Source organism: Streptomyces sp. NPDC088387, assembly GCF_044753385.1.
Lineage (GTDB): Bacteria > Actinomycetota > Actinomycetes > Streptomycetales > Streptomycetaceae > Streptomyces.
The window spans coordinates 187,702-243,831 of sequence record NZ_JBIVNC010000002.1; the positions used below are offsets into that span (position 1 = coordinate 187,702).

At 71.8% G+C, this 56,130-nt stretch carries 50 protein-coding genes (1 of these 50 only partly in view); 17 read left to right on the plus strand and 33 right to left on the minus strand.

The annotated features are described in order from the left end of the window. Positions 1-429, plus strand: the 3' portion of a protein-coding gene (locus tag ACIQAC_RS05505; RefSeq protein WP_402187232.1) for a LysR family transcriptional regulator. The gene continues 456 nt to the left of window position 1, outside the view; the window shows 429 of its 885 coding nt (coding positions 457-885); its start codon lies beyond the left edge, outside the window; its stop codon occupies positions 427-429. 286 nt (positions 430-715) lie between these two features. Here the strand turns inward: ACIQAC_RS05505 and ACIQAC_RS05510 are convergent, their stop codons facing one another. The 3 genes from ACIQAC_RS05510 to ACIQAC_RS05520 all read right to left on the minus strand — a co-directional run bounded on the left by ACIQAC_RS05510 (position 716) and on the right by ACIQAC_RS05520 (position 4,913). Next, positions 716-2,857: a putative bifunctional diguanylate cyclase/phosphodiesterase gene (locus tag ACIQAC_RS05510; RefSeq protein ID WP_402187234.1), complete on the minus strand. Its 2,142-nt coding sequence runs from the start codon at positions 2,855-2,857 to the stop codon at positions 716-718. Beyond that, complete coding sequence (locus ACIQAC_RS05515; RefSeq protein ID WP_402187236.1) at positions 2,854-3,666, minus strand: SAM-dependent methyltransferase; 813 nt, start codon at positions 3,664-3,666, stop codon at positions 2,854-2,856. The genes ACIQAC_RS05510 and ACIQAC_RS05515 overlap by 4 nt, the downstream gene beginning before the upstream one ends. 299 nt (positions 3,667-3,965) lie before the next feature. Continuing rightward, positions 3,966-4,913 carry an SCO0930 family lipoprotein gene (locus ACIQAC_RS05520; protein ID WP_402187238.1) on the minus strand — a complete coding sequence of 316 codons (948 nt, stop codon included), beginning with the start codon at positions 4,911-4,913 and terminating at the stop codon, positions 3,966-3,968. A gap of 777 nt (positions 4,914-5,690) precedes the next feature. Between ACIQAC_RS05520 and ACIQAC_RS05525 the strand changes: the two genes are divergently transcribed. The 3 genes from ACIQAC_RS05525 to ACIQAC_RS05535 all read left to right on the plus strand — a co-directional run bounded on the left by ACIQAC_RS05525 (position 5,691) and on the right by ACIQAC_RS05535 (position 7,281). Further along, positions 5,691-5,819: a hypothetical protein gene (locus ACIQAC_RS05525; protein ID WP_402187240.1), complete on the plus strand. Its 129-nt coding sequence runs from the start codon at positions 5,691-5,693 to the stop codon at positions 5,817-5,819. Positions 5,820-5,834: 15 nt separating this feature from the next. Next, a complete protein-coding gene (locus ACIQAC_RS05530) occupies positions 5,835-6,599 on the plus strand; it encodes a hypothetical protein (RefSeq protein ID WP_402187241.1) in 765 nt (254 codons plus the stop codon). Positions 6,600-6,765: 166 nt separating this feature from the next. Beyond that, positions 6,766-7,281 (plus strand): hypothetical protein, encoded by a 516-nt coding sequence (locus tag ACIQAC_RS05535; protein WP_402187243.1) that lies wholly within the window; start codon positions 6,766-6,768, stop codon positions 7,279-7,281. Between the two features lie 106 nt (positions 7,282-7,387). On the opposite strand, the gene ACIQAC_RS05540 is transcribed toward ACIQAC_RS05535, so the two are convergent. Continuing rightward, entirely contained in the window at positions 7,388-7,873 is a 486-nt protein-coding gene (locus ACIQAC_RS05540; protein WP_402187245.1) for a hypothetical protein, read from the minus strand. Positions 7,874-8,205: 332 nt separating this feature from the next. On the opposite strand from ACIQAC_RS05540, the gene ACIQAC_RS05545 reads away from it, so the two are divergent. Continuing rightward, on the plus strand, positions 8,206-8,880 hold the full coding sequence (locus ACIQAC_RS05545; protein WP_402187247.1) for a class F sortase: 675 nt from the start codon (positions 8,206-8,208) through the stop codon (positions 8,878-8,880). 63 nt (positions 8,881-8,943) lie between these two features. Here the strand turns inward: ACIQAC_RS05545 and ACIQAC_RS05550 are convergent, their stop codons facing one another. Next, complete coding sequence (locus ACIQAC_RS05550) at positions 8,944-9,786, minus strand: polysaccharide deacetylase family protein (RefSeq protein WP_402187249.1); 843 nt, start codon at positions 9,784-9,786, stop codon at positions 8,944-8,946. A 91-nt stretch (positions 9,787-9,877) separates the two neighbouring features. Then, positions 9,878-10,078, minus strand: a complete 201-nt coding sequence (locus ACIQAC_RS05555) for a hypothetical protein (protein WP_402187251.1) — start codon at positions 10,076-10,078, stop codon at positions 9,878-9,880. 107 nt (positions 10,079-10,185) lie between these two features. Between ACIQAC_RS05555 and ACIQAC_RS05560 the strand changes: the two genes are divergently transcribed. Together ACIQAC_RS05560 and ACIQAC_RS05565 are read left to right on the plus strand one after the other, a co-directional pair. Next, a complete protein-coding gene (locus ACIQAC_RS05560) occupies positions 10,186-10,644 on the plus strand; it encodes a universal stress protein (protein WP_402187253.1) in 459 nt (152 codons plus the stop codon). Positions 10,645-10,767: 123 nt separating this feature from the next. Continuing rightward, a complete protein-coding gene (locus tag ACIQAC_RS05565) occupies positions 10,768-11,238 on the plus strand; it encodes a MarR family winged helix-turn-helix transcriptional regulator (RefSeq protein ID WP_402188195.1) in 471 nt (156 codons plus the stop codon). Between the two features lie 16 nt (positions 11,239-11,254). Here ACIQAC_RS05565 and ACIQAC_RS05570 read toward each other — a convergent pair whose 3' ends face one another. After that, positions 11,255-12,403, minus strand: a complete 1,149-nt coding sequence (locus tag ACIQAC_RS05570) for a CapA family protein (protein ID WP_402187255.1) — start codon at positions 12,401-12,403, stop codon at positions 11,255-11,257. 212 nt (positions 12,404-12,615) lie between these two features. On the opposite strand from ACIQAC_RS05570, the gene ACIQAC_RS05575 reads away from it, so the two are divergent. The 3 genes from ACIQAC_RS05575 (at position 12,616) to ACIQAC_RS05585 (ending at position 14,695) form a co-directional block, all read left to right on the plus strand. After that, positions 12,616-13,161 (plus strand): sigma-70 family RNA polymerase sigma factor, encoded by a 546-nt coding sequence (locus tag ACIQAC_RS05575; protein WP_402187257.1) that lies wholly within the window; start codon positions 12,616-12,618, stop codon positions 13,159-13,161. A gap of 159 nt (positions 13,162-13,320) precedes the next feature. Further along, positions 13,321-13,836 carry a hypothetical protein gene (locus ACIQAC_RS05580; RefSeq protein WP_402187259.1) on the plus strand — a complete coding sequence of 172 codons (516 nt, stop codon included), beginning with the start codon at positions 13,321-13,323 and terminating at the stop codon, positions 13,834-13,836. Positions 13,837-14,041: 205 nt separating this feature from the next. Next, the gene (locus tag ACIQAC_RS05585; RefSeq protein ID WP_402187261.1) at positions 14,042-14,695 is read left to right on the plus strand and encodes an anti-sigma factor family protein; all 654 of its coding nucleotides are present in this window, start codon (positions 14,042-14,044) and stop codon (positions 14,693-14,695) included. Between the two features lie 15 nt (positions 14,696-14,710). On the opposite strand, the gene ACIQAC_RS05590 is transcribed toward ACIQAC_RS05585, so the two are convergent. The 3 genes from ACIQAC_RS05590 to ACIQAC_RS05600 are packed head-to-tail and all read right to left on the minus strand — an operon-like array spanning position 14,711 to position 18,385. Continuing rightward, entirely contained in the window at positions 14,711-15,574 is an 864-nt protein-coding gene (locus ACIQAC_RS05590; protein ID WP_402187263.1) for an Fpg/Nei family DNA glycosylase, read from the minus strand. 45 nt (positions 15,575-15,619) lie between these two features. Further along, positions 15,620-17,707, minus strand: coding sequence for a SpoIIE family protein phosphatase (locus tag ACIQAC_RS05595; protein WP_402187265.1), 2,088 nt, complete (start codon positions 17,705-17,707; stop codon positions 15,620-15,622). A 27-nt stretch (positions 17,708-17,734) separates the two neighbouring features. Beyond that, positions 17,735-18,385 (minus strand): hypothetical protein, encoded by a 651-nt coding sequence (locus tag ACIQAC_RS05600; RefSeq protein ID WP_402187266.1) that lies wholly within the window; start codon positions 18,383-18,385, stop codon positions 17,735-17,737. 112 nt (positions 18,386-18,497) lie between these two features. Between ACIQAC_RS05600 and ACIQAC_RS05605 the strand changes: the two genes are divergently transcribed. Continuing rightward, positions 18,498-19,919 (plus strand): lipase maturation factor family protein, encoded by a 1,422-nt coding sequence (locus tag ACIQAC_RS05605; protein ID WP_402187267.1) that lies wholly within the window; start codon positions 18,498-18,500, stop codon positions 19,917-19,919. A gap of 6 nt (positions 19,920-19,925) precedes the next feature. Here ACIQAC_RS05605 and ACIQAC_RS05610 read toward each other — a convergent pair whose 3' ends face one another. From ACIQAC_RS05610 to ACIQAC_RS05640, 7 genes are read right to left on the minus strand one after another with little or no spacing between them, the layout of a single operon-like run. Next, complete coding sequence (locus ACIQAC_RS05610; protein WP_402187268.1) at positions 19,926-20,765, minus strand: amidohydrolase family protein; 840 nt, start codon at positions 20,763-20,765, stop codon at positions 19,926-19,928. 37 nt (positions 20,766-20,802) lie between these two features. After that, positions 20,803-21,759, minus strand: coding sequence for an aldo/keto reductase (locus ACIQAC_RS05615; RefSeq protein WP_402187270.1), 957 nt, complete (start codon positions 21,757-21,759; stop codon positions 20,803-20,805). After that, positions 21,756-22,511, minus strand: a complete 756-nt coding sequence (locus ACIQAC_RS05620; RefSeq protein WP_402187271.1) for an SDR family NAD(P)-dependent oxidoreductase — start codon at positions 22,509-22,511, stop codon at positions 21,756-21,758. Before ACIQAC_RS05620 ends, ACIQAC_RS05615 begins: the two co-directional genes overlap by 4 nt. Further along, positions 22,508-23,851: an L-fuconate dehydratase gene (locus tag ACIQAC_RS05625; RefSeq protein ID WP_402187273.1), complete on the minus strand. Its 1,344-nt coding sequence runs from the start codon at positions 23,849-23,851 to the stop codon at positions 22,508-22,510. The genes ACIQAC_RS05620 and ACIQAC_RS05625 overlap by 4 nt, the downstream gene beginning before the upstream one ends. 32 nt (positions 23,852-23,883) lie before the next feature. Beyond that, positions 23,884-24,912, minus strand: coding sequence for an ABC transporter permease (locus ACIQAC_RS05630; RefSeq protein WP_402187275.1), 1,029 nt, complete (start codon positions 24,910-24,912; stop codon positions 23,884-23,886). Then, the gene (locus tag ACIQAC_RS05635) at positions 24,905-26,404 is read right to left on the minus strand and encodes a sugar ABC transporter ATP-binding protein (RefSeq protein WP_402187277.1); all 1,500 of its coding nucleotides are present in this window, start codon (positions 26,402-26,404) and stop codon (positions 24,905-24,907) included. The genes ACIQAC_RS05630 and ACIQAC_RS05635 overlap by 8 nt, the downstream gene beginning before the upstream one ends. Then, the gene (locus ACIQAC_RS05640; protein ID WP_402187278.1) at positions 26,401-27,498 is read right to left on the minus strand and encodes a sugar ABC transporter substrate-binding protein; all 1,098 of its coding nucleotides are present in this window, start codon (positions 27,496-27,498) and stop codon (positions 26,401-26,403) included. The genes ACIQAC_RS05635 and ACIQAC_RS05640 overlap by 4 nt, the downstream gene beginning before the upstream one ends. A gap of 184 nt (positions 27,499-27,682) precedes the next feature. On the opposite strand from ACIQAC_RS05640, the gene ACIQAC_RS05645 reads away from it, so the two are divergent. Beyond that, positions 27,683-28,423, plus strand: coding sequence for a FadR/GntR family transcriptional regulator (locus ACIQAC_RS05645; protein WP_402187279.1), 741 nt, complete (start codon positions 27,683-27,685; stop codon positions 28,421-28,423). Here ACIQAC_RS05645 and ACIQAC_RS05650 read toward each other — a convergent pair. The 7 genes from ACIQAC_RS05650 to ACIQAC_RS05680 all read right to left on the minus strand — a co-directional run bounded on the left by ACIQAC_RS05650 (position 28,412) and on the right by ACIQAC_RS05680 (position 39,121). Beyond that, complete coding sequence (locus ACIQAC_RS05650) at positions 28,412-29,404, minus strand: GlxA family transcriptional regulator (RefSeq protein WP_402187281.1); 993 nt, start codon at positions 29,402-29,404, stop codon at positions 28,412-28,414. The genes ACIQAC_RS05645 and ACIQAC_RS05650 overlap by 12 nt on opposite strands. Positions 29,405-29,625: 221 nt before the next feature. Then, on the minus strand, positions 29,626-32,646 hold the full coding sequence (locus ACIQAC_RS05655; protein ID WP_402187282.1) for an alpha-mannosidase: 3,021 nt from the start codon (positions 32,644-32,646) through the stop codon (positions 29,626-29,628). A 39-nt stretch (positions 32,647-32,685) separates the two neighbouring features. Beyond that, entirely contained in the window at positions 32,686-34,713 is a 2,028-nt protein-coding gene (locus ACIQAC_RS05660) for an endo-beta-N-acetylglucosaminidase (RefSeq protein WP_402187284.1), read from the minus strand. After that, complete coding sequence (locus ACIQAC_RS05665; protein ID WP_402187286.1) at positions 34,710-35,975, minus strand: glycosyl hydrolase; 1,266 nt, start codon at positions 35,973-35,975, stop codon at positions 34,710-34,712. The genes ACIQAC_RS05660 and ACIQAC_RS05665 overlap by 4 nt, the downstream gene beginning before the upstream one ends. Positions 35,976-36,014: 39 nt before the next feature. Then, positions 36,015-36,932 carry a carbohydrate ABC transporter permease gene (locus tag ACIQAC_RS05670; protein ID WP_402187287.1) on the minus strand — a complete coding sequence of 306 codons (918 nt, stop codon included), beginning with the start codon at positions 36,930-36,932 and terminating at the stop codon, positions 36,015-36,017. After that, on the minus strand, positions 36,929-37,822 hold the full coding sequence (locus ACIQAC_RS05675) for a carbohydrate ABC transporter permease (RefSeq protein ID WP_402187289.1): 894 nt from the start codon (positions 37,820-37,822) through the stop codon (positions 36,929-36,931). Before ACIQAC_RS05675 ends, ACIQAC_RS05670 begins: the two co-directional genes overlap by 4 nt. 6 nt (positions 37,823-37,828) lie before the next feature. Next, positions 37,829-39,121, minus strand: coding sequence for an ABC transporter substrate-binding protein (locus ACIQAC_RS05680; protein WP_402187290.1), 1,293 nt, complete (start codon positions 39,119-39,121; stop codon positions 37,829-37,831). A 290-nt stretch (positions 39,122-39,411) separates the two neighbouring features. Here ACIQAC_RS05680 and ACIQAC_RS05685 point away from each other — a divergent pair, with 290 nt between their 5' ends. After that, entirely contained in the window at positions 39,412-40,422 is a 1,011-nt protein-coding gene (locus ACIQAC_RS05685; RefSeq protein ID WP_402187292.1) for a LacI family DNA-binding transcriptional regulator, read from the plus strand. 128 nt (positions 40,423-40,550) lie between these two features. Here the strand turns inward: ACIQAC_RS05685 and ACIQAC_RS05690 are convergent, their stop codons facing one another. The 3 genes from ACIQAC_RS05690 to ACIQAC_RS05700 all read right to left on the minus strand — a co-directional run bounded on the left by ACIQAC_RS05690 (position 40,551) and on the right by ACIQAC_RS05700 (position 43,778). Beyond that, a complete protein-coding gene (locus ACIQAC_RS05690) occupies positions 40,551-42,902 on the minus strand; it encodes an alpha-L-fucosidase (protein WP_402187295.1) in 2,352 nt (783 codons plus the stop codon). 144 nt (positions 42,903-43,046) lie between these two features. After that, positions 43,047-43,529, minus strand: a complete 483-nt coding sequence (locus ACIQAC_RS05695) for a GNAT family N-acetyltransferase (protein WP_402187297.1) — start codon at positions 43,527-43,529, stop codon at positions 43,047-43,049. Positions 43,530-43,604: 75 nt separating this feature from the next. Continuing rightward, on the minus strand, positions 43,605-43,778 hold the full coding sequence (locus ACIQAC_RS05700; protein ID WP_402187299.1) for a hypothetical protein: 174 nt from the start codon (positions 43,776-43,778) through the stop codon (positions 43,605-43,607). Positions 43,779-44,234: 456 nt separating this feature from the next. On the opposite strand from ACIQAC_RS05700, the gene ACIQAC_RS05705 reads away from it, so the two are divergent. Together ACIQAC_RS05705 and ACIQAC_RS05710 are read left to right on the plus strand one after the other, a co-directional pair. Beyond that, the gene (locus tag ACIQAC_RS05705) at positions 44,235-44,795 is read left to right on the plus strand and encodes an HD domain-containing protein (RefSeq protein WP_402187301.1); all 561 of its coding nucleotides are present in this window, start codon (positions 44,235-44,237) and stop codon (positions 44,793-44,795) included. Between the two features lie 282 nt (positions 44,796-45,077). Further along, positions 45,078-45,311, plus strand: coding sequence for a hypothetical protein (locus ACIQAC_RS05710; RefSeq protein ID WP_402187303.1), 234 nt, complete (start codon positions 45,078-45,080; stop codon positions 45,309-45,311). Between the two features lie 7 nt (positions 45,312-45,318). Here ACIQAC_RS05710 and ACIQAC_RS05715 read toward each other — a convergent pair whose 3' ends face one another. From ACIQAC_RS05715 to ACIQAC_RS05735, 5 genes are all read right to left on the minus strand, one after another. Further along, positions 45,319-46,815, minus strand: a complete 1,497-nt coding sequence (locus ACIQAC_RS05715; protein WP_402187306.1) for an SDR family NAD(P)-dependent oxidoreductase — start codon at positions 46,813-46,815, stop codon at positions 45,319-45,321. 192 nt (positions 46,816-47,007) lie between these two features. Next, positions 47,008-48,345, minus strand: a complete 1,338-nt coding sequence (locus ACIQAC_RS05720) for a wax ester/triacylglycerol synthase family O-acyltransferase (protein ID WP_402187307.1) — start codon at positions 48,343-48,345, stop codon at positions 47,008-47,010. A gap of 159 nt (positions 48,346-48,504) precedes the next feature. Then, positions 48,505-49,725: a glucose-1-phosphate adenylyltransferase gene (gene glgC / locus ACIQAC_RS05725; protein ID WP_402187309.1), complete on the minus strand. Its 1,221-nt coding sequence runs from the start codon at positions 49,723-49,725 to the stop codon at positions 48,505-48,507. Positions 49,726-49,777: 52 nt separating this feature from the next. Beyond that, positions 49,778-50,929 (minus strand): glycogen synthase, encoded by a 1,152-nt coding sequence (glgA, locus tag ACIQAC_RS05730; RefSeq protein WP_402187312.1) that lies wholly within the window; start codon positions 50,927-50,929, stop codon positions 49,778-49,780. Between the two features lie 41 nt (positions 50,930-50,970). Further along, positions 50,971-51,738 (minus strand): (2Fe-2S)-binding protein, encoded by a 768-nt coding sequence (locus tag ACIQAC_RS05735; protein WP_402187315.1) that lies wholly within the window; start codon positions 51,736-51,738, stop codon positions 50,971-50,973. Positions 51,739-51,948: 210 nt separating this feature from the next. On the opposite strand from ACIQAC_RS05735, the gene ACIQAC_RS05740 reads away from it, so the two are divergent. Continuing rightward, the gene (locus tag ACIQAC_RS05740; protein WP_402187318.1) at positions 51,949-53,067 is read left to right on the plus strand and encodes a DMT family transporter; all 1,119 of its coding nucleotides are present in this window, start codon (positions 51,949-51,951) and stop codon (positions 53,065-53,067) included. Here ACIQAC_RS05740 and ACIQAC_RS05745 read toward each other — a convergent pair. Further along, complete coding sequence (locus ACIQAC_RS05745) at positions 53,057-54,241, minus strand: transglycosylase family protein (RefSeq protein WP_402187321.1); 1,185 nt, start codon at positions 54,239-54,241, stop codon at positions 53,057-53,059. The genes ACIQAC_RS05740 and ACIQAC_RS05745 overlap by 11 nt on opposite strands. 351 nt (positions 54,242-54,592) lie before the next feature. Between ACIQAC_RS05745 and gndA the strand changes: the two genes are divergently transcribed. Next, on the plus strand, positions 54,593-56,032 hold the full coding sequence (gene gndA / locus ACIQAC_RS05750) for an NADP-dependent phosphogluconate dehydrogenase (protein ID WP_402187324.1): 1,440 nt from the start codon (positions 54,593-54,595) through the stop codon (positions 56,030-56,032). Positions 56,033-56,130: the final 98 nt, after the last annotated feature.

Here is a 56,130-nt window from a genome sequence, read left to right on the forward strand (position 1 = left end):
CCGGCGCCCGCGCTGACCACGGTGGAGCTGTTGCGGGAGGACCTGGTGGTGGTGTCCGCTCCCGACGCGCCGCGGCCGGGCGGGGACCGGCGTGGTGTGCGGATCGCCGACCTCGAGGGGGAGCGGCTGGTGATGTTCCGGCACGGGTACGACCTGCGGGAGCTGACCGTGGCCGCGTGCCGGGCCGAGGGGTTCGAGCCGGACTTCGCGGTGGAGGGTGGGGAGATGGACGCGGTGCTGGGATTTGTGCGGGCGGGGTTGGGGGTCGCGGTGGTGCCCCGGATGGTGGCGGCGCGGTCGGGTCGGGGGCTGAGGGTGACGCCCCTTGCCCGTCCGGGGCTGCATCGGGTCATCGCGCTGGCCCACCGCAGCGACGTGGCTCCGCCCCGGGCCGCACGAGAACTCCAACGGATGCTGCTGGAACGCTGACCGGGGACACCGAACGCGGTTCCGTACCAACTGATCGCGCAGTTCCCCGCGCCCCTGACCCCGATGCCGAGTACCGGTCGTGGGTGGTACTCGCGCAGTTCCCCGCGCCCCCTGAACAACCCGGGGTACCGGCAGCGCCCCTTCAGGGGCGCGGGGAACTGCGCGAGCAACCACGGACGGCCCGCGGGCTCAAGACCACCTCACCCACCCCAGGGGCGCGGGGAACTGCGCGACCAGCCACGACGGACCCGCACCCGGCACCGGGACCCGGCACCGGGACCCGCGGTCAGCCGCTTGCGTCGACCAGGGCCAGATCGTGGAGACGGTCCGGCGGGCCCGGACGGGCGTAGTACCAGCCCTGGGCCGTGTCACAGCCCAGTATCCTCAGCTGCTCCGCCTGCGCCCCCGTCTCCACCCCCTCCACCGTCACCGTGAGATCAAGACTGTGCGCAAGGGATACGATCCCCTCCACGATCTTGAGATCGACCGAGTCTGCCGGAAACTGCTGCATGCTCTGCGTGAACGACCGGTCCAGCTTGAGGATGCTCACGGGCAGCCGCCGCAGATTCGCCAGGTTCGAGTACCCCGTACCGAAGTCGTCGAGCGCGATGTCGACACCCATCTCCGCCAGCCGCCGAAGCGGCTTGAGCAGATCGTCGTCGGCACCGATCAGCGCGGACTCGGTGACCTCAAGGCACAGCGCGTCCGGCGCGACACCCGCCGACTCCAGGATCTCCACCGTGTCCTGGACGAGCCCGGGATGGGTCAGCTGGCACGGCGACAGATTCACGTTGATCCGCAACGGCACCGTCGCCGAGGCGGCGTACCGTTCCCTCCACTCACGGGCCTGCCGTACCGACTGTTCGAGCACCCAGCGCCCGAGCGGCACGATCAGCCCGGTGTGCTCGGCGAGCGGGATGAACCGGTCGGGACCGAGCACACCGTGCTGCGGATGCAGCCAGCGGACGAGCGCCTCGGCGCCGCGCACACTGCCGTCGCCGAGATGCACCAGCGGCTGGTACTCGATGAAGAACTCGCCCCGGTCCAGCGCGGTCGGCAGCGCGGTGGTCAGCCCGTGCCGGGTGATGGCGCGGGCGTCGGCCTCCGGGTCGGCCAGCTCGTAGCGGTTGCCGCCCGCCGACTTCGCCCGGTACATCGTGATGTCGGCGCTGCGCAGCACCTCGGCCGCGCTGCGCTCCCCGGCGGGTCCCTCGACGATGCCGATGGAGCCCCGCACGGTCAGCTCGCGGCCCTCGATACGGATCGGGGCGAGCAGCGCGTTCATGATCCGGCCGGCGAGTTCGTCGACCTCGCGCTGGGTGTCGCGGCCGGTGGTCAGCGCCACGAACTCGTCGCCGCCGAGCCGGGCCACCATCTCGCCGGGCGCGGTCGCGCAGGCCTGGAGCCGGTCGGCGACCTCGACGAGCAGCCGGTCGCCGGCCGCGTGGCCGAGGCTGTCGTTGATCGTCTTGAAGCCGTCCAGGTCCAGGTAGCAGAGCCCGAACCGCTGGCCGTCGCCCGCGCCGAGCGCCTTCTCCAGGCGTTCGAAGAACAGCGTCCGGTTGGGCAGGCCGGTGAGCGCGTCGTGGGTGGCCTCGTAGCGCAGCCGGAGGTTGAGCAGCCGGCGCTCGGTGGTGTCCTCCATCAGCGCCAGCTGGTACTGCGGGTTGCCGTCGGGGTCGCGCAGCAGGGAGACGGTGAGGTTGGTCCACAGGACCGTTCCGTCGGGCCGGTAGAAGGCCTTCTCGACGTGGTAGTGCTCGCGCTCGCCGCTGACCAGCTCGTCGTAGAGCCGCCACACCTGGGGGGCGTCCTCGGCGTGTGTCCAGTCCCTGACGTTGCGGCTGCGTACGTTGTGCTCGCCGCCGCCGAACATACGCGTCAGGGCGGCGTTGGTCTCCAGCACGTTGCCGTCGAGGTCCGCGATGCCGATGCCTATGGCGGCGCCCTCGAAGACGGCACGGAAGCGGGCCTCGCTGGCGTGCAGCGCCTGCGCGACCACACCCTGGGCGCGCAACGCGGCCTGGGCGATGGACTCCTGCTCCGCGAGCGTGCGGCCGCGCAGCGCGTGCGCGAACCCGGCGGCCATGGCGTGCTGAAGCCGCGCCGAGCGGGCCCGCTGGTCCTCCTGGGAACCGTCGTCGCCGCAGTAGAGCACCAGGTAGGCGTCGACGCAGTCGAGGGTGCGGCTGAGTGCCTCGGGGTCGGTGCAGTGCGCGTCGACCAGGGCGGCGCCGATGGCCCGCGCCTCGGCCCCGTCGAAGGCCCGCGCCCGCAGCGCCTCGCTCAACCGCCGTGCCAGCGGCAGCAGTTGTTCCTCGAACTCGGGCCTGGTCAGCGAGGTCGGGGAGACCGGGAAGACCGCCCGGCTCCAGATCGTCGCGAACCGCCGCAGTCTGTCCTCCGGCCCGTCCGGCTCCGCGCTCACGCCGTGCGTCCCACGCCTGCGAAACCGGAGAAGGCGTAGGGATCCTCGTCCTCCGGTGCGGTGTCCGAACGCCAGGAGGGCATCGGCACCAGTCCGGGTTCCACCATGTCGTACCCCTCGAAGAACCGCGCGATCTCCTCGCGCGAGCGCATGATCAGCGGGTTGCGAATGTCCTTGTATACGTCCACCGCGCCACCGGCCCGCTCCGGTGACAGCGGGATTCCCTCGTACGAGGCATGTGTCAGAACGAGCAGACTGCCGGGCGCCAGTGCGTCGCGCAGCTGTGCCACCGCCGCGTACGGGTCGTCGGCGTCCTCGACGAAGTGCAGGATCGCCACCAGCAGCAGCGCCACCGGGCGGTCCGGGTCGATCAGCCGCTCCACCTGGGGGCTGCGCAGAATCTCCAGGGGCTTTCGGAGGTCGGCGGCGACCACGTCCGCGTCGGCGTTGCCGGCCAGGACCTCCTGGCTGTGCGCGACGGCGACCGGATCGTGGTCGACGTAGACGACATGGGCGCCCGGGCTGGCCTCCTGGGCCACCTCGTGGACGTTGCCGAACGTCGGGATGCCCGACCCGATGTCCAGGAACTGTGTGACGCCCTGGTCGACGGCGAAGCGGACCGCGCGGCGCATGAACGCCCGGTTCGCCTGCATGATCTTGGGAAGTCCCGGCATGAACTCCATGGCCTTGCGGGCCGCTTCCCTGTCGACCTCGAAGTTGTGCGAACCGCCCAGGTAGTAGTCATAGATACGCGAAACGCTCGGCACCGAGATGTCGATGCTGCGTGGGGCCCAGGCGGGACGCTCCATCTAGCTCTCCAAGGCATTGGCGATCCGGTGTTCGAGCTGAGGCTACTGATCGCCCGCCAATGGAGCGAGTCAAAACGGAAATTGACCATCCGTTCCCGGTCACTGCCTGCGGCACGTGCCCAATTGGAGCCGCGCGGTGGCCTCACGAAAAGTATCCGACGCGTTCCTCTGCGTACGGAAACGTGGCGCGTTTCACGGGGACTTCCGGGTGAAGCGCGGCAAACACGCCAAAGCAGTCCACCTCTCCCTGGAACGTGGAGAGATGGACTGCACTTCGGGGCGTGGGGGGCCCTGGAGGACTACTCCTTGTCGGGCGCTCCCACGGGCTTGCCGTCGGGGGCCACCGCGTACCAGGTGCCGCCGACGCCCTGGCCGTTGGTGTCGCCCGGCGCCTTGTCGTTGGCGAAGGTGTAGATGGGCCAGCAGTTGATCGTCTGCTGCTTCTTGCCGTCGGGCCGGGTGAAGCTCATCAGGCCCTTCTTCTGCACGTCCTTGGTGTCGTTGGTCTCGACCGGCGCGACGACCGGCCACTTCTCGACGCAGGTTCCGGCACAGTTCGAGACGGGCTCCGGCCAGGCTTCGTCCTTCATGAAGCGGTAGACCGTCATGCCGTTCTTGTCGACGACGATCTCGCCGAGCTTGGCGTCCTTGCGGGTGGACAGACCGGGCAGGTCGGCCAGCTTGGCCTTCTTGCCGTCGGGGGCGAGCGCGTACCAGGTGCCGTTCACCGCCTGGCCGTTGACGTCTCCGGCGTTGACGTCCTTCGCGTAGCGGTAGGCGGGCCAGCCGCCGATCGTCAGCTGCTTGGTGCCGTCGGGACGGGTGATCTCGCCGATCAGTTCGGCGTCGACACCCTCGCCCGCGCTGGCGTCGTTCGCCGGGACGGGCGGCCATGCGGTGGCGCAGTCGCCCTCGCAGTTGGTCTTCGGGGGTTCGGCCGTGTCCTGGTCGAACCGGTAGAGCGTGCGGCCGTCGGCGTCGGTGAGCACGTTGCCCAGCTCGGCGTTGACGGACACGGCCAGCTTGCCCGCCGGGGTGTTCGGGGCCGCCGCGTTCTGGGCTCCCTGGGCGCCGACGCCGGTGTCCGTACCGGTACCGGTGCTGGCGCCGCCGTAGCCACCCGCGGGCGCCGTGGCGCCCACGTTCTGGGCCGGCGACTGGGCCCCGCCGTCCTGACCGCACGCCGTCGTCAGCGCCAGTACGGCCACAGCGCTCGCCGCGAGAGAGGCGCTCCGCCAGGTGTTCATCGTCAACTCCCCACAATCACACTGGTGTTGCAGCGCCCTGCTGAGCCGCCGCACGACCAGCAGTACGCACGGACCGGGTACCCGTGTTCAACGTGGGGCGAGATTTCTTTCGAAACCCTGTGGAATCGCCCCCCGGACACCCGCCCAACCCCTCGCGGACACCCGGCCGTCGACCACGGCGCCCGGTCAAACCCCGGGGCACGCAACATCCCTCTTTCGGACCAATCACCCGTTACCCGCGCGTGCCGCGGCGGACGGGCCCTCATGATCTGCGTCGTGCATGGACCCGAACGGACCCGATCCGCCGTCGCCCCACGGGTGGCGGCCGTGCTGACGCTGACCTGGGCGCTGGCCGGCGCGCCCGCGGGGCCGGCCGCGGCCGACGCCTGCGCGTGGGCCTCGACCGGACCCGGCGGCACCAGCGCGGTGGCGGTCGCCGGGAGCCGGACGTGGCCGTCGTGCCCGCCGAAGCCCACGCCGACGCCGACTCCCACCCCGACTCCGACCCCGAAGCCGCCCAAACCGCCGCCGCCCCAGCCGACCCCACCGCCGCCACCGCCACCGCCCGCTCCGCCGAAGCCCCAGCCGACCCCCACCCCGGAGCCGCCGCCTCCCCCACCGCCACCACGGCCCGCCCCGGCACCACCGGCCCGACCGGCACCGCCCCCACCGCCACCACCGGCACCCACGCCCAGGCCCACCCCGAGGCCGGCTCCGCCGCCCGCGCCGACGCCGAGTCCGAGTCCGAAGCCCACTCCGCGGCCCTCCGCGACGCCGGTGGAGTACCCGCCCTACCGGGCCGCGGCCCAGCGGCGGCCCACCCACCACCGGCAGTCCCCGCTCACCTTCGTCCTGCTGATCACCGTGCCCGCGGTGGTCGCCGTGGCCGCGCTGCGGCCGCGCTGATCCTGGAGGCATCCCTTGCCGGAATGGCTTGTTCTCTCCCTCGCGATGCTGGCCGCCTGTGCCGTGGTGGTCGTCATCACCCTGATCCGTCACCGTGCCGCGTCCGAGGACGAGGACCCGTCCGAGACCCCGGACGTCATCGAGTACATGACGATGTGGATCGGTGTGGTGTACGCCATCGTCCTGGGCCTGGCCATCGCGGGTGTCTGGGAGGCCCGCAGCGTCGCGCAGGAGCACGTCCGCGCGGAGGCCCAGGCGCTGCACGAGATCTCGGAGCGGGTGCGGGTCTACCCGGCGGACGTACGCGACCGGATCCGGGCGGATGTCAACTCATATGTCGGACACGTCACGACCACCGAGTGGAAGTCGATGGCCGACGACGGCCGGATGACCGGGCGCGGCGACGAGCTGATGGACCGCATCCGGGTGGACGTGACGGACTACCGGCCGCGCGACGACTTCGAGGCGCAGGCGTACCAGCCGCTGATCGACCAGGTGACCGCCGCCGACCAGGCGCGCAGCTCCCGCGCGGACTCGCTGGGCGCGACCATGCCGGGCGTGGTGTGGTTCGGGCTGCTGGGCGGAGGGATCGTCACCATCGGCATGGTCCTCGCGCTCCAGATCCGGCGTACCCCGCGCGAACTCGTCCTCGCGGGACTGTTCTCGGCGCTGATCGCGTTCCTGCTCTTCCTCATCTGGGACTTCGACGCGCCCTACAGCCGTGGGGTCACGGCGTCCGCGGAGCCGTTCCACAACCTGTTCCCAGGGGTCGGGGACTGACCAACACGCCGCCGTGTCCCCCGACCGGCCCACAACCGTGCCCCATTCGCGCGACAGCGTTCGCGCGCCTGTGCGGACCTTCCTAGCGTTTCGCACATCGAGGTGCATTTCTGGCGTATGCGGAACAGGTCCGCGTGCTGCTCCTCGGGGACCCGGAGGATTCACCATGCGCGCGATACGCGTCGTCGCCTCGGCCGCCGTGCTGGCCGCCGGCGCCCTGACCTTCACCGCCCAGACCGCGCAGGCGGTCGGCGACGAGTCCCGCTTCCGGGTGTCGGTCTCCCCCGAGACCGTCGCCGCGGGCGGTCGCGTCACGCTGCTGGCCACGGGGTGCGACCGCAGCGTCCACGTCTCCTCGGGTGTCTTCGACGACATCACCATCCACCGCACCCAGACCACGGTGTCCACCACGGTCGACTGGGACGCACGGCCGGGCGCGGTGTACGAGGTGACGTTCCAGTGCGGCACCTTCTGGGACAACGCCGATCTGACCATCGCCGCGGGCCACCGGCCCGAGCCGGTCCGGCCGGTCCATCCCGAGCACGGGGTGCACGCCGGTGAGGGCGGCACTCTGGCCGGCTTCGACATCAAGGAGATCGGCCTCGGACTCGCGCTGATCACCGCGTCGGTCGGTGCCGCGTACCACTTCTCACGGCGCCGGCCCGAGGAGGACGCGGGCTGACGGCATGACACCGCACAGGGCTTCGCCCCGGTTCCCGCGAGGGACCGGGGCGAAGCCCTGTGCACGTGCGTCTCACGAAGGGGCCCGCGGCCGGAGCCGCCTGCCGTCAGATGCGCCGCTCGGCGCGGCGCCGCATCCAGAACACCCCGCCGCCGACGACGGCCGCGGCGACCAGACCGCCGCCGATCGCCATGTCGGTCGGCGTTGCCCCGCTCGACGTGGAGCCGCCGATACCGCCGCGGACCCCGCCGATGACGGTGAAGGCGGCCGGGCGGGTGAGGGTACGGCCGTCGCAGTTGACCGTGATGTCGAACGAGCCGGCCCGCGCGTTGGTGTCCACGGTCGCGGTGCCCTTGGACGTCTCGTTGGCGCCGTTGATCGGCGAGAGCGTCGTCGGGCGGAACGCGTCCGAGGTCGCGGTGCCACCGCGGCGGCAGCCGTCGACCGTGATGGTCAGCTGGCCGCCCCGCGCGATGACGCTGGGCATGGCGACGATGTTGCTGGGGCTGTCCCAGGCCACGGCCGCGGGGGCGGCGAGCCCCAGGGCGGCGACCGTGGCGGCACAGACCGCCAGGGTTCGAGAGTTGCGCATGTGATCCTCCGCGGAAGGCGCCCCGGGACCCGTCCCCGGTCTTTGAGCGAGAAATCGCCTCCCAGAAAGACCCTCAGATGCCGTGCGCGTACCCGCATTTCGGCAATGGTCCGTCCTGGTGAGGCAACACGCCGAGCGAAAACCGCACAATCGGATATTGCCGCAGGTCACGGACCGTCAGAAAATTCCTGTTCGTGGCAACTCGGATGGCGCACCGGTAAAGGCGGGGGCCACCCATTCGCATCTGCCCTGTCGCCGGTTTCCGCGCCGGAACTTAGCGTTTTGCCATGCGCGACTGACGTGGCGACGGCCGTGTCGAGAGGGGATGGCCCATGTCTGCTTCCGAGCTGGCCGAGGTGGAGGAAGAGGAGGAGCGGCGCAAGAAGCGCGCTCCTTGGGGCGTAATAGCGCTGGTTCTGCTGACCGGTCTCGCGCTCATTCGCAATGGTTCCGGGGAGTTCGACGTGGGGCCGCCTCAGCCGGCGTCCGCCGCGGCCGACAGCAGCACCACGGCGCCGGGCACCACCTTCGGCAAGGGGGTGGCCCCGCTGCCGTACGCGCTGCCCGACCGGGTGCGGATTCCGGCGATCCAGGTGGACGCGCCGATGATGCCGGTGGGTCTGGACGCGGCCGGCTGGGTCGACGCGCCGCCGCCGGAGGACCCGAATCTCGCCGGATGGTTCACGGGTGCCGTCTCCCCCGGGGAGAAAGGCACCGCGGTGGTCGTCGGCCATGTCGACAACAGCCGCGGCCCCGCCGTTTTCTACGGCCTCGGCGCCCTGAAGCAGGGAAATCATGTCGAGGTGGCGCGCAAGGACGGAAAGACCGCCGTCTTCGAGATCTACGGCATCGAGGTCTTCGAGAAGAACAACTTCCCCGGCGACCGCGTCTACGCGTCGAAGGGCTCGCCCGAGCTGCGGGTCATCACCTGCGGCGGCGGTTTCTCGAAGCAGAACGGCTACGACGGGAATGTCGTCGCCTTCGCCCGCCTGGTCGAGGTCCGCTGAGCGGTCCCCGGCCGGGCGGGCGGCCCGCCGCACAGGCCTTCCGACGCACTGTCGGACGAGCTGTCAGGCGTGCCGGCGGCGGGGCACGGTGACGTGGTAGCCGGCGTCCAGGAGCCGCGGCAGATAGTCGCGCAGGGCCCACACGCTCTGCGAGCGGTCGCCGCCCGCGTCGTGCGACAGCACCACTACGCCGGGGGCGGCACCCTCGGCGACCCGGTCGACGATGGTGCCGATGCCGGGGGTGGTCCAGTCCAGGGTGTCGACGGTCCAGGCCAGCGGTTCCATGCCGAGTTCGGCGCCGAGCTGGAACGCGGCCCGGTTCCAGGCGCCGTAGGGCGCGCGGAACCAGCGCGGCCAGTCGCCGCTCGCCTCCTCGACGACCTCGCAGGTGCGTTCCATCTCGCGGTGGATCCGGGACCGGCTGAGGGTGGTGAGCAGCGGGTGGGACCAGGTGTGGTTGCCGACGACGTGTCCTTCGTCGGCCATCCGTTCCAGCAGGTCCCGGTTGTCGGCGGCCATCTCCCCGCAGACGAAGAACATCGCGCGGACGTCGTACTCGGCAAGGGTGTCGAGGATGTCCGGGGTATAGCGGGGGTCGGGTCCGTCGTCGAAGGTCAGCACCATGGTGCGGCCGGTACCGGACACACTCAGCAGCGGTTTGCGGCGCACCGGGGTGCGGCCGGGCACCGCGCGCGGCGGGGCGTTGCCGGTGAGCGGCTGGAGGCGGTAGGCGGACGGCTTCATGGGGCGGCGGGCCGGGGGGCCCGCGGCGCCCACGACGGGCGGTGCGGGCTCACCCCCGGAGCCGAGGGTGGTGAACAGGCCCGCCGTGCCGGCCGCCGTACCAACGGCGGCGGCGCCGGCGAGCAGGGCCCGGCGCCGCGTGAGGAACTGATCCTTCGTCATGACTCATGGGTCGCCCAGAGCGGCCCCGACGCACCAGCGCGACACCGGTGCGGCGGCGGGAAAACACCCGCCCGGCCCAGTGCCGGGCGCCTCAGCGGCGGCGTACGAGGGGGAAGGGGAGGGTCTCGCGGATGCCCAGCCCGGTGAAGACCGCGTGGGCGAGGTTGGCGCTGACCGGGACGACGACCGTGTCCAGGGTGCGCACGACCGGGCGCAGCAGGACCCGCAGCGGCGGGAGGAGGGCCGGCAGTACACAGAACAGGCCGGGCGTGCCGAAGAACGCCGCGAACACCTCCGGGGTCCGGCCCGGACGGCCGCTCCCGGGCGGCCGTCCGCGGCCCGCGCGCCCGTCGGGACGCGGCCGGCGACCGGACCCGGGGCTTCCGATAGCCTCTGCACGTGACGGAACACAGCTCCCGGTTCGAGCGGGGCACGGACGGTCCGAAGGTCATCGTCGTCGGCGTGGACGGCTCCGACTCCTCGTGGCGGGCCGCGTCCTACGCGGGCGGTCTGGCCCGCCGGCAGCGCGCGCTGCTGGCGATCGTGTACGTGCAGCCGGTGATGGCGGCGGGTGCGGCGCTCGGCGCTCCGGTCGCCGACACGACCGACCAGATCGCCGAGGGTCTGGTGGCGGAGATCCGGGAGGCCACGGAGCGCCTCAAGGGGATATGGGACGTGCGGTGGGAGTTCCACACCTTCCCCGGTGACGCGTACAGCGGTCTGGTGAAGGCGGCGGACGACCTCAAGGCGGACGCGGTGGTGGTGGGCGCGTCGGAGCAGGCGGGCCACCGGATCGTGGGGTCCGTGGCGGTACGCCTGGTCAAGGCGGGGCGCTGGCCGGTGACCGTGGTGCCGTAGGCGCCGAGGAGCCGGGCCGGGCGCAGTGGCCGAGGGTCTTGGCAACCGGGGTGTCATGATGGCGGCGTGAACGCGATCGACGGCCCCCCGCCCGTGGACGGTCCCCTGCCTCCCGCCGGTTCGCTGCCCCCCGGCACTCCCCTGCCTCCGGACGACCTCGGTCTGCGGCTGAGGGAGGTGTTCGATCTGGTGGGTCCGCTCTACCGGCGGGTGCACCGCAAGGTCGAGCAGTCCGAGGCGGTCGAGGGGCTCTCCGTCGGGGTGCGCGCGGTCCTCGATCTGCTGTACCGCAACGGGCCGTCGACCGTGCCGCAGATGGGCCGGGCACAGGCGATCAGCCGGCAGTTCGTGCAGCGGATGGTCAACGAGGCGGCGGAGCGGGGGCTCGCGGAGGCCGTCCCGAACCCCGCGCACCGGCGGTCCTCGCTGATCCGGCTGACCGACGACGGCCGGTCCGCGATCACCGCCGTCCTCGCCCGCGAGCACACCCTGCTGCGGGAGGTCGGTGGTGAACTGACCGGGGCCGATGTGACGGCCTGCGTCCGGGTCCTCGGCGAGGTCCTCAGGATCCTCGACGACGTGGACGTGAACTGACCGCCTCCGCCGCGGCCTACTCCCCCATCACCAGACCGTCCTCACCCGCGCCCCGGCTCAGCACGACGTCCCGGATCCGGTCGCGTACGGCGGTCAGTTCGGCGCCCTGGCCGATGGCCCGGTTGAGGTCGACCACGCGGCCCGCGTCGATGTCGAAGAGCTGCGGCACGAACTCCGCCCTGTCCACCTCCCAGCGGGCGCCCGGCCGGACCGGCGGCGCGAAGGTGAAGCGGGCGACGGTGGACTGGTTGCCGCGCGGGTCGGCCGCGCCGTCGTGGTTGGTCATCTCACCGGCGACCTGGTCGCCCATCCCGTAGACCACCCAGGTCCCGTTGACCTTCTCGTACGCCTGCGGGACATGGGCGTGGGTGCCGAGGATCAGGTCGATGTCGGGGCGGGAGCCGGTGCGCGACGAGGTGAGCCGGGCGGCGAGGTCGAGCTGGGACCGGTCCGGGTCGTCCTGCCACTCGGTGCCCCAGTGCAGCGAGACCACCACCACGTCGGCGCCGGCCTTGCGGGCGGCACGCGCGTCGGCGACGATCCGCTGCTCGTCGATCAGGTTGACCGCCCAGGGCTGCCCGGCGGGGAGCGGGAAGCCGTTGGTGCCGTAGGTGTAGGCGAGATGGGCGACCTTGGCGGGACCCGCGTCGAAGACGGTGGCGGTGCGCGCCTCGGCCTCGGTGCGCGCGGTGCCGGTGTGCCGGACGCCCTCGCGGTCCAGGGCGTCCAGGGTGCGGCCGATCCCGGCGGCGCCGTCGTCGAGGCTGTGGTTGGAGGCCGTGGAGCAGCCGTCGTAGCCGGTGGCGGCGAGGCCCTTCGCCACCTCCGGCGGGGACTTGAAGGTGGGGTAGCCGGTGTAGACGCCGTTCTCGCCGTAGACGGTCTCCATGTGACACAGCGCCAGATCGGCGCGCGAGACGACCGGTTCGATGCCGGCGAACATCGGCCGGAAGTCGTAGCCGGAGCCGCCCGCGTCGAACCTGGCCCGCTGGATGATCGAGTCGTGCGGGAGGACGTCGCCCGAGGCGACGAGGGTGAACCCGCCGGGGCCGGCGCCCAAGGGCGCCGGATGTCCGGCCGGCTCGTGGTGCTTGGCCTGGCAGGCGGCGCCCGCGGCGAGTACGGCCGTGAGGGCCAGGGCAACCTGCCGACTGCGTGCGATCATCCGGTCACCTCAAGATTGTCGTATTTACCTATGAATAGGTATGAAGGTGATCCGTCCCGCAAACGGTCCCGGCGTCCGGGTTAACCCGTCCGGTGTGCGCGAGCGGGCGCCGGGGACCGTTCGTCGTACCGTTCGCCGACGGGTTCGACCGTCCGCCGCAGGAGCGTGTCCCTCCTCTGTGCCGACCGGGAACCCTGGGGTGCCATACGGCCATGACGGCCGGAACCACTCTCACGAACGGGACGACCGCCGAGCACGAGCTCGCCGCGGTGCAGCGCGAGCACGGGCGGCCGCTGTTCGCCCTGCTCCTCAGGCTGTGCGACGGGGACCGCCAGCGGGCCGAGGACCTGGTCCAGGAGACGCTGGTGCGCGCCTGGCAGCACCCCGAGGCGCTGCGCGCCGAGACCTTCGACTCCGTACGGCCCTGGCTGCTCACCGTGGGCCGGCGGCTCGCCATCGACGCGCGGCGGGCCCGGCAGGCCCGGCCGCCGGAGGTCGGTGACGCCGTCCTGGAGAGCGCCCGGGTCATCGCGGACCACGCCGAACGGTCGGCCGCCACGGTCGATGTGCGCGAGGCTGTGAAGACACTCACTCCGGAACACCGTGAAGTCCTGGTGCTCGTGTACTTCCAGGGGGCGAGTGTGGCGGAAGCGGCGGCGGCCCTCGGAATCCCTCCCGGTACGGTGAAGTCCCGCGCGTACTACGCGTTGCGCGCCCTGCGCCGGGTGCTTCCGGGTTATGCGGCCGACCTGCGGTGAAACCGAATGTCGGGTCAAGCCTCCGTAAAGCGCCTTGCTGAGGACCCCTGTTGGGTAATGGGCTGTCCTCATGCGTGTTCCGGAGCGGGGGAGCCGGGTGCACGACTGGGCCTGGCTGGACTTGGGCGACGCGCACGCACCGGAGGAAGGCAGGAAGGGATGCAGCACAGAGGTCATCAGAGTACGGAAGGCACCGACGGCGGTGAACTGACCGTTCCCATGGCGTGGTTGTACGCCGAGTACATCGCCGACGAGCTGCTGCGGACCGGCGATCTCATGCCGCCGACCTCGTTCGAGTTCCGGGCCGGGCGGGACGCGCTCGCGCTGACCGTCTTCCTGTCGGACACCGAGGGCGAGCTCTCGGGCATCCGGGTCGTCACCCAGCTGGAGACCTGGCTCTCCCTGACGGCGTACGACCAGCCGTGGCAGGACTGGGTGCGCGAGCGGATGGACCAACTCGCCGCCGAGGCCGCCGAGTCCGAGCGCCCGGCGCCCGATCTGGAACTGGCCGAGGCGGCCTGGCGCTGGCTCCAGGAGACAGAACTGCTCGCCCCCGACCTCAACGCCGTGCCCGGCGGCGGGGCGCTGGTGGGCGAGGACGACGGGCCCAAGGTGTGGACGCCGGCCTGGCAGCTGGGGCTGCCGCTCGGCCATCTCGCGATCCACCTCTTCTAGCCCGGGGGCCGTCTCGGCGGACCCCGGGCCCGGCCCTGTCACGGTTTCCGGGATCCGGGCCGGAACTCGACCAATCCGCGGGCCGGGCCGCTCCGAATCCTGTGGTTCACGATTCTGTGAGCGGCTTGAGTGATTCGGCTGTCCGGTGCGTACCGGTGGGAGCAAGGAGTGACACCACCCGCACCCAACGGCACGAGGATTCTGCATGAGGTCCCTGGAGAGGCATCGCGACGTCGCCGCGTACGCGCTCGGCGTGCTGAACGAGGCGGACGCGTTCCGCTTCGAGGACCACCTCATGGAGTGCCCCAGTTGCGCGGCACACGTGACCGAGTTCGGTCCTGTCTCGCGACAGCTGATGCTCTACCGCCGGGCCACCCCGCGGTTCGTGAACCCGATGGCCACACCCGGACCGCGGATGCTGGACCGGCTGCTCGCCGAGGTGGCCACCCGGCACCGGGCGGGTCGCCGCCGGATGCTGTTCGCGGTGGCCGCCTCGGTCGTGCTCGCCGTGGGCGGACCCGCCCTCGCCGTGATGGCGGGCGGCGGCGAGAGCGCGGTGGTGGTCGAGGCGACCGACGCACGCTCGGGCGTCTGGGCCCAGGTCACCGCCGAGGACGAGGTCTGGGGCGCCAACATCGAGCTGAAGGTCAAGGACGCCGCGGGCCCGCGCCCGTGCCGGCTCGTCGCGGTCGGGCACAACGGCGCGGAGGAGACGGTGACCAACTGGACCACTCCCCCGCGCGACGCCCGGCCCAACACGATGCAGGGCGGCGCCGCGATGCACCCCGACGACATCGACCACTACGAGGTCCGCTCGACGGACGGCGAGACACTGGTGACGCTGCCGAACCCGACGTAGGACGTGTCCCGTCCGCTACTTCAGCAGGCGGGACATCCTGCGGTCCGCGAGCGGCTTGCCGCCCGTCTGGCAGGTGGGGCAGTACTGGAGCGAGGAATCGCTGAAGGAGACCTCGCGGATGGTGTCGCCGCACACCGGACAGGCCTCGCCGGTACGGCCGTGCACCCGCAGCCCGCTCTTCTTCTCGGCCTTCAGCCGCCCCGCGGCCACCCCCCGGGACCGCTCGACGGCCTCGGTGAGGGTGTCGCGCAGCGCGCTGTACAGCCGGGTGGTCTCCTCCGAGGTCAGCGACCCGGCGAGCTTGTACGGCGACATCTTCGCGGCGTGCAGGATCTCGTCGCTGTACGCGTTGCCCACCCCGGCGATCAGGCTCTGGTCGCGCAGGGCGCCCTTGAGCCGGCGCCGCTCGTCCTTCAGCAGGGCGGCGAAGGCCGCCTCGTCGAAGTCGTCGGCGAGCGGGTCGGGGCCGAGCCGGGCGATACCCGCGACCTCCCCCGGGTCCCGTACGACGTAGACCGCGAGGCGCTTCTGGGTGCCGGCCTCCGTCAGGTCGAAGCCCTCGCCGGTCTCCAGGGCGACCCGCAGTGCGAGGGGGCCCTTGCCGGGCTTGGGCGGACCGTCCGGCAGCCGGTCCCTCCAGTGCAGCCAGCCGGCGCGCGCCAGATGGGTCACGAAGCGCGGGCCGCCGCCGGTCTCCAGGTCCAGGAACTTGCCGTGCCGGTGCACGGCGACGACCTCGTGGCCCTCCAGGGCGGAGAGCGGCGGGTCGTACGTCTTCAGGACGCTGATCGCGGCGGGCAGCACGCGGACGATCTCATGGCCGACCAGGTGCTCGGTCAGGAAGTCCCTGAGCGCCTCGACCTCGGGAAGTTCCGGCATACGTCAAGAGTGCCACCACCGGTTCGGTCGCGTCCGGGCGCGACGTCACCGGCGTTCCGGCACCACGAACTCGCACCACACGCACTTGCCGCCGCCCCGCGCCTCCACACCCCACACGTCGGCCAGCAGCTCCACCAGCATCAGCCCCCGCCCCGACACCCCGGACTCACCGGCCTCACGGCGCCGCGGCAGGGCGCTGGAGGAGTCCTCGACCTCGACGCGCAGCCGCCGGTCGGCGCCGCCCAGGACCCGCAGGGTGACGATCGCGGCGCCCTCGGTGTGCATCAGGGCGTTGGTGATCAGCTCGTCGGCGACCAGCTCGATCTCGTCGGCGCGCTCCCCCGAGCCCCATGCCCGCACGGCCGCGCGGATCAGATGCCGCGCCTCGGTGAGCGCCTCGGGGTCGCCGGGGGCCACGTGCTGCTGGAGCCGGCCGCCGGACTGCGGGGCGTCCTGGCCGCGGCGGCGCAGCAGGAGCAGCGCCACGTCGTCGTCGCCGCCGCGCTCCTCGGCCCCCTCGATCAGCAGGTCGGCGAGTCGGTGCACGTCCTGGGGGCCGGAGGCGACGACGGCGGTGAGCGCCTGCAAGCCGTCGTCGAGGTCGGCGCCGGGCTGTTCGACCAGGCCGTCGGTGCAGAGCAGCAGTGTGTGGCCGGGATCCAGCTCGACGGTGCCGACGGGGTACTCCAGGCTGCCGAACTCCGCGGACAGGCCGAGCGGCAGACCGCCCTCGACGGGAATCCGGCGGCAGCTGCCGTCGGTGGTGCGCACCAGCGGGTCGATGTGACCGGCCCGCACCACCTGCACGACCCCGGTGGTCAGGTCGGCCTCGGCGTAGAGGCAGGTCGCGAACCGGTCGGTGTCCAGCTCGTGCAGGAAGACCGAGGCGCGGGCCATGACGGTGGCGGGGGTGTGGCCCTCGGCGGCGTAGGCGCGCAGCACGATCCGCAGCTGGCCCATGACGGCGGCGGCGTGGGTGTCGTGGCCCTGGACGTCGCCGATCACCGCGCCGACCCGGCCGCCGGGAAGCGGGATCAGGTCGTACCAGTCGCCGCCGATGTCGCGGCCGTTGGAGCCGCCGATGGCGGCCGCCCGGTAGCGGACGGCGACGTCGGCGCCGGGCACGCTGGGAATGGTGCGCGGCAGCATGGCCTGTTGCAGGCCCTGCGCGATGTCCTTCTCCTCCTCGTAGAACATCGCCCGTTGCAGGCTCTGCGCGATGCTGCTGCCGAGGGCGACGAGGATGTCGCGTTCCTCGTCGGTGAAGCCGCGCCGGTCGCTGTAGAGCAGGCCCATCGCGCCGATGGGGCGGGCCTGGACGATCAGCGGGAGGTAGGCGGCGGCGGTGATGTCCAGGTCGGTGATGTGCGGCCACAGCAGCGGATACCGGTCGGCGAACTCCTCCGGTGAGCCGATGAAGCGCGGGCTGAGCGTGCGCACGACCTCGCTCATCGGGTAGGGCTCGTCGATCCGGGTGACCTTGGTGCCGGGTACGAAGCTGCCCTCGGGGCCCTCCGCGATCAGCCGGATCCGGCCCGCCTCGACCAGGCCCATGACGAGGCTGGTGGCGCCGAGGTGGGTGACGCCGTCGGTGTCCTTGAGGACGTCGATGACGTCCTGGACGGTCCGGGCGTGGGCGAGGGCGGCCGTGGTGACCTGGACGACGTTGGTCCGCCGGCGGGGCACGTCGACGGGCGCGCCCCGCTCGTCGCGGGCGGCGAGTTCCGTCAGTTCCTCGGTGGCGTCCCGGACGACGCCGATGATCCTGCTCGGGCGGCCGGTGGCGTCCCGGCGGATGTAGCCCTGGGTGTGGGTCCAGCACAGGGTGCCGTCGCGGCGCCGGAGGCGGAAGTAGGTGCCGTAGTTCTCGCTGCCGTCCTTGATGGCCTGGGAGACCAGGGTGTCGAGCCGCCGGCCCTCGTTCGGGGGCACCCGCACGGCGAGGGACTCGGGGCGGCCGTCGAACTCCTCCGGGCGGATGTCGAAGATCTCGTACGCCTGGGAGTCCATGTGCAGCAGACCGGCGTCCAGGTCCCAGTCGAAGCTGCCCATGCGGTTGAGCGCCAGGATCGGATCCGGGTGGGAGGGCCAGTCGTCCGGGAGTGACAGGGCACTCGCTCCCCGATCAACCATGCGCCCACCTTGCCAGGATTTGCCCGATTAATCGAGTTCGACCGGAGTACCGAGGACGCTCCTGGCGTCATCCAGCTCGTCCGGATCGTCCGGGATCAGACCGCCCCCGTCGGGCGGGTCGGGAAGCTCCGGCACGCGCTCGGGGCCGATCTCGTCCGTGGCGCCGGGGTCGAGGGAGTCGTCGGCGGTGCCGGACTCCTCCAGGGCGGGGTCCTCGACGGCGGGCCGGGAGAAGCCGGGCTCGTACAGCCGGGACTCGTCGAGTCCACCCACCTCGTCGACGGTCGGCTCTCCGGGGACGGCCGTGTCGCCGTCGACCGCCTGCTCTCCGGGAAGGGCCGCGCCATCGGCCGCCGGCTCTTCGGAGAGCGACTCGGTGTCCTCCGTGGAGGGGATCAGCCGCCAGTCGCGTTCCGTGTCCGCGTCCATTGGAGTGACGGAGCGCCCCGAGTCCGCCGACCCGTCCCCGGGCGGTGCGAAGGGGTCCTGGACCTGGGTCAGGACCGGTTCGAGGAAGAGTTCCCCGCCCGGCGCGGAGCCCTGTGCGCCGTCGCCGTTGCCGGTGCAGGTGGCGGCGACGACCAGGGCCGCCGAGAGGGCACAGGCGGTGAGAACTCCGCCGGATCCCTGCCTGCTGGATATGTGTTCGCTGTCCTTGCGCACCACGTTCTCCCGCATCCTCGGGACATTTCGTCACTATTGTCTGCTTCACTCTCCTGGGTTACGCAAGTGGACCGGCCGGGCACGCGCAGTGACAGGCGGAGGGCGAGCAGAGGAGGGGCGCGGGGTCGTGGACTGGTTCACCGCATCCGACTACTGGCTGAGCCGGCTGGTCTTCCAGCGGGCGCTGGCCGGGGTGTATCTCGTCGCGTTTCTGACGGCGGCGCTTCAGTTCCGCGCGCTGATCGGGCGGCGGGGTCTGCTGCCGGTGCCCCGCCATGTCGAGCGGGTGCCGTTCCGGCAGGCGCCGAGCCTGTTCCAGCTGCACTACTCCGACCGGTTCTTCGCGGTGTGCGCCTGGTCCGGGTGTGTGGTGTCGGCGGCGTTGCTGGCGGGCGCGGACTCCCTGGTGCCGCTGTGGGCGGGGATGCTGCTGTGGCTGGTGCCGTGGCTGCTGTACCTGTCGATCGTGAACGTCGGCCAGACCTGGTACGCGTTCGGCTGGGAGTCCCTGCTCCTGGAGGTCGGCTTCCTGGCGGTGTTCCTCGGCAACGACGAGGTGGCCCCGCCGGTCGTGGTTCTCTTCCTGCTGCGCTGGATCCTGTTCCGGGTCGAGTTCGGCGCCGGACTGATCAAACTGCGCGGGGACGTGTGCTGGCGCCGGCTCACCTGTCTCGACCACCACCACGAGACACAGCCGATGCCGGGCCCGCTGAGCTGGTTCTTCCACCATCTGCCGAAGCCGCTGCACCGGGTGGAGGTGGCCGCGAACCACGTCACCCAGCTCGTCGTGCCGTTCCTGCTGTTCGCGCCGCAGCCGATCGCCTCGGCCGCCGCCGCGCTGATGATCGCGACCCAGCTGTGGCTGGTGCTGTCCGGGAACTTCTCCTGGCTGAACTGGGTCACCGTCGTGCTGGCCCTGTCCGCGATCCGCTTCCCGTCGCACGCGCCCACCGTGCCGGACACCCCGCTCTGGTACGTGGCCGTGGTGCTCGCCGTGGCCGCGCTGCTCGTGTTCCTCAGTCACCGCCCGGTGACCAACATGGTCTCCCGCCGCCAGGTGATGAACCGCTCCTTCGACCCGCTCCACCTGGTGAACACCTACGGCGCCTTCGGCACCGTAGGCCGGGTGCGCCACGAGGTCGTCATCGAGGGCACGGCCGACCCGGTACCCGGTCCCGGGGCCGAGTGGCGGGAGTACGAGTTCAGGGGGAAGCCGGGTGATCCGCGGCGCTGGCCGCGCCAGTTCGCCCCGTACCATCTGCGGCTCGACTGGCTGATGTGGTTCGCCGCGCTGTCGCCGGACTACGCCGGGCCGTGGTTCGGCACCCTGGTGGAGCGGCTGCTGGAGAACGACCGCGCCACGCTCCGGCTGCTGCGCCGCTCCCCGTTCCCGCCCGACGCGCCTCCCCGTTTCGTCCGGGCCCGGCTCTTCCGCTACCGCTACACGACCTGGCGCGAGCTGCGGGCGACGGGCGCCTGCTGGGAGCGGACGTTCGTACGCGAGTATCTGCCGCCGACCCGGCCGGCCGGGTCGGCGGACCGCTCGTAGGGCGGGTCAGAGGGCGTAGGTGCGGGTGGCGGTGGTCTCGAAGACCAGGGTGCGCTCGTCGCGGCTGAGGTCCGCCGTCAACTCGTCGGTGGCCGTGACCACTTCGCCGTAGGACGCGGCGAGAACGCACACCGGCCAGTCGGAGCCGAACATCAGCCGGTCGGGGCCGAAGGCGTCCAGGACGACATCCGTGTACGGGCGCAGGTCGGCGACCGTCCAGGTGCGGGGGTCGGCCTCGGTGACCAGGCCGGACAGCTTGCAGACGGTGTTGGGCCGCGCGGCGAGGGTGCGCAGGGAAGTCGCCCAGGGTTCCGGTTCTCCCGCGGCGATGGGCGGTTTGCCCGCGTGGTCGAGGACGAAGGTGAGGCCGGGCAGGTCCGCCACGGCCTTCGCGGCGGCCGGGAGCTGGTGCGGCTGCACCAGCAGGTCGTAGACCAGGCCGGCGTCGGCGACGGCGGCGAGGCCCCGGCGGACGTCCGGGCGCAGCAGCCACTCCGGGTCGGGCTCGCCCTGGACCTGGTGGCGGATGCCCTTGAGGTATCCGCCACCGGGGAGTTCGGCGAGCCGGGCGAGCTCGTCGGCGATGTCGGGGCGGGTGAGGTCGGTCCAGCCGACGACCCCGGCGATCAGCTCGTGCTCTTCGGCGAGGGCCAGGAACTCGGGGGTCTCCTCGGGCACGGTGATGGTCTGCACGAGGACCGTGCGGTCGACTCCGGCGGCATGGGCCTCGGGTTCGAGGTCGGCGACGGTGAAGTTCCGCCGCAGCGGTGCCAGGGCGGGCCCGGTGATCCAGTCCTGGTCCCGTACGGACAGGTCCCAGACGTGGTGGTGGGCGTCGACGGTCATGGCAGCTCTCCTGGGACCGTGGGGTGCGGGGTGGTGGTCATGCCGGCAGTCCCGGGACGCCGGGCGGGAGCAGGCCGGTGTCGCGCAGCTCCTGCCAGAAGGCGGCGGGCACGGGGGTGCGGAACTGCTCGGCGCAGTCCTCGACCTCGGCGGCGGAGCGGGCACCGACGAGGACGCTCGGGACGGCCGGGTGCGCGGCGCAGAAGGCGAGGGCGGCGGCACGCAGCGTGGTGCCGTGCCGCTCCGCGGTCTCCTTGAGACGCAGGGCGCGGTCGAGCAACTCGGCCGGGGCGGCGGCGTAGTTGTAGGTGGAACCGGGCTTGGGGTCCGCCAGCAGGCCCGAGTTGAAGGCGCCGCCGATCACCACCTGGACGCCGCGTTCCTGCGCGGCGGGCAGCAGTGCGTCGAGGGCGCTCTGGTCGAGCAGGGTGTAGCGGCCGGCGCACAGCACCACGTCGACGTCGGTGTCGCGGACGAAGCGGGTGAGCATCTCCGACTGGTTCATACCGGCGCCGATCGCGCCGACGACACCCTCGGAGCGCAGTTTCTCCAGGGCCGGGTAGCCGTCGCGGAAGGCCGCTTCCTCGTGGTCGTCGGCATCGTGCAGATAGACCGTGTCGACGCGGTCGAGGCCGAGGCGTTCGAGGCTGCCTTCGATGGTGCGGCGGATGCCGTCGGCGCTGAAGTCCCAGACGCGGCGCAGGGTCGCGGGGACGGCGAAGCCGTTGGCGAGGTCGTCGCCGGTGCCGTCGGACGGCTCCAGCCGGCGGCCGACCTTCGTCGAGACGGTGAACGCGTCGCGGGGGTGCTCGCGCAGGGCGGCGCCGAGCCGGCGCTCGGACAGGCCGAGTCCGTAGTGCGGGGCGGTGTCGAAGGAGCGGATGCCCTGCCGCCACGCGGTATGGACGGTGTCGTACGCCTGCTCGTCGGTGACCGCGGTGAAGAGGTTGCCGAGCGGGGCGGCGCCGAGGGCGAGGGCGGCGGGGCCGGTCACGAGGCCGCCGGGCGCAGCCGCAGGCCCTGCATACCGCCGTCGACGGCGAGGGAGGTGCCGGTGGTGGCGCCGGAGAGCGGGCTCGCGAGGTAGGCGACGGCGTTCGCGACCTCGGCGGCGGAAACCAGGCGGCCGGTGGGCTGGCGGGCCTCCAGGGCGCTGCGCTCGGCGGTCGGGTCGGCGGCGGAGTCGAGCAGCCGGCCGACCCAGGGGGTGTCGACGGTGCCGGGGTTGACGCAGTTGACGCGGATGCCCTCGCGGACGTGGTCGGCGGCCATGGCCAGGGTGAGCGAGTACACGGCCCCCTTGCTGGCGCTGTACAGGGCGCGCTGCGGAAGGCCGGCGGTGGCGGCGATGGAGCAGGTGTTGACGATCGCCGCGTGCGAGGACTCGCGCAGATGGGGCAGACAGGCGCGGGCGGCGCGGACCATACCGAGGACGTTGACGTCGAACACCCGGTGCCACTCGGCGTCGTCGTTGGTCTCGACGGTGCCCTGGGCGCCGATGCCGGCGTTGTTGATCAGGATGTCCAGTCCGCCGAGGCCGGCGACGGCGGCGGCGACGGCCTCGCGCACGGACGCGTCGTCGGTCACGTCGGCCCGGTGGCCGGCCAGTGGCTTCTCCACGCCCGACGGGTCCAGGTCGAGGACGGCGACCTGGGCGCCCCGTTCGGCGAGGAGTTCCGCCGTGGCCCGGCCGATGCCGGAGGCACCGCCGGTCACCAGGGCCCGGAGGCCCTCGAAGTCGCTCATGCAGCCTGCCCCTTCGCTTGTGTCTGGAGGTCGGCGGCCCAGAAGGAGCCGTCGGGGTACGTGTAGCGCTCGATGGACTCGGGCCGCATGGTGGCCGAGAACCCGGGTGCCGTGGGTGCCCGGTAATGACCTTCCCTGATGTGTACCGGATCAAGGAAGTGGTCGTGCAGATGATCGACGTATTCGATGACCCGGTCCTCGGTGGTGCCGGTGACCGCGACGTAGTCGAACATCGACAGGTGCTGGACGAGTTCGCACAGGCCGACGCCGCCCGCGTGCGGGCAGACCGGGATGCCGAACTTGGCGGCGAGCAGCAGGATCGCGAGGTTCTCGTTGACCCCGCCGACCCGGGCCGCGTCCAGCTGGAGGACGTCGATGGCGCCCGCCTGGAGGAGCTGCTTGAACACGATGCGGTTCTGCACGTGCTCGCCGGTGGCGACCTTCACCGGGGCGACCGCCTTGCGGATCGCGGCGTGCCCGAGCACGTCGTCGGGGCTGGTGGGCTCCTCGATCCAATAGGGGTCGAACTCGGCGAGGGCCCTGGTCCAGCGGATGGCCTCGTCGACGTCCCAGCGCTGGTTGGCATCGATCGCCAGCCGGATGTCCGGGCCGACGACGGAGCGGGCGACCCGGCAGCGCCGGATGTCGTCCTCCAGGTCGGCGCCGACCTTCAGCTTGATCTGCCGGTAGCCGTCGGCGATCGCCTCGGAGGCGAGCCGGGTGAGCTTCTCGTCGTCGTAGCCGAGCCAGCCCGCGGAGGTGGTGTAGGCGGGGTAGCCGTGCTCCAGGAGCCGGGCGGTGCGCTCCTTCGCGCCCTCACGGCCGCGGCGCAGCAGGTCGAGGGCGTCGTCGGGGGTGAGCGCGTCGCTGAGGTAGCGGAAGTCGATCTGCCGTACCAGCCACTCGGGTTCGGCGTCGGCGAGCAGTTGCCACAGGGGCTTCTCGGCGCGTTTGGCCGCGAGGTCCCAGACGGCGTTGACGACCGCGCCGATCGCCATGTGCATCACGCCCTTCTCGGGCCCGAGCCAGCGCAGTTGGCTGTCGCCGATCAGGTCGCGGAAGAGCACACCGGGGTCGGCGCACAGTTCGTCGACGTCCCGTCCGACCACGTGGTGGCGCAGGGCGTGGATCGCGGCGACCTGGACCTCGTTGCCCCGCCCGATGGTGAAGGTGAAGCCGTGCCCCTCCGGGCCTCCGTCGGCGTCGGTGCGCAGGACGACGTAGGCGGCCGAGTAGTCGGGGTCCGGGTTCATCGCGTCGGAGCCGTCGAGCTCCCGCGAGGTGGGGAACCGGATGTCGTGGGTGTCGACGGCGGTGATGCGGACGGGCGTGGGGCTCACGAAGGGCCTTTCGTTCAGCAGGGACAACGCGGTCAGTCCTGGGCGCGGCCCGTGGTCACGCGGGCGATCATGAGGGCGACGAGGATGATTCCGCCGTAGATGGCCTGGATCCAGAACGACGGGACCTGGGCGAGCGTGAGCAGGTTCTGCACCACACCGAGCAGCAGTACGCCGGTCAGGGCGCCGAACATGGTGCCCTTGCCGCCGTCGAGGCTGATGCCGCCGATGACCGCAGCCGCGAACACGGTGAAGATCATGTTGTTGCCCTGGTTGGCGCTGATCGCGCCGACGTACCCGGTCTGCATGATGCCGCCGACCGCGGCGAGGACACCGGCGACGACGAAGACGCCGAGCATCACGCGCTCGACCCGGATGCCGGCCGCGCGGGCCGCCTCCGTGTTGCCGCCGATCGCGTAGAGGGCCCGGCCGATCCGGTGGTACTTGAGGACCAGTCCGGCGACCGCGAAGGCGATTCCGGCGAGCCACACCGACATCGGGATGTTGAGGAAGGTCGTGGTCGCCAGTGAGTAGAAGGAGTCGGGCATCCCGAACAGGGTCTTGCCCTCGGTGGCGCCGACCAGCAGTCCGCGCAGCACGATCAGCATCGCCAGCGTCACGATGAACGCGTTGAGCTTGAACTTGACGACGAGGATGCCGTTGAAGGCGCCGACCAGTCCGCCCGCCACGAGGATGGCCAGCAGGGCGACGACGGCCGGGAACTCGGTGCCCCAGCCGGAGGCCGCGGCGGGCAGCACCAGGAGCGCGCCGACGGCGGGCGCGATGCCGACGACCGACTCCAGGGACAGGTCGAACTTGCCGGTGATCAGCACCAGTGACTCGGCGAGCACCACCATGGCGAGCGCGGCCGAGGCGCCGAGGATGGAGATCAGGTTGCGCTCGGTGAGGAACGAGTCGTTGACGACCGCGCCCAGCACGAGCAGCAGCAACAGGGCGGGCAGCAGGGCGAGTTCACGGGCCCGGCGGAGGAGCACGGTCCTGGCCGAGGCGGCGGCTGGGGCGCTGGTGGGCGCGAGGGGTTCGGCCGCCTTGGTGTCAGCCATGGTCCACTCCTTCTATGGAGGCGATCAGCTCGTGGTCGTGCCAGCCGGCCGGATGTTCGGCGACGACACGGCCGTGGAAGAGGACGAGGACGCGGTCGCAGCGGCGCAGGTCGTCGAGTTCGTCGGAGACGACGAGCACCGCGATGCCGTCGTCACGGGCGCTGTCCATCCGCGCCAGCAGGGACTGCTTGGACTTCACGTCCACCCCGGCGGTGGGGTTGATCAGGACGAGCAGCCGGGGGTCGGAGGCGAGGGCGCGGGCCATGACGACCTTCTGCGCGTTGCCGCCGGACAGGTCGGAGACGGGCTGGTCGGGGCCCTCGGTGTGGATGTCGAGCCGGTCGATCAGATCGGTCGCGAACCCGCGCCGCCGCTCGCTGCCGACGAACCCGTACCGCCCGAGCCGGTTCAGTACGGTCATCGTGGCGTTGTCGCCGACGGTCATGCCGGAGACCAGCCCCTGGTCGTGCCGGTCGCGCGGCACCCAGCCGACCCCGGCGTCCAGGGCGGCCCGCACGTCCCCGAAGGGCAGCGGCGCGCCCTCGACGAGCGCGGTCCCGGCGGTGGGCCGGTGCAGGCCCGCGAGGGTCTCGGCCAGCTCGATCTTGCCGCTGCCGCTGATCCCGGCGAGCCCGACGACCTCCCCCTTGCGCACGGTGAGGTCGATGTCCGTGTACGACGGTGAGGTCAGCCCCCGGACGTCGAGCAGGACCGGCGCGTCGGTCGCCGTCGGGGCCGTCTGCTGCCGCTCCGCCTGCTCGGCGACGCTCTCCCCCGCCATCGCCTCCACCAGTGCCTGGCGCGGGAGTTCGGCGACCGGCGCGGTGGTGATCCAGCGGGCGTCGCGCAGCACGGTGACGGTCTGGCAGACCTCGTAGACCTCCTGGAGGTGGTGCGAGATGAACAGGAAGGTCACACCGGAGTCCTGGAGCGCCCGCATGCGGGTGAAGAGCCGCTCGATCTCGCGGTTGTCGAGCTGCGCGGTGGGCTCGTCGAGGATGATGAAGCGGGCGCCGAAGCTCAACGCCCGTGCGATCTCCACCATTTGACGGTCCTCGACCTTGAGGTCCGCGGTGCGGGCCTCGGGGTCGACGTGCACGTCCCAGGTGGCGAGCAGCTCCGCGGCCTCGGCGCGCAGCCTGCGCCAGCTGATGAACCCGCGCTGGAGCGGCTGCCGGTTGATGAAGAGGTTCTCGGCGACCGTCAACTCCGGTACCACCGTGGGCTTCTGGTAGACGCAGGCCACCTTGCGGCGCCAGGCGTCTCGGTCGGCGAGCGCGGGCGCCGGCTCGCCGTCGAAGCGGACCGTGCCCTCGTCCGCCGCCTGGAGGCCGGTGAGGATGGACACGAGGGTGGACTTGCCGGCGCCGTTGCGTCCGACGAGGGCGTGGGACTCGCCCGGCAGTACGGTCAGCCGCCCGTCGCGCAGGGCGACGGTGGGGCCGTACCGCTTGACGATGTCCCGCGCCTCGACCAGGGGAGGAGTACTCATTTGACCGTGTTGCCCCACAGCTTCGGGTCGTCGACGTTCTCCTTGGTGACCAGCGGGGCGGGCAGTTGGTCCTCAAGGATGCCGCTGGGCAGCTCGACGATCTCCGAGTCGTGGTCGGTCGGGCCGGGCTTGAAGGTCTTCCCCTCCATCGCGGCCTTGATGTAGTACATGCCGTACTGGGCGTACAGGTCCGCGGGCTGGGAGACGGTGGCGTCGATCTCGCCCTTGCGGATGGCGTCGAACTCCTGCGGGATGCCGTCGTTGGAGACGATCGTGATGTGGCCGTCCTCGCCGGTCTTCTTCAGCATGCCCTTGGACTTGAGGGTCTGGAGGGTGGGCGCGAGGTAGACGCCGCCCGCCTGCATGTAGATGCCCTTGATGTCCGGGTTGGCGTTGAGCAGGGTGTCCAGCTTGGACGCGGCGGTGTCGGACTCCCACTTGGCGGGGATCTCCAGGACCTGGAGCTTGGGGAAGTCCTTCTTGACGCAGGCGCGGAACGCCTCCGAGCGCTCGCGGCCGTTGACCGAGGCCAGATCGCCCATGATCTGGACGACCTTGCCGGAGGGGATCTGCTCACCGAGGTACTGGCAGGCCTTCTCGCCGTACGCCACGTTGTTGGCGCGCACGACCATCGCGACCTTGCCCTTGTCCGGGGCGACGTCCACGGCGACGACCGGCACGCCCTTGCGTTCGGCCTGGTCGAGGCCGGCCTCGATGGCGGCGCTGTCCAGCGGCGCCACGACCAGACCCTTGACGCCCTGGTTGAGCTGGTTGTTGATGTCGGTTATCTGCTGCGAGGGGTCACTGTTGGAGTTGACCGTCTTCAGCGCGTCGACTCCCTCGGAGTCGGCCATCTTCGGCACGTAGTCGTTGTACGACTGCCAGAACGGCGAGGTCAGCAGGGGCAGGATCACCCCGACCTTGCCCTCCCCGCCGCCGGCCGCGTCCGCGGACCCGGTGTCCTTCGTGCTGCCGCACGCCGTGAGTACGAGGGCGGCGCAGGCAGCCGCCGCCAGCGCACGCGGCGCGCGTGCGAGTGCGCCTGTGGGACGTCGCCCGCCCAGCCATTCGTTCCGCCGTGTTCCGTCGGCCATCTGCCAGCTCCTCATCGAGCGTGATCGAGCAGTTGCCCGCATATTTATCAGACCACTTCGGCTCGTCAACACCCTTCGGCCGGGAAATTCATCGATTCTTGGCCGAAGTGGTCCGACCACCTCCGTAGTGGTCGGACCACTTCGGTGGATAGACTTCGGCGCACCCGGCGACAGGAGGAGCGGCGTGAACGAGACGGCGACAGCGGGGACCGGGGCCGCACCCGAGCCGGGCGCGGCGGCGGCCAAGGGCACGGTGACGCAGCGCGCCATCGAGCAGATCAAGGCGATGATCACCGAGGGGCTGCTCGAACCGGGGCAGCGGCTGCCCACCGAGCGTGATCTCGCGGTCCAGCTGGGCATCTCCCGCAGCTCCATGCGCGAGGCGATCCGCGCCCTGACCGTCCTCGGTGTGCTGGAGGCCCGGCACGGCTCCGGCATCTACGTCACCCAGCTCCAGGCCGGCGATCTGCTGGAGACGTTCGGTGTGGTGGCGGACCTGTCCCGCGGCCCGCGTCTGGTCGAACTCCTGGAGGTGCGGCGCATCCTGGAGTCCACGGCCACCGCGCTGGCCGCCGCCCGGATCACCCCGGACCAGCTGGCCGAGGTCGAGAAGCATCTGACGGCGATGAACGCCACCGACGACCCCGAGCAGATCCTCGCCCACGACCTCGCCTTCCACCGCGAGATCGCCATGGCGGCGGGCAACGAGACGATGGCCGCGATCCTGGACGGCCTGTCCTCGCGCACCTTCCGGGCCCGCGTCTGGCGCGGCTACCAGGAGGAGGGCGCCTTCGAACGCACCCGCCGCGAACACGCCGCCATCCACCGCGCCCTCGCCGCCCGCGACCCGGAGGCGGCCCGCGCGGCCGCCGCTGCCCATGTCGGCGAGGTGGAGGAGTGGCTGCGGGCGCAGCTACGGACGTGACCGGGGTCCGCCGGGCCGCGTCGAGCGGAACCGCTCCCGGTATGCGCCCGGGGTGATCCCCAGCAGCCTCCGGAACGTCCGCCGCATCGTCTCGACCGAGCCGAAGCCGCCGGCGCGGGCCACTGTGTCCAGCGGGTCGTCGCCGCTCTCCAGCAGGGCCTGTGCCGCCTCCAGCCGGACGCGTTCCACGAACTCGGCGGCGGTGCCGCCCGTTTCGGCCCGGAACAGCCGGGACAGATGGCGTTCGCTGACGCCGGCGGTCCGGGCCATGGAGGCGAGGGTGTGCTCGGCACGCGGTTCGGCGGTGACGGCGTCCAGGACCCGCCGCAGCACCGAGTCCGGCGGGTACGTCGCGCTCTGCCGCACCGAGAACTGCGACTGCCCGCCGGGCCGGGCCATGAACACCACCAGCTGCCGGGCCGCCGCCCGCGCCACGTCCGGACCGCAGTCACCCTCGACGAGCGACAGCGTCAGATCGATCCCGGCGGTGATGCCGGCCGACGTGATGAACCGCCCGTCGCGTACGAAGATGGCGTCGCTGTCGACCCGGACCTCCCGGTAGCGGGCCGCGAGGTCGGCGGCGAGCCGCCAGTGGGTGGCCGCGCGCCGCCCGTCGAGCAGCCCGGCGGCGGCCAGCGGGAAGGCGCCGGCACAGATCCCGGCCACGGTACGGGCCTCGCCCGCGAGGTGGGTGACCCCCTCGATGAGCGGGACGTCGGCGACGGCCGCCCACCAGTCGGGCCGCCCGGGCACCATCAACGTATCGACGGCAAAATCGACATCCTTCAACGCAAGATCAGGCACAAGCCGCACCCCGGCGGTCGCGGTGACCGGCCCCCCGTCCACGGAGGCGGTGCTGATCCGATAGTCGGCCCCATGCTCATTGGCGGCGGCGTACACCTCCAACGGCCCGGTGACGTCGAGGATCTGCACCCCCTCGAAGACGATCATCAGGACCTGGTGGGGCGGTGCCGTGCGCATGGAGGGATCCTCGCGGGGCGAAGCGGCGGGAGCAAGCGGACGCGGCGCGAACCCCCGTCGGAGACGCGCCACACCCCCAGGGGCGCGGGGCTGTATCGAACCCGCGGCTCGACCGCGACCAGCCCGCACGCGACATCCGACCGCCACACCCCCAGGGGCGCGGGGAACTGCGCGACCAGCCACAGTCCACCCGCACCCGAACACGCACCCCCCGACCGGGCTCAGGCGCGCCGAACCCGCAGGGTGACCAGCTCGAACGGCCGCAGCCGCACGGCGATCCGCCCCCCGTCGACCTCCGGCGCCACCGCCTCAGCCAGCGGACGTTCGAGCAGGTCCGTCACGGTGACGCCACCGACCTCGAACCCGGCGGTCAGAGTGGCCCTCGACCGCCCCCCATGAGCCTCATGGAACCGCACGACCACGTCCCCGCTCCCGTCGTCGGCCAACTTCACCGCGGTGAGCACCACCGCGTCCTCGTCGACCGACACCAGCGGCACGACCTCACCCGCCCCGGCCACCTCCCGCTCCGGCTGGTTGATCCGCCACCCCTCACGCACCGCGTCCCCGATCGACGCCCCCGGCACCAGCGCGTGCCGGAACCGGTGGACCCCCTGGTCGGTCTCGGGGTCGGGGAACCGCGGAGCCCGCAGCAGCGAAACCCGTACGGTGGTCGTCGTACCGAGGTCCCCGTCCTCCCGGACCGTCCGCGTCACGTCGTGGCCGTACGTCGAGTCGTTGACGACGGCGACACCCCACCCCGGCTCGGCGACATGCACAAAGCGGTGGTTGCAGGCCTCGAACTTGGCGGCCTCCCAGGACGTGTTGGTGTGCGTGGCCCGGTGGAAGTGCCCGAACTGCGTCTCGGACGCGTACCGCTCGGCGTGCACGTCCAGCGGGAAGGCAAGCTTGAGGAACTTCTCCGTCTCGTGCCAGTCGACCTCGGTGTCCACCAGCAGCCGCCGCTCCCCCGGCGGCAGCGAGAGGACCTGCGTGACCCGGGAGTCGCCGAAGGTCCGCACGATCCGCACGGACGCCCCGTCGTCGCCGGGGACGATCTCGTCGGCGTCGGTCAGGTCGGTGACGGTGTTGCGGTAGAACTCGTCGACGTCCCAGGCGTCCCACATGTTCGGGAAGTCGGGGTGGAGCTGGAGGAGACCCGCGGCACGGCCCGGCGCGACGGTCTCGCGGCCGGCGTCGAGGTCGTAGGCGGAGACGACGAGCCCGTCGGCGTCGATCTCGATCCGCAGCAGCCCGTTGTGCAGGACGTGCCCGCCCCCGGGGCGCGGGGTCAGCTCGGTGCGGCCCTCGCCGGCCGCGGTCGCCGCGCCGCCCGCGGGGACACCGTTGCGGCGGTGGGGCGCGGCGTTGAACACGAGCCGGGTGTCCCCCTCGCCGGCGAGCGCCCGCTGGGCCGAGCCGATGATCGTGTCCAGCTCACCGGCGATCCGGTCGTAGGTCGCGCGGGCCTCGCGGTGCACCCAGGCGATGGACGAGCCGGGCAGGATGTCGTGGAACTGGTGCAGCAGCACCGTCTTCCAGATCCGGTCCAACTCCTCGTAGGGGTAGGGGAATCCGGTGTGTACGGCGGCCGTCGCGGCCCACAGTTCGGCCTCGCGCAGCAGGTGCTCGCTGCGCCGGTTGCCCTGCTTCGTCCTGGCCTGGCTGGTGAGGGTGGCGCGGTGCAGTTCGAGGTAGAGCTCGCCGACCCAGACGGGTGGTTCGGGGTACTCGTCCTGGGCCTTGGCGAAGAACTCCGCCGGGGTCTCCCAGGTGACGGTCGCCGAGCCTTCGAGGTCGCGCAGACGGGCGGCCTTGGCGACCATCTCGCGGGTGGTGCCGCCGCCTCCGTCGCCGAAGCCGGTGGGGGCGAGGGAGTGCCGGGCGACGCCCTTGTCCTTGAAGTTGCGGGCGGCGTGGGCGATCTCGCTGCCCTTCATGGAGCAGTTGTAGGTGTCGACGGGCGGGAAGTGGGTGAAGATCCGGGTGCCGTCGATGCCCTCCCAGCGGAAGGTGTGGTGCGGGAACTTGTTCGTCTGCGACCAGGAGATCTTCTGGGTCAGCAGGTACTTGGAGCCGGCCGCCTTGATGATCTGCGGGAGTCCGGCGGCGAAGCCGAAGGTGTCGGGCAGCCACGCCTCGTTGTTCTCGATCCCGAACTCGTCGAGGAAGAACCGCTTGCCGTGCACGAACTGCCGGGCCATCGCCTCGGAGCCGGGCATGTTGGTGTCCGACTCGACCCACATGCCGCCGGTGGGCACGAACCGCCCGTCGGCGACGGCCTTCTTCACGCGCGCCCACACCTCGGGCCGGTGCTCCTTGACCCACGCCCACTGCTGGGCCTGCGACATGGCGAAGACGAACTCGGGCTCGTCGTCGAGGAGCGCGGTCATGTTGGAGGTGGTGCGCGCGACCTTGCGGACCGTCTCGCGCAGCGGCCAGAGCCACGCCGAGTCGATGTGCGCGTGTCCGACCGCGCTGATCCGGTGGGCGGAGGGGGTGGCGGGCGTGGAGAGGACGGTTTCGAGGCGGGCGCGGGCCTGGGCGGCGGTGCCGTTGATGTCCTGGAGGTCGATGGCGTCCAGGGCCCGGTCGACGGCCCGCAGGATCTCGTGGCGGCGGGCCGCGTCGGCCGGCAGCTCGGCCATGAGTTCGCCGAGCACCTCCAGGTCGAGGACGAGCTGCCAGACGGTCTCGTCGAAGACGGCCAGATCCATCCGGGTCAGGGTGTACTGCGCCTCGCTGCCCGCGGTCTCCTTGTCGCCGAGCTGCGTGGGCAGGAAGGGGTGGTAGTCGAGGATGACGGGGTTGGAGGCGGCCTCGATGTGCAGGCGCACCTCCTCGCCGCCCTCGGCGGGCGCGCCGATCCGCACCCACTGGTTGCGCGGGTTGAGGCCCTTCACGGGGGTGCCGTCGGGCCGGTAGACGAGGCCCTCGCACTGGAAGCCGGGCATGTTCTCGTCGAAGCCGAGGTCGAGCAGGGCCTCGACGGTCCGGCCCGCCCAGGCCTCGGGAACGGTTCCGGTGACCCGGAACCAGCTGGTGCCCCACGGAGCACCCCACTTGTCGCCGACCCGTATCGGGCCGGGCTCGGCCGCGAGCCCCTCGGCGACCGGGACCGGCTCGTCGGGGGCGTGCCACACCGCGACGTCGAGCGGTACGGACTCGGGGTACACGGCGGGGCGGATGCGTTCGTCGAGGACGCGCTTGAGACGGCCTTCGACGAGGCTGCGGTCGTCATGCATGCGGGGTGCTCCGTAGTTCGGTGGTTCGGGTGCGGACGGTTACCAGGAGTGGATCACAGTGACGGGGGCCGACGATGTGTACAGCTCCCCTACCGAGCGCACTTCGAACCGTGCTGTCGTCTCGCCCTGCGCGGGCGTCAGTCCGCCGGCGAAGTGGGCGAGCTGCCCCGTGCCGCCGAGGAAGCGCCGGGTGCCGTCGGGCAGCACACGGTGCAGGGTGTAGTGGCGTACGGCGCCGGGCGCGGCGTTCCAGCCGAAGCGCAGGTCGCCGCCGGCGGCCGCGGTGATCCGCAGACCGGTCGGGGCGGCCGGGGTCTGCACGGCGTCGCGTACGGCGAGCCCGCCGAGCCGCCAGCGGACGGTGCCACTGCCGGTCGGGGTGAGCCGGACACCGAGGGCGCGTATGGTGCCGCTGAGCCCGGTGAGCTGCCTGACCACGCTCTGCCAGCTGCCGGCCGAGGTCACGGGCAGATAGGTGTACGGCGGTGTCGCACCCGGTGCGGCCGGTTCCGCGGTGGCGACGGCCAGTTCGACGTTCACACTCCCGGCGTCGGTCCGATGGGTCAGCTCGACAACCGTGTTCGCGCCGATCGCGAGCCGGGTCGCGTACAGGTCGATGATCACGGGTGCGGTCAGTGCGCCTTCGACGAGCACGCTGCTGCCGCCGCGCCAGGCGTCCGTGAAGTCGAAGGAGACGGCGGGCCGGGTGCCCGTGGTGCGGGCGACCCACTGCCGGGACGGCAGCCGGTCCTGGAGCCCGAGGTGGTTCCAGGGCGTGTCCGAGGTGACCGCCCCGTTCTCGTACCAGCGCAGTCCGTGTCCGGTGTTGAAGACGCTCGCGAACGGCACGGACGTCACCGTGGACCGGTCCGCGACGACCGTCGCCGGTGCCCGCCACGGGTCGGCGGTGTCCGGGCGCACCGGGTCGAGGGACCGTCCGGTCCAGAACCGGTCGTCGGCGGCGTGGAAGTCCTTCGGGGTGCGGGCGTTGGCCGGCAGGTGGTTACGGGTCCACTCCGGCCGGTAGAGGCCGAGGGAGGTGACGTGGGCGGTGGTGCGCGGCACGATCGCGTCCCAGTTCACGGTTCTGTTCGAGCCGCTCGACTCGACGTCGACACCGGCCCACAGTTCGTAGCGGCTGCGGCCGAGCTGCTGGGCCCGGTTGCCGGAGGAGACCAGGCTGCTCGCGGACCAGCGGAAGTCGACGAACATGTCGTCGGCGGCCTGGAAGAACGGCTCGTTGCTGGAGTTCAGCGCGCCCTGCCAGCTCACCGAACCACTGGTGGTCATCGAGTCGTACCAGGTCACCCGCTGTCCCTGGGCCGCGGCGAGGGACTTCAGCTCCCGCATGAAGCCCAGCATGGCGGTGCCCAGCGCCGCGTTCCCGCCGCCGGTCTCCGCGTTGACGAACCAGCCGTCGAAGCCGTACGCCGTGGCCACCGCGACGAGCTGTGCGGCGAGCGGGTAGCGGCCGGCGGCGTCCCGCTGGGCCAGGTCCCGCGTCCACTGCAACTGCCCGCCGTAGGCGACGGGCGGCAGGAAGATGTTGCCGAGGACGCGTACGCCGTGCCGGTGGGCGGCGTCGACGATCGGCGCGTTGGGGGCGAGGATCAGGCCCTCGCCGGAGGAGCCGCCCCAGAAGACCAGCTCGTCGACGTAGGCCCAGTGGGTGGGCGCGTAGTAGTCGGCGGTCGCGGAGCCCTGGGACGGGTTGCTCGCGGTCGGGCCGAAGGAGACCAGTGACTGGATGCGGGCCTGGTCGGTACGGGCCGTGGAGTTGGCCGGGGTCGGGGTGAAGCGGGTGGCGAGCGGGACGCGCGAGGCGTTGAAGGCGAGGTCGGTGTCGCCCGCCGCGGTCCAGGCCTTCAGGCTGCGCCAGGTGATGCCGGCGCCGGGGGTGCCGGAGGGCAGCGAGTCGGGGTACCAGTACGAGGCGTACGGCTGGAGCGGGCCGGCGAGCGGCGCGGTGGCGTCCGCCGGGGCCGCCGCGGCGGTGGTGGCGGGCAGTGCCGGCAGCAGGGCGGCGGTCGCGCCGGCCATCAGCACGGTGCGTCTGGTGGGGTTCACGAGCGGGTGCCTCCTTGTGGGGTGGGGAGTACCTGGTCGGACGTGACGACCTCGGTGATGCCGCGGGCCGCGAGGTGGTGCGCGTCGGCCGCGTGGCTGTCGAGGACGGTGGTGGGGCGGGCGCCGTCGGCGGTGAGCCGGAAGAAGGCCTCGAAGACATCGCCGCCGGGGGCACAGCGGGAGCGCACGGACGGGTCGGCGGGCACGGCGAGGGCGGTGGTGCGGGTGGCCGGCGCACTGGGCGCGGCAGCCTGGTCACGGGCGGCGCGGGCCAGGACGTACGCGGCGTCCTTGGGTTTGCGGTCGTTGGTCAACAGCCCAAGACCGTATTCGAGTTCGGGGAAGTCCGCGAGATCGCGCGACACGTCGTGGGAGCACCACCAGGTGATGCCGAACAGATCCGGACAGTCCAGGGCGTGCTCGACGGTGGCCTCGGTGAAGGCGGCGGCGTGCTCCGCCGGGATCAGCGGGGCGGGCGCGCCGACCTCCTGGAGCCAGACCGGCCGGTGCGGGTCTGCGGCCCAGGCCTTGCTCAGCTCGATCAGATAGGCGGCGTGGTGCTCGGTGGGTGCGGAGACGCGGCCGTGGCGCTGGGCGGTGCCGTTGAAGACCCAGGAGTGCACGGCGGTGACGGCACCGTGCCGGGCGGCCTGGGCGGGGGTGAACGGCTGGTCGTCCTGGTACCAGGTGGCGTCGTACTCGGCGTGCAGGTGCAGCTTGCCGGGGGCGCCCTCCTCGCAGGCGGCGAGCATCCGGGTCAGCCAGGTGTCGATCTCTTCGGCGGTGGCCCGGTCGGGGTCGGGGTGCGGTCCGGCGGAGAACTGGTTGACCTCGTTGCCGAGGGTCATGCCGAGGAAGTTGGGCCGCCCGGCGAGCGCCGCGGCGAGGGTGCGCAGCAGGTCCGCCTGGCCCTCGATGACGTCCGGGTCGGTGAAGAGGTTGCGCCGGTGCCAGGTCCGGGTCCAGGCGGGCAGGAAGTCGAAGCTGCTCAGGTGCCCCTGGAGACCGTCCACGTTGACGTCGAGGCCGCGCTCGCCGGCCGCGTCCACGAGCGCGCCGAGCTGCTCGACGGCGCGCGGCCGGATCAGGGAGCGGTTGGGCTGGAAGTAGGGCCACAGCGGGAAGACCCGGACGTGGTCGAGGCCGAGCGCGGCGATCGAGTCGAGGTCGGCGCGTACGGAGTCCAGGTCGAAGTCGAGCCAGTGGTGGAACCACCCTTCGCTCGGGGTGTAGTTGACGCCGAAGCGCACGGCAGAGGGCATGCGGGATCCTTGCGAATCGGGACGGGGTACGAGGTGGGGTCAGCCCTTGACCGCGCCCTCGCCGACCCCGCGGAAGAAGTACCGCTGGAGGCAGGCGAACAGGAGGATCAGTGGCGCGACGGCGATGATGGTGCCCGCGGCGACGAGCCGTTCGTCGTTGGCGAAGGTGCCGTGCAGATAGTTGAGCCCGATGGTCAGCGTGAACTTGGACGGGTCGCTCAGCACGATCAGCGGCCACAGGAAGTCGTCCCAGGCGCCCATGAAGGCGAAGATCGCGACGACGGCCAGGGTGCCCTTGACCGACGGCAGGGCGATCCGCAGGAACCGCTGCCAGACGTTGGCGCCGTCGACGAAGGCCGCCTCCTCGATCTCGTAGGGCAGGTTGAGGAAGGCGTTGCGCATCAGGAGCACGTTCAGCGAGCTGATGGAGGCGGGCAGCAGCACTCCGACGAGGGTGTTGTTGAGGTCCAGTTCCCGCATGGTGGTGAACTGGGCGATGATGATGCTCTCCACGGGCACGAGCATCGCCAGCACGAAGGCGAGGGTGGCCGCGCGGCGGCCGCGGTAGCGCAGCCGGGCGAGCGCGTAGCCGGCGAGGGCGGCGCCGACGCAGTTGGTGACCACGTTGGCGGCGGCGACCTTCAGGGAGTTGAAGGCGTAGTCCCAGACCGGGATGGTGTCGGCGACCCGTTCGTAGTTGTGCAGGGTCGGGTCGCCCGGCAGGAACCTGGGCGGTGAGCCGAAGATGTCCTCGGTCGGCCCCTTGAGCGAGGTCGACAGCTGCCACAGGAACGGGCCGACGGCCAGCGCCAGGACGGCCAGCAGCAGCAGGTAGCGCAGGACGAGTTCCCAGACGGCGATCCGGCGGCCGTTCTCGTCGGTGAAGCGCCGGCGTGGTGCGCGCCGGACGGCCGGCGGCTCCGCGGCGGGGGCCGGGGCCTTCTCGGTCACGGTCATCGGTCCTCCTTCCGGTCGGCGCGCAGCACGAGCAGCATCAGGGCGACGGTGACGACGAAGACGACCACGGAGATGGCGGAGGCGTAGCCGACGCGGCCGGTGAGGCCGGTGCCGGTGCGCTGGACCAGCATCACGAGGGTGGTGTCCTCGCCGGCCGGTCCGCCGCTGGGCCCAGCCATCAGATAGACCTCGGAGAACACCTTGAAGGCGGCGACCGAGGAGAGCGCGGCGACCAGGACCATGGTGGAGCGCACGGCGGGCACGGTGACGCTGAGGAAGCGGCGGACCGCTCCGGCGCCGTCGACGGCGGCGGCCTCGTGCAGTTCGCGCGGTACGTTGCCGAGCGCCGCCAGGTAAATGATCATGTAGTAGCCGAGGCCCTTCCAGACCGTGACGGTCATGGCGCTGAACAGCAGCAGCCACTGGTCGCTGAGGAAGCCGATCCGGCCGACACCGACCGTCTCAAGCAGCGAGTTGACCAGGCCGCGCTCGTCGAGCAGCCACACCCAGATCAGTCCGACGACGACGATCGAGGCGACGACCGGGGTGTAGAAGGCGGACCGGAAGAAGGTGATGCCGGGGATGTTCTTCTGCACCAGGAGCGCGAGCAGCAGCGGCAGGATCACCAGGGCCGGTACGACCCCGAGGACGTAGAGCGTGCTGTTGCGCAGGCCGATCCAGAACATGTCGTCGTTCAGCAGTTCGCGGAAGTTGTCCAGGCCCACGAACTCGCCGGGGACCAGGGTCCGGCGGTCGGTGAACGCGTTGATGAGCGTGGACACGAACGGGTACAGCACGAACGCGCCGATGATCAGCAGTCCGGGCGCGGCGAACAGCCAAGGGCTGGTCGGCAGTTGACGCCGCACCCGGGACACCACGGGAGAAGCCATGGCTGGTCAGCCCTGCTGCTGGAGCAGCCTGTCACAGGCGCTGACAGCGTTGTCGAGGGCTTCCTTGGGGCTCTCCTTGCCCTGGAGCGCGCGGGCGACGGCGTTGCGCAGCTCGACCTTCATCTGCTCGCTGAAGAGCACCGGCGTGTAGTTGACCGCGTTCTTCAGGGACTTGGCGGCGGCCACCCGCACCCGGGTCTCGTCGGTGCCGTCCTCCTTGGTGAAGTACGGGTCGTCGAGGGAGCCGGCGGTGCTGGGGAAGATGGCGACCTGCTTGGCGAAGGACATCTGGTGCGCGGCGTCGGTGACGAAGTGCGCGAACGCGACGGCGGCCGGCTTCTGCTTGGTCTGCGCGTTGACCATCACGCCCATCACGTACATGTTGGCGTGGCCGGTGCTGGTGATCTGGTCGGTGATGCCGATGTTCTTGTACAGGTTCGGCGCCTGCTTCTTGAAGTTGCCGAGGTCCAGGGCGCTGCCCGGGTTCATGGCGACGGCCTCGGTGAGGAACTTCTTGCCGGACGACTCGGGGGTGGCGGTCAGCGCCTGCGAGTCGAGCGCCTTGGCGTCGTACAACTCCTTGTACTTGGTGAGGAGTTCGACCCCCTTGGCGTCGTTGAAGCTGAAGCCGGTGCCCTCGTCGTTCATCAGCGGGACGCCGTAGCGGCCGAAGTCCTCGATGGTGGGCACGTTGGCGAGGGTGGCGACGTCGCCGTTGGTCCTCTCCGCGATGTGCAGCGCGTCCGCGAAGAGGTCGTCGTAGGTCTTCGGCGGCTGGGCGGGGTCGAGCCCGGCCTCCTCGAAGAGCGACTTGTTGTAGAAGAGCGGCCCGGTGTTGAGGTACCACGGGAAGGCGTACGTGCCGGTCATGCCGGGTATCTCGTGGCTCGCCCAGGCGCCTTCCAGGTACTCCTTCTTGTACTGGGCGGCGTCCTTGTCGAGGTCGAGCGCGAGGCCGGCCTTGGCGAGCGGGGCGACCAGGTCCGGCGAGACGTTCACGACGTCGGGCAGGGTGCCGCCGGCGGCGTCCGCGCTGATCTTGTCGGCGTAGCCCTCGGCGGGCTGGTCGACCCACTTCACGTCGGTGCCCGGGTACTTCTTCTCGAACTCCGCGACCACGCCCTCGAAGTAGTCCTTGAAGTTGGCGCGGAGGTTCCAGGTCTGGAAGGTGATGTCGCCCTCGATCTTGCCCGAGGCGTCGGTCGAACCGCCGTCGTCTCCCCCGGAACCGCAGGCACTGAGCGGCACGAGGACTGCGGCGACGGCAGCGGCGGCGAGGGTCCGGCGGGAAAAGCGCACGACGGTGTGCTCCTTCGGTGCGGTGGGGTCCGATGACGGCCCGGGTCGACGGGTGCGTCGGGCAGACCTTGCACTTCCGTCCGGCGACAAGTCAATGGATTCGACTCAACTAAAGCCTTCAGTCAGAGAAAACAGCAGGTCAGACGCACATGCACAGAACCTTGCAATGGATCACTAATGCGCTTTAGGGTGATCGCACTCAAGCGCATTAGTGCACCGCTGATCGCACCGCGCCTTTCGAATGGGAGCAGCACGTGACGGGCAAGCGGTCTCCCGCACGCCGACCGACGATGAAGGACATCGCGCGGCGGGCCGGAGTCTCCGAGAGCGCGGTGTCGTTCGCGCTCAACGGACGTCCGGGGGTCTCCGAGGTGACCCGGGACCGGGTGCGCCGGGTCGCCGAGCAGCTGGGCTGGCGGCCCAGCACCGCGGCGCGGGCCCTGTCCGGCGAGGGCGCGGCGACGGTCGGCTTCGTGCTGGCCCGGCCCGCGGACACGCTGGGCGTCGACTCGTTCTTCCTGCAACTCGTCTCCGGCATCCAGGAGGTGCTGGCCGAGCGGCATCTCGCGCTGCTGTTCCAGATCGCCGAGGACATCGCCGACGAGTGCGCGGGGTACCGGCGCTGGTGGGCCGAGCACCGGGTGGACGGGGTGCTCGTGGTCGACCCGCGCACCGACGACCCGCGCCCGGCGCTCCTGGACGAACTGGGCCTGCCCGCCGTGGTGATCGGCGGCGCGCCCGACACCCGCCATCCCGGGCTGTCCACGGTGTGGGCGGACGACGCGGGCGCGATGGCCGCGGTCGTCGACGAGCTGTACGCCCTCGGTCACCGGCGGATCGTGCACATCGCGGGGCTCGAAGGCCTCGCGCACACCGAGCGCCGGATCCGCTCCCTGCGCGCGGCGGCCGGCCGGCGCGGGCTGAGCGAGGTGCGGTCGGTGACGACCGACTACTCGGACGCCGAGGGCGCCGCCGTGACCCGCCGGGTGCTGTCCGCGCCCACTTCCCCGACGGCCCTGGTGTACGACAACGACGTGATGGCCGTCGCGGGTGTCGCCGCGGCGACCGAGCTGGGCTTCGCGGTGCCGGGCGACGTGTCGGTGGTGGCCTGGGAGGACTCGGCGCTGTGCCGCATGGTCAAGCCGTGGCTGTCCGCGCTGTCCCGGGACACCGTGGAGTTCGGCCGCACGGCGGCCCGCGAGCTCACCGCCCTCCTCGACGGCGGCCCGGCCCGCACGGTCCAGGTCCCGGTACCGGCACTGATCGAACGGGAGAGCACGGGGGTGGTACGGCGGGGCTGAGGAACCCGGCGGCACGGCGCGGCACCCCGCCGGGCGGACCCGGAAGGGGCGCCCCACCACACGCGGGACGCCCCAACCGGCTTACGGGCGCCCTCGACCGTCGTACGGGACGCCCGACCGCCCTTCCGTCAGCGCCAGTCGACCTTGAACACCCAGACGTGCTCCCCGGCCTTCCGGGCCGACTCCGGCACGTCGATCACCAGCGCGCCCCCGCGGACCGTCCACCCGAGCGGCCGGTCATGGCCGAGCATGGTCACCCGGTCGCCGCCCCGGATCGGCACCGGCGCCTCGACGGTGAGCCTGGCGCCAGGCCTGGCCAGCGAGTGGATGTAGAAGGCCCGGTCCGGCCGGACGGTGAACCTGAGGTCCTCGCCGAGCTGCGCCATCTTCGACCAGTACGTGGTGTCGTAGACCGCCTCGCCGTTGACCTTCAGCCAGCGGCCGGTCTCGCGCAGCCGGCGTTCCATGATCTCCGGGATGGTGCCGTCGGCGCGCGGGCCGATGTCGAGCAGGAAGTTGCCGTTCTTGGAGACGATGTCGACGAGGGTGTGCACCACGTCCTCGGCGGTCATGTACATCGCGTCCGGCGTGGCCCTGTTGTATCCGTAGCTGCGCGGGTCGAGCCCGCGGCTGGCCTCCCACTTGGCGACGACCGTGTTGTCGTACGTCGCGTACTCGGGCGTCGTGAAGTCGTGGAAGCCGATCCCGGAGCGGTCGTTGACGGCCACCTCGATCGGCCTGCGCCGGTTCTTGGCGTGGTTGAAGTACTCGGCGAGCACGTTCACGCTGTCGTTGGCGCCGCCGATGTCGCACCAGATGACCTCGGGGTCGTACCCGTGGACCAGCTCCAGCATCTGCGCGGCCTGGAGGTCCTTGACGTAGTCCTGGCCGGCGAAGTGCCCGGTGTACGGCACCGGTTCCAGGGTGTAGGGATTGCGCGGGGCGTGTCCCATCCACGGGTTGTCCGGGTTGAACCACTCCGGCATCGAGAAGTACAGACAGCGGTGGAGTTCGGGCGTGTACCGCCGCGACGCGTCGAACAGCTCCTTGACCAGGTCCCGGTGCGGGCCCATCTTCACGGAGTTGCGGTCGGACACCTTGGTGTCCCAGAGCGCGAAGCCCTCGTGGTGCTTGGACGTCAGTACGTGGTACTGCGCGCCCGCGTCCCGGAACAGCTCGACCCAGGACCGCGGATCGAACTTCTCCGCGCGGAACATCGGGATGAAGTCGTCGTAGGCGAAGTCCTCGCCGTAGGTCTCGCGGTGGTAGGCGTACACGGCGTTGTCGGGCCGCTGGAGCCACTCCCAGTACCACTCGGCGTACTGCTCACCGGGCGGCGACCAGGCCGGCACCGAGTAGACGCCCCAGTGAATGAAGATGCCGAACTTGGTGTCCTGGAACCAGTACGGGGCCTGGTGCCCGGAGAGCGAGGCCTCGGTCGGCTCGTAGTCGGCGACGCCGAGGGTCAGTGCGGTGTCGCGCCGGGCGGCCGTCGCGCCGCGCCCGGTGACCGTGACCGTGCCGTCCTGCGTGGTGCCCGGGGCGGTTCCGGTGCGGTTGCGGACGGGAATGCGGACGCGGGCCTGCTCGCCGGGGTCGAGGCGGCGGATCCGGACGGGCTCGACCGTACGGGCCCCGGGGACGGTGACGTTCACGCTCACGGCGTCGCCGGCCAGGATCGCCGTGGTGCCCGCGTTGAGGACGGTGGCCTCGACGCTCTGGGCGCCGGTACGTTCAAGGAGCGAGTTGGTCGAGTGCGCGTCCCGGATCGTCAGGGCGCGGCCGTCGGCCGGGGGTTGCAGGGACAGGGCGAAGACGTGCAGCGACGACCTGCCCTCCTGGGCGGGGTTGGTGGTCGGCAGGGTGAGGGCGATCGCCTCGCGGGCGCTGTCGACCCACACCTCCGCGACGCCGATCCCCACGCTGTGCTGGTCCTTGCCGCCGTCGGGCCGGTAGCGGTACGGCGCCGAGACTCCGGAGCCGCCGCCGGAGTACCAGTCGGCGCCGCCGAGGCCCGCGGTGCTGGTGGTGCCGTCGGCGTAGTGCACGGTGGCGGTGCCCGAGGCGCTGCCGTAGCTGCCGGCGGTGAGGAACAGGGCGGACAGGTAACGGCCCTTGGGGAGTTCGATGCGCTGGCCGAGCGCGACAACGTTGTTCTTGGCTCCGGCCCCGGCGGACGGGAAGAGGAAGGGGATGCCGTCGGCGACGATCGGGCCCGCGGGCAGCTCCTCGCCGGGGAAGGTGTAGCCGGAGCCGTCGAAGTCGCCACCGCGCGCGTCCGCGGTGTCGATGCCGTCGTTGTCGAAATAGGAATCCAGGGGCACGGGCACCGGATCGGGGACGGGAACCCACTGCTGCCGCACGCGCTCCGCCTCCTCGTCCGCCGCGTGCGCCCCGCCCGCGGTGGCGAGCGGGAGGGCGGCGACCGCGGCGGCGCCCGCCGCAGCACCCAGCACCGTACGTCTTGGATACATGGCCATGAACGGCTCCAAGCGTCTCGATTCATCGGACGTCTGAAGCGTGGAGTCAGTTCGAATGACTGTCAACGGGGTGCGCAAGGCCAAGAGTTGACGAAGTCGTCGGATGTCAGCCGTGAGGTGTGGGGAGCTGCCCCGACGTCCGGCTCAGAGGGCCCGGTACATGACGTGCAGGCCGACCAGCCCGTCACGCGGGTGCTCGAAGGCGTCCGGCACCGTGCCGAGGACGGTGAAGCCGAGGGAAGTCCACAGCCGGACGGCCGGGTTGGTCTCGACGACGGCGTTGAACACCATCGCGCGGAATCCGGCGGCCCTGGCCGCGGTCAGCACGTGTTCGGCGAGGGCGCGGCCGATGCCACGGCCGCCCTGGCCGGGGTCGACCATAAAGGCGGCGTTGGCGATGCCGGCGGCGGGGCCGCCGTAGTTCGGCGTGACATACGCGGAGCCGACGACGGCTCCGAAGCCGTCCTCGGCGACGTAGACCCGCTTGCCCGGCCCCATCCACAGGGCGCGGGCCGCCTCCTCGGAGGTGTCCGGGTCCCAGGCGTAGGTCTCGGCGGCGGCGACGATCCGGTGCCAGAACGGCCAGATACGTGGCCAGTCGTCGGCGACGGCTTCTCTGATCAGCATGGGCGTGAGTCTCGCACGCCCATGCCGGGCGATCGCGAGGTGTCCCGCGCCGGTCCGGCGCGGGCGGCACCCGTCTCAGTCCACGCTGGGCAGGATGTGCGGCTCGGCGAGGTCGTCCTCGTAGCCCGCGAGTCGGATGGGGGCGGACCGGGCCCAGACATCGAGGCTACAGATGTCTCCGGGCCTGCGGCCCGCGCGTTGTGGACCTTCGGTGCTGCCTTGTTCGCGTTTCGTCTTCTCCGGTGTCACCGCGCACTCCTTATGTGTCGGGTCACCCTCGGGCGTTACCGGCCACTTTGCGCTCCGGCACCTGACGCCCGCTCGGGTCTGGCTTGAAGGTCGGTCGCGGTGGCGCCGGCAACTCGGGTGGGAGCAGGCCGTGGTGACCGGCATGTCCCGGGACGGACCATGGGTGTGGGTGGGACCCCTTGGTGCTGTCCGTCGGCTCCAGATTAACCAAATGAGCGGCCCCCCGCTCGATGGGGCTGAAAACAACGTGTAACTATCCGACGTCGCCCCGTGGTCAATAAATCCATTTCTACACCTGTTTGTAACTCAATGCGTCATTTTGGAGTCACCCGATCGGCGCAGCGTCACCACCCGGACCGTGACCTGGTCGCGCCGTTCAGTTGCCGTTGGCCGGGGCGAAAGCCGGCCATGCTGTGCTGCCTGTCCGTACGGCCTGTCTCGCGGGAGGACGGACGCATGGAGCTGCGCGGCGTCGAGGAGCTGATGGACCTGCTGCGCGCCTGCCGGGGCGCCTGGGACACCCCGGACGGCAGCGGGGACCCGGTCGATCTGCACGACCACGCGTTGCAGACGGCCGCGCTGCTGCGCCGAAGTCGCCCCGCGGACAAGGAACTCCAGGTCGCCGGGCTGGTGCACGACATCGGGCATCTGCTGCGCCCCGGCGACGACGCCGGGCACGCCGACCACGCCGCCGACGCGGTCCGCCCCCTGCTCGGCGAGCGCGTCTCCCGTCTTGTACGGCTGCACGTGCCGGCGAAGCGCTATCTCGCCGCCGTCTCCCCGAGCCGTGGTCTGTCGCCGCAGAGCGCGCTGACCCTGCGGGCGCAGGGCGGGACGATGAGCCCGGCGGAGGCCGCCGCGTTCGAGCGCGATCCGCTCGCCGAGGACGCGGTGGCGCTGCGCCAGGCCGACGACGCGGGCAAGGTCGTCGGCCTCGACGCCGGGGTGATGGAGGACTGGCGGACGGTCCTCGAACTGGTCGCGGCCCGCCACTCACGGCTGGGCGCCGGCGGGTGACCGGTCCGGCGACGGCAGGCCGAGCGCATACGTGGCAGATGGGTCGCGCATGGCCGGCCAGTGGCTCGTGCGGCACCCGGTCGCGCCTGACAGGCCGGGCGGGCGTGGCAGGCCCGTGCGTGGCAGGCCGGGCGTGCGTGGCAGGCCCGTGCGCGGCAGGCCGGGCGTGCGTGGCAGGCCGGGGCGGCCGGTGCGATCGTGGGATCAGCGTTCGCCGGCACGGCACACCCCGGCGCTTCGGCCGGGACGCTCCGGTGGACCGTTCGCGGAGGTGCCCCCCACATGAGCGAGACCACACCGCCCCCGAGCACACCGTCCCCGGCCGCGCCCCCTCCCCCGCCGCCCCCGCCGGCCGCACCGCCGCGTCCGCGGGCCGACCACCGGGACCTCTCCCGGGTCGTCCTCTACTACGCGCTGGCGCTGGCCGTCATCCTGGTCGGCGTCGCCGCCCTGCTGATCGGCATCGCCTGGTCGGACCTCGCCGACATCGCGGACAACAACCGGGGCGGCTGGTGAGCGCGGCTCACCACTTGCCGGGCGCGTAGTCCTTCAGGAAGACGCCGAAGAGGTCCTCGCCCTGCTCGCCGCGGACGATCGGGTCGTAGACCCGGGCCGCGCCGTCGACCAGGTCGAGCGGGGCGTGGAAACCGGCCTCGGCGAGCCGCAGCTTGTCGTAGTGCGGGCGCTCGTCGGTGATCCAGCCGGTGTCGACCGAGGTCATGAGGATGCCGTCGGTCTCGAACATCTCCTGGGCGCTGGTCCGCGTCACCATGTTCATGGCCGCCTTGGCCGCGTTGGTGTTGGGGTGCCCCGCGCCCTTGTAGCCGCGGCCGAACACCCCCTCCATCGCCGAGACGTTGACGACGTAGGCCCGCTTGCTGGTCGCTCCGCGCGCCGCCTCGGCCATCGCCGCCCGCAACTTGCTGATCAGGATGAAGGGCGCCGTGTAGTTGCACAGCTGGGTCTCCAGCAGCTCCACCGGGGAGATCTGCTCGATGCTCTGCACCCAGGTGTTGCTGTCGACGACGTCGGGTACCAGACCGCCCGCGTCGATGGCGGTGCCGTCGAGGTGCCGGGCCACGCTGGCGTTGCCGGCGACCAGCGCGAGGTCGGCGACCTGCTGGGCGTCGAGTCCGGTGCCCGCGCCGAGCGGCAGGGCGGCGAGACCGTCGACGGCACCGGAGTTGAAGGCGCCGATGACCTCGTGGGCGGGCAGTTCGCCGGCCGGCAGCGGGGCGCTCTCGGCCTCGACGAGCGCGGCGTAGGCCGAGGGCAGCCGGCGTACCGTCTGGGTCGCGTTGTTGATCAGGATGTCGAGGGGGCCCTGCGCGACGACCTGGTCGGCGAGGGCCACGGCCTGCGCCGGGTCGCGCAGGTCGATGCCGACGACCTCCAGGCGGTGCAGCCAGTCCGCCGAGTCGTCCATGGCCTTGAAACGCCGGACGGCGTCCTTCGGGAAGCGTGTGGTGATGGTGGTGTGGGCGCCGTCGCGCAGCAGCCGCAGCGCGATGTACATACCGATCTTGGCGCGGCCGCCGGTGAGCAGGGCCCGCTTGCCGGTGAGGTCGGCGCGGGCGTCCCGCCGGGAGCGGTTGGTCTCGGCGCAGTCCTGGCAGAGCTGGTGGTAGAAGTAGTCGACCTCGACGTACCGCGTCTTGCAGGTGTAGCAGGAGCGCGGGCGCTGGAGTATCCCCGCGATCCGGCCCTCCTCGGTGCGCGAGGACGGCAGGATGCCCTCGGTCTCGTCGTCGATCCGCTGCGCGGAGCCGGTCGCGGTGGCCTCGGTGACCGTCTTGTCGTGGGCGGTCTTGGCGGCCCGGCGCTCCTGGCGGCGGCGCTGCTTGACCGTGCGGTAGACGCCGGCGGTGGCCCGGCGCACGGCGATGGCGTCGGGGTGGTCGACCTCGATCTTGTCGAGTTCCTCCAGCACGCTCAGGCAGACGGCGAGCCGTTCGGGGTCGATGCCGGGCCCGTGGACCACCTCGTCCGGGGTCGTTGTGCCGTCCTCTGTCACCGTCATCGCCGCTGCCGTTCCCTGCTGCCCTGGCGGCGCTCCGTCCGCGTCCGCTGTCCGAAGCGCGAATTTTACGGAGCGCCGGGCCGTGGGACCAAACCCGTCGCCGGGGCGACGGACGGTGACCGGACACTCACGCCCCACGGGCCACGGGGCACCGGCGAGGTGCCCCTCCGTCCGTGACGCGCGCGGCGCGTCCTACGCCTCGCAGGCGGTGATCAGTTCCGCCACCTCGTCCGAGACCGCGCGGGCCAGTACGTCCAGGTCCGGCACGGCCCGCGCGTCTGCGACCAGCCCGAAGTGGACACTGCCGCGGTACGTCGACATGGCGACCGCGAGGGAGTGGCCGCGCGCGAGCGGGGCGTAGGGGTGGACGGCGGCGAGCGGATTGCCGCCGAGCTTCATGCCGAGGCTGGGCAGCGGCACGCTGGTGACGAGGATGTCGAACCAGAGCCGGGCCGCCTGGCCGACCAGCGGTCCGCCGAGCCGGTGTCCGAGCGCCGGGACGTGGTCGGCGAGCAGGGCGACCGCGCCGGCGCCCCGGCCGGGCCCCGCGTCCTTGTTGCGGTCCATCGCGGCACGCACCGCGTCGAGCCGCCCCAGCGGTCGCGGATCGTCGACCGGGAGCCGTATCAGGTAGCCGGAGAGCCGGTTGCCCTGCGGGTGCGCGCTGCGCGGGCGGCGCTTGGAGACGGGGATCAGGGCGCGGGGCGCGACCCCCTCGCTGCCGTCGCCGCGCTCGTCGAGCCAGCGGCGCACGGCTCCGGCGACCACCGCGATCAGTACGTCGTTGACGGTGCCGCCGACGGTCTTGCGGACGCGGTGCACGTCGTCGAGGTCGATGACGACCCCGGCGGTACGGCGGGTGCCGCTGGCCTCGGCGGTGAGCGCCGGCGAGGAGCGGGTGGCCAGGGTGGACACGGCGACGGAGGCCCCGATGTCCAGGGCGCGGCCGACGTCGGACAGGGCGCCGCGGACCAGGCCGGGCAGTCCGCGCACGTCGGGCAGGAGTCCGCGGCGGGGCTCCTCGCGGGGCGGACGGCGGGCGGGCAGGTCGACGGGGTCCAGCACCGCGGCGGCGAGCGTCAGCGCGCGCAGCCCGTCGGCGAGGGCGTGGTGGAACTTGAACAGCACGGCGAACGAGGTGCCGTCCTCGCCGGGCAGTACATGGGCCTCCCACGGCGGCCGGCCGCGCCGCAGCGGGCGCTCCATGAGCCGGCCGGCCTCCGCCTGGAAGTCGGCGGTCGGGGCGTGCAGCCGGACGTGGTCCAGCGGGTCGAAGTCGGGGTCGGCCTCGCGGGCCGCGCCGCCGAAGGCGAGCGGGTGGCGCAGTCCGGGCGGCTGCCACACGTCCCGGATCCGCATCCGCAGTCCGGGGACTCCCGCGGCGCGGGCGGCCAGCAGGTCGGCGGCGTGGGCGCCCGCGGTGGGCGAGTGGGCGGTGAAGACACCGAGCGCGCCCAGGTGCATGGGGTGCCGGTCGGTCTCGATGTTCCAGAACGCCAGGTCGAGGGGAGCGAGCAGGTCAGGGGTCAACGGCTTGCCTCGCGTCGACAAAGGGTGAGCAAGCAGTGAACAACGTTCGGGCGATTACGGTCAAGTACGATCAAGCTACACACAGTTAACAGTGGATTAAGTCGCACTGTGCCCGGCCCCGCTCACCATCGGGACCCCGGCCGTCGGGACGGCGTCCGGCTACGACACCAGCTGGCCCTTCCCGAGGGCGATCACCCCGCCCTTGGACACGGTGTACAGCTCGGCGTCCCGGTGCGGGTTGACCCCGATCGTCGCGCCCGGCGGCACCTCGACGTTCTTGTCGAGCACCGCCCCGCGCACCACCGCACCCCGCCCGATGTGCACGTTGTCGTGCAGGACCGAGCCCTGCACCACCGCTCCCGGGTCGACCAGCACACCGGGCGACAGGACCGACCGGGTGACCTGGCCGCGGATCAGGCACCCCGCGCTGATGATCGACTCACCCGCGATGCCGCCCGCGTTGAAACGGGCCGGGGAGAGCTGGCCCGAGTGGGTGTAGATGGGCCACTGCCGGTTGTAGAGGTTGAACGCGGGGCGCTCGGCGATGAGGTCCATGTGCGCCTCGTAGTACGCGTCCAGCGAGCCGACGTCCCGCCAGTACCCCTGGTCGCGGGTGGTCTCGCCCGGTACGTGGTTCTCGCTGAAGTCGTACAGCTGCGCCTCGCCGCGGTCGGTGAGCTGCGGCAGGATCGAGCCGCCCATGTCGTGGACCGACCGCGCGTCCTCCGCGTCCCGCTGGAGCGCCTCGACCAGCGCCTTGGTGGTGAAGATGTAGTTGCCCATCGAGGCGAACACGCAGTCGGGGTCGTCGGCGAGGCCCGGCGGGTCGGCGGGCTTCTCCAGGAACCGGTCCACGGTCCTGCTGTCGGAACCGGGTGTGATCACACCGAACGCGGAGGACTCGGTGCGCGGCACCCGGATCCCCGCGACGGTCACCCCGGCGCCGCTCTCGATGTGCTGGGTGAGCATCTGCCGCGGGTCCATGCGGTACACGTGGTCGGCGCCGAACACCGCGACGTACTCGGGCTGCTCGTCGTGGATCAGGTTCAGCGACTGGAGGATGGCGTCCGCGCTGCCCAGGTACCAGCGCGGGCCGAGCCGCTGCTGGGCGGGGACCGGGGTGACGTAGTTGCCGAGCAGGCTGGACATCCGCCAGGTGGTGGTGATGTGCCGGTCCAGCGAGTGCGACTTGTACTGCGTGAGGACGCAGATGCGCAGGATGTCGGCGTTGACGAGGTTCGACAGGACGAAGTCGACGAGCCGGTAGGTGCCGCCGAACGTGACCGCCGGTTTCGCCCGGTCCGCGGTCAGCGGCATCAGCCGCTTGCCCTCGCCACCCGCCAGTACGATCCCCAGTACGGAAGGCCCTCCACGACGCATGGCCGCTCCCCTCACCCTGACTTGACCCATCAATGCCCCCGTGCCGGGTGCCCTACGCCTGTTCGACGATCTCCCCGTAGAGCCGGGCCGTGCGCCGGGCTACGGCGTCCCAGCCGAACTCCTCCACCGCGCGGACCCGCCCGGCCTCGCCCATGGTCCGGGCGGCCTCCGGATCGGCGAGCACCGAGTCGAGGGCGGCGGTCAGGTTCGCCTCGAAGGCCCCCTCGGTGTCCACGAGCAGTCCCGTCTCGCCGTGCGCCACGACCTCCGGGATACCGCCGACCCGGGAGGCCACGACGGGCGTACCGCAGGCCATCGCCTCCAGGTTGACGATGCCCAGCGGCTCGTACACGGAAGGGCAGACGAACACGGCCGCGTGGGTGAGGAGCTGGATCACGTCCGTGCGCGGCAGCATCTGCGGGATCCAGTGCAGGCCGGCCCGCACCCGGCCGAGTTCCTCGAAGAGGTCGCGGAACTCCTTGTCGATCTCGGGGGTGTCGGGGGCGCCGGCACACAGCACGACCTGCACGGCCGGGTCGATGTCGCGTACCGCGCGCAGCAGGTGGGGGACGCCCTTCTGCCGGGTGATGCGGCCGACGAACAGGACATAGGGGCGGCCGAGGTCGAGCCCGATGCGCTCCAGGACGTCGGTGCCGGGGTCGGGCCGGTACATCGTGGTGTCGATGCCGTTGTGCACGACGTGGACCTTCGCCTTGTCCAGCGTCGGGTAGCAGCCCAGGATGTCCTCGCGCATGGCGCCCGACACGGCGATCACGGCGTCGGCGGCCTCGATCGCGGTGCGCTCGGCCCAGCCGGACAGTTGGTATCCGCCGCCGAGCTGCTCGGCCTTCCAGGGGCGCAGCGGCTCCAGCGAGTGGGCGGTCATCACGTGCGGGACGCCGTACTGGAGCTTGGCGAGGTGGCCGGCGAGGTTGGCGTACCAGGTGTGGGAGTGGACCAGCTCGCGGTCCTCCAGGGCGGCGGCCATCGACAGGTCCACGGAGAAGGTGCGCAGGGCGTCGTTGGCGCCGTCGAGGGCGGACCAGGACCGGTGGCGCTGTACGCCCTCGGTGCGGCCCTCGCCCCAGCAGTGCACGTCGAGGTCGACGAGGCCGCGCAGCTCGCGCGCGAGGAACTCGACATGGACGCCCGCCCCGCCGTACACGTCCGGGGGGTACTCCCGGGTCAGCAGTCCCACACGCACCCGGATGCCCCCTGTTCGCCGTGGCCGGTTCGCCACCATGGTCACCCAGATGCGCCGCGTGGGGAAGAGCGCGGGGGTCTCGTGAAGCAGCAGTCGCCGCAGACGCCACCTCCGGGGACCCGGTAGTAGAGGCAGCAACTGCGGCGGCGGAAGGCCGTGCCGGTGAGGGTGCCGGTGGCGGCGAGGCGGGGGTGGGCGAGCAGTTCCCGGGTCAGTTCACCGGCCCGTACGGCGATGTCCGTACGGCCTTCACCGCGCGCCCAGCGGTCCAGTTCGCGTCCGGCTCCCGCGAGCGCCGAGGCGGCGTTGCCCCACAGCAGTCCGGCGGCCGGGCCGTGGTCCTCGCGCAGGACGTCCGTGAGGGGTTCGAGGTGGCCGTCCAGCACCGCGGCGGCGAGGCCGGCGGCGTCGCCGGGCAGTGGGCGCACCTCGGTGAGCAGCAGATCGTCGGGGGCGCTCGCGTCGGCGTCCCAGTGCAGCAGCCGCGGGTCCAGGTCGGGGATCGCCCCGTACAGGGCAGCGCAGCCCAGCGCCACCGACCAGAGCCGGGCGGCGAGGCCCAGCTGGGCGATCGAGGCGGCGATGCGGGTCTCGGGCGCGTGCAGGGCCCGCTCCACCTTCCGAATACGGAAAGTCATCGGATTTCGGTAAACATCCGATGTGGTGTTTCCGTACACTTGTGCCAGGGTCGGCACCGGTGGTCCGGAGGGCTCCGCCGGGGCTACGACCGTGCGCAGGACGAAGAAGCCGCCGAGCGGCCGGAGCGCGGCGAGATCGGGGTCGAGTTCCACGAAGAGCAGTAGTACCAAGGGCCGTAGGGGTGATGACCTCAGGGTGTACCCGCGAAGTCGCCCACCCGTGGGAGGACGGCGGGCCTGGCGTACTCCATCGGCAGTAGGACCCAATGCCTGCTCAGGCATGACGACGGGAAGCATTTCAAAGGGCATCGTGTTTGCCATGGAAGCCGATCGTTCGCCGCGCAGGGCGTCACGCCCCCGCCAGACGCAGAGGAGCAGCCGATGAGCGCCCTTGCGTTGTCCGTGCTGCTGTCGCTGGTGTCCGCGGTCGCCTACGCCGGCGGAGCGATCGTCCAGGAGCGCGTCGCGGACTCCTCCCACGAGGAGCAGTTCGCCCCGCTGCGCCGGCCCGCCTGGTGGGCCGCGGTGGCGCTCAACGGCCTCGGCGGCATCCTGCACGTCGTCGCGCTCGCCTTCGGCCCGCTCAGCGTCGTCCAGCCGCTGGGGGCCCTCACCATCGTCTTCGCCCTGCCCATGGCGGCCATGTTCGTCGGCCGCAAGGCGGGGGCGACCGCCTGGCGCGGCGCCCTCATGGCGACGCTCGGTCTCGCCGGTCTGCTCTCGCTCGTCGGCACGGCGGACTCCCAGTCGCTGAGCAGCGCCCAGCGCATCGGCGCCTTCGCGGTCACCGCGGCCGGGGTCGTGGCCCTGATGATCGCCGCGCGTGCCGCGTCCCGGCACCCGGCGGTCCGCAGTGTGCTGCTGGCCCTGGGGTCCGGCATAGCGTTCGGCATGTCCTCGGTCTTCACCAAGACCGTCGCGGTCGACTGGACCGGCGGTGTGTCCCTCGCGGACATGCCGTCCCTGCTCGCGATCGGTGTCTTCGCGATCGCCGGACTGCTGCTCTCCCAGGCCGCCTACCGGGGCGCGGGACTCGCCGCCCCGCTGGCGATCCTGACGGTCGTGAACCCGGTGGTCGCCGCCGCGGTCGGCATCACGATGTTCGGCGAGACGTTCCGCTACGGCACCACCGGTACCGCCCTCGCACTGAGCTTCGGCGTGGTCGCGGCGGGCGGCCTGATACTGCTCACCACGGAGCGCCTCCAGCACGCGCCCAAGGAGCGGTCCGCGGCCTCGGAGGCGGACGCGTTCGGCGAACCGGCCGACCCCGAGCGGGCCGTGCTGCGGACCGAGGACGCCCTGGAGGCGTTTGTGCCGGCTCCGGCCGGGGACGGCGACACGGCGGACGGCACGGCACGCGCGGCACGGACCGCGGCACCGGAGAACCCGCCCGTGCCGGACACCCCGGCCGACCTGATGAAGCACCCGACGCCCGTCTACGGCGGGCCGTACGTGCCGCTGCCCCTGCTGGACCGGCACCGCTCCAGGGTCAGATCCTGACCCCTCCGGCCCGCAGATAGGCCAGGGGGTCGATGTCCGTACCGAAGCCGGGCCCGGTCCGCACCTCGAAGTGCAGATGCGGGCCCGTGCTGTTGCCCGTGGAGCCGGAGCGCCCTATGCGCTGGCCCGCAGTCACGCTCTGGCCGTCCCGCACGCTGATCGCCGAGAGATGGGCGTACTGGCTGTAGCGGCCGTCGGAGTGCCGGACCACGACCTCGTAGCCGAAGGAGCCGCCCCAGCCCGCGCTGACGACCGTGCCGGCGGCGACGGACTTCACGGACGTGCCGGTGGACACGGGGAAGTCGACGCCCGTGTGGTAACCCTTCGACCAGGACGAGCCGGTGGCCCGGTACCGGGTGCCGGTGGCCGCCTCGACGGGCGCGACCATCGACTTGTCGCTGCGGCTCGGCCGGGTGCTCTCGGTGCGGTCGTCGTCCGTCGAGGGGGACGCCTTGGGCTTGGGCCGCGGGGCGGCCTTCTTCGGGGGCGCGGTGGCCGTCGCGGCGGCCGCCTTGCCGGTCAGGCTGAGTCGCTGGCCGGGCAGGATCAGGTCCGGGTCCCCGCCGACGGTGGCGCGGTTGGCGGCGTACAGGCCCTGCCAGCCGCCGCGCACCTTCTGCTCGCCGGCGATCGACGACAGCGAGTCGCCGCGCACGACCGTGTACATCTCCGCCTTGCCCGCGCGGGACTGCGGAGTGGTCTGCGGCTGTACGTCCTGCGCGGAGGTCCGGTTCGTCGCGGGGCGGGCCTTGCGGGGCGCCTCACCGCCGTCCGGATCGATGTCCGGTTCCACCCCGTCCCGGGTCAGCCCGGCCTTCTTCGAGCACACCGGCCACGCGCCGGGTCCCTGGCCGTCGAGCACCTTCTCGGCGACGGCGATCTGCTGTTCCTTGGTGGCCAGGTCGGCGCGGGCCGCGTACGCCCGGCCGCCGTAGGCCTCCCACGTGGACTGGGTGAACTGGAGCCCGCCGTAGTAGCCGTTGTCGGTGTTGATGTCCCAGTTGCCGGTCGACTCGCAGGCGGCCACCTTGTCCCAGGTGGCCACGTCCGCCGCATGTCCGACGCCGGCGCCGACGAGCGGGAGGGCGATCCCGGCGCCACCCGCCGTGACCGTCAGCGAGGCGCGGTTGATCCTGTTCGGCTGGTACCGGCGGTGCCGGCCGCGTACGGCCATGGGGTTCCCCCTCGACATGCGTCAGAAGGGCCAAAAGTAAGCGGGCCCAACAGGCCATGACAAGACGCCTATCGGCCCCCCGCCGGGTCAAATGGCGCGGAACAGCCCTTCGTTGGCCGGTTCCCTAGCGAGTCGGCTGAGGCGGACGGGCCCCGGTTTACGTACTGGGACGTGCACGACCCCGAAGGTGCGCCCCGCGTACCGGCACGTCAGGATGGCGGGGAGACGATACTGACGGGCACGACCGGCAGCACCCCGCAGGAACAACGGGCGTCCCGTCCGTTGCTGGATCAAGAGCAGCACCTTGTGCAGGATCAAGGGATCCGACCGAATCTTTGAGGAGCAGGCGGAATGAGCAACACAGCCCAGATCGGCGTCACGGGTCTCGCGGTCATGGGCCGCAATCTCGCCCGCAACTTCGCCCGCAACGGCTACACCGTCGCGGTGCACAACCGCACGGCCGCGCGTACGCACGCGCTGGTGGAGGAGTTCGGGAGCGAGGGCGAGTTCATCGCGGCCGACACCGCGAAGGACTTCGTCGCGGCCCTTGAGCGGCCGCGCCGGCTGGTCGTCATGGTGAAGGCGGGCGACCCCACGGACGCGGTGATCGAGGAGTTCGCGCCGCTCCTGGAACCCGGTGACATGATCATCGACGGTGGCAACGCGCACTTCGCGGACACCCGCCGCCGTGAGCGCGAACTGCGCGAGAAGGGCATCCACTTCGTCGGCATGGGCGTCTCCGGCGGCGAGGAGGGCGCCCTGCACGGGCCGAGCATCATGCCCGGCGGCCCCGCCGAGTCCTACGACTCCCTGGGCCCGATGCTGGAGAAGATCTCCGCGAAGGCCGCCGACGGCGAGCCGTGCGTCACGCACGTGGGTCCCGACGGCGCCGGGCACTTCGTGAAGATGGTCCACAACGGCATCGAGTACGCCGACATGCAGCTGATCGGCGAGGCGTACCAGCTGCTGCGCGACGTCGCCGGCTACTCCCCCTCCCAGATCGCGGACATCTTCCGCACCTGGAACACCGGCCGCCTGGACTCCTACCTGATCGAGATCACGGCCGAGGTGCTCTCGCACGTCGACGCCGCCACGGGCAAGCCGTTCGTGGACGTCGTCGTCGACCAGGCCGAGCAGAAGGGGACCGGCCGCTGGACCGTGCAGATCGCCCTCGACCTGGGCGTCCCGGTGTCCGGCATCGCCGAGGCGGTCTTCGCGCGGTCGCTGTCCGGTCACGCCGCCCTGCGGGAGGCCTCGCGCGGTCTGGAGGGTCCCAAGGCGTCGCCGCTGAGCGAGGCCGAGGCCGGGGCGTTCGCCGACCGGGTCGAGCAGGCGCTGTACGCGTCGAAGATCGTGTCGTACACGCAGGGCTTCCACGAGATCGACGCGGCGCGTGACGAGTACGGGTGGGACATCGACCTCGGGAAGGTCGCGTCCATCTGGCGTGGTGGCTGCATCATCCGGGCCGCCTTCCTGGACCGGATCCGGTCCGCGTACGACACCCGTGCGGATCTGCCGAGCCTGCTGTCCGACGAGACGTTCGCGCAGGAGATCGCGGCGGCGCAGGACGACTGGCGCGAGGTGCTGATCGCGGCGACGCGGCAGGGGGTGCCGATGCCGGGGTTCTCGGCGGCGCTGGCGTACTACGACGCGCTGCGTGCCGAGCGGTTGCCTGCGGCGCTTACGCAGGGGCAGCGGGACTTCTTCGGGGCGCACACGTATCGGCGGGTGGACCGGGAAGGGGCGTTCCACACGTTGTGGGGTGGGGATCGGGGCGAAGTCTCCGCGTAGTCCTTGGGCGGACGGCGACGGGTTCGTTGGGTGCGGGTGCGTGGGGGTTTTGCGCAGTTCCCCGCGCCCCTGTCACCGGGTGGGGCGTCGGGTGCGGG

Excerpts from the sequence above, each read along its gene's own strand:
- ACIQAC_RS05515 (WP_402187236.1), bottom strand. The coding sequence starts at position 3,666 with ATGGAGCGTCCCGCCTGGGCCCCACGCAGCATCGACATCTCGGTGCCG.
- ACIQAC_RS05520 (WP_402187238.1), bottom strand. The coding sequence starts at position 4,913 with ATGAACACCTGGCGGAGCGCCTCTCTCGCGGCGAGCGCTGTGGCCGTA.
- ACIQAC_RS05535 (WP_402187243.1), top strand. The coding sequence starts at position 6,766 with ATGCGCGCGATACGCGTCGTCGCCTCGGCCGCCGTGCTGGCCGCCGGC.
- ACIQAC_RS05540 (WP_402187245.1), bottom strand. The coding sequence starts at position 7,873 with ATGCGCAACTCTCGAACCCTGGCGGTCTGTGCCGCCACGGTCGCCGCC.
- ACIQAC_RS05545 (WP_402187247.1), top strand. The coding sequence starts at position 8,206 with ATGTCTGCTTCCGAGCTGGCCGAGGTGGAGGAAGAGGAGGAGCGGCGC.
- ACIQAC_RS05550 (WP_402187249.1), bottom strand. The coding sequence starts at position 9,786 with ATGACGAAGGATCAGTTCCTCACGCGGCGCCGGGCCCTGCTCGCCGGC.
- ACIQAC_RS05570 (WP_402187255.1), bottom strand. The coding sequence starts at position 12,403 with ATGATCGCACGCAGTCGGCAGGTTGCCCTGGCCCTCACGGCCGTACTC.
- ACIQAC_RS05575 (WP_402187257.1), top strand. The coding sequence starts at position 12,616 with ATGACGGCCGGAACCACTCTCACGAACGGGACGACCGCCGAGCACGAG.
- ACIQAC_RS05580 (WP_402187259.1), top strand. The coding sequence starts at position 13,321 with ATGCAGCACAGAGGTCATCAGAGTACGGAAGGCACCGACGGCGGTGAA.
- ACIQAC_RS05585 (WP_402187261.1), top strand. The coding sequence starts at position 14,042 with ATGAGGTCCCTGGAGAGGCATCGCGACGTCGCCGCGTACGCGCTCGGC.
- ACIQAC_RS05590 (WP_402187263.1), bottom strand. The coding sequence starts at position 15,574 with ATGCCGGAACTTCCCGAGGTCGAGGCGCTCAGGGACTTCCTGACCGAG.
- ACIQAC_RS05595 (WP_402187265.1), bottom strand. The coding sequence starts at position 17,707 with ATGGTTGATCGGGGAGCGAGTGCCCTGTCACTCCCGGACGACTGGCCC.
- ACIQAC_RS05600 (WP_402187266.1), bottom strand. The coding sequence starts at position 18,385 with ATGCGGGAGAACGTGGTGCGCAAGGACAGCGAACACATATCCAGCAGG.
- ACIQAC_RS05610 (WP_402187268.1), bottom strand. The coding sequence starts at position 20,765 with ATGACCGTCGACGCCCACCACCACGTCTGGGACCTGTCCGTACGGGAC.
- ACIQAC_RS05620 (WP_402187271.1), bottom strand. The coding sequence starts at position 22,511 with ATGAGCGACTTCGAGGGCCTCCGGGCCCTGGTGACCGGCGGTGCCTCC.
- ACIQAC_RS05630 (WP_402187275.1), bottom strand. The coding sequence starts at position 24,912 with ATGGCTGACACCAAGGCGGCCGAACCCCTCGCGCCCACCAGCGCCCCA.
- ACIQAC_RS05635 (WP_402187277.1), bottom strand. The coding sequence starts at position 26,404 with ATGAGTACTCCTCCCCTGGTCGAGGCGCGGGACATCGTCAAGCGGTAC.
- ACIQAC_RS05640 (WP_402187278.1), bottom strand. The coding sequence starts at position 27,498 with ATGGCCGACGGAACACGGCGGAACGAATGGCTGGGCGGGCGACGTCCC.
- ACIQAC_RS05650 (WP_402187281.1), bottom strand. The coding sequence starts at position 29,404 with ATGCGCACGGCACCGCCCCACCAGGTCCTGATGATCGTCTTCGAGGGG.
- ACIQAC_RS05655 (WP_402187282.1), bottom strand. The coding sequence starts at position 32,646 with ATGCATGACGACCGCAGCCTCGTCGAAGGCCGTCTCAAGCGCGTCCTC.
- ACIQAC_RS05665 (WP_402187286.1), bottom strand. The coding sequence starts at position 35,975 with ATGCCCTCTGCCGTGCGCTTCGGCGTCAACTACACCCCGAGCGAAGGG.
- ACIQAC_RS05670 (WP_402187287.1), bottom strand. The coding sequence starts at position 36,932 with ATGACCGTGACCGAGAAGGCCCCGGCCCCCGCCGCGGAGCCGCCGGCC.
- ACIQAC_RS05675 (WP_402187289.1), bottom strand. The coding sequence starts at position 37,822 with ATGGCTTCTCCCGTGGTGTCCCGGGTGCGGCGTCAACTGCCGACCAGC.
- ACIQAC_RS05685 (WP_402187292.1), top strand. The coding sequence starts at position 39,412 with ATGAAGGACATCGCGCGGCGGGCCGGAGTCTCCGAGAGCGCGGTGTCG.
- ACIQAC_RS05690 (WP_402187295.1), bottom strand. The coding sequence starts at position 42,902 with ATGGCCATGTATCCAAGACGTACGGTGCTGGGTGCTGCGGCGGGCGCC.
- ACIQAC_RS05695 (WP_402187297.1), bottom strand. The coding sequence starts at position 43,529 with ATGCTGATCAGAGAAGCCGTCGCCGACGACTGGCCACGTATCTGGCCG.
- ACIQAC_RS05705 (WP_402187301.1), top strand. The coding sequence starts at position 44,235 with ATGGAGCTGCGCGGCGTCGAGGAGCTGATGGACCTGCTGCGCGCCTGC.
- ACIQAC_RS05710 (WP_402187303.1), top strand. The coding sequence starts at position 45,078 with ATGAGCGAGACCACACCGCCCCCGAGCACACCGTCCCCGGCCGCGCCC.
- ACIQAC_RS05715 (WP_402187306.1), bottom strand. The coding sequence starts at position 46,815 with ATGACGGTGACAGAGGACGGCACAACGACCCCGGACGAGGTGGTCCAC.
- glgC (WP_402187309.1), bottom strand. The coding sequence starts at position 49,725 with ATGCGTCGTGGAGGGCCTTCCGTACTGGGGATCGTACTGGCGGGTGGC.
- ACIQAC_RS05740 (WP_402187318.1), top strand. The coding sequence starts at position 51,949 with ATGAGCGCCCTTGCGTTGTCCGTGCTGCTGTCGCTGGTGTCCGCGGTC.
- ACIQAC_RS05745 (WP_402187321.1), bottom strand. The coding sequence starts at position 54,241 with ATGGCCGTACGCGGCCGGCACCGCCGGTACCAGCCGAACAGGATCAAC.
- gndA (WP_402187324.1), top strand. The coding sequence starts at position 54,593 with ATGAGCAACACAGCCCAGATCGGCGTCACGGGTCTCGCGGTCATGGGC.